Here is a 55,435-nt window from a genome sequence, read left to right as displayed (position 1 = left end):
AGGGGAAGAGCAGCGAGACGTACGGGTTCTCGGACAGCTCGCGGGCCTTGCGGGAGTCGTAGTTGGTGTAGAAGACGAAGCCCTGCTCGTCGTACTGCTTGAGCAGCACTGTGCGTGAGCTGGGCCGGCCCTCGGCGTCCGCCGTGGAGACGACCATCGCGTTCGGCTCGTACACCATGCCCTGCACCGAGGCCTGCGCGGCCTGCTTGAACCAGCGGGCGAACTGGTCCATGGGATGCGCGGCGAGATCGGCCTCGACGAGCCCCTCGGCGCGGTAGTGGGCGCGCATCGCGGCGGGGTCGGCGGCGAGTTCTTCGGCGTCGCCCGCGGCTTCTGCGGCGGCGGCTTCCGCAGCGCGCAGGACGAGGGGCTCGGCGGCGGATTCATCCGGGAAGCGGTCGCGGTCGGTCACGCGGTCATCTTGCCGTATCCCGGTACGGCATTGAGTGTCAGTGGGTGGCACTGAGTGCCGCAGGGCCTCCCCAAAGGTGGCACTCGGAGATATGGTGCTGCCACCGTTCCGGTGGGATGACCGCCGGTCGCACGGGGCATCACCGGGAAGACGTACCGGACCGCGAGTCCACGAGCCGACCGTGGAGCCGGACGTCGACCACCCATCACCGACGCACGGTTTTCCCCTTCCAACCGCAAGACGCGCCCCCACCATCACGCCCCACCATCACTCCCATGAACCCCCCGTCGTACACATCACGAGGAGCCGCCTGATGTCCGACTTCGTACCCGGACTCGAAGGAGTCGTCGCGTTCGAGACGGAGATCGCCGAACCGGACAAGGAGGGCGGCGCACTCCGGTACCGGGGCGTCGACATCGAGGATCTGGTCGGCCACGTCTCCTTCGGGAACGTGTGGGGCCTCCTCGTGGACGGCGCCTTCAACCCCGGTCTGCCGCCCGCCGAGCCGTTCCCGATCCCCGTCCACTCCGGCGACATCCGCGTCGACGTCCAGTCCGCGCTCGCCATGCTCGCCCCCGTCTGGGGCCTCAAACCACTCCTCGACATCGACGAGGCCCAGGCTCGCGAGGACCTCGCCCGCGCCGCCGTCATGGCCCTGTCGTACGTCGCCCAGTCCGCCCGCGGCCAGGGCCGGCCCATGGTTCCGCAGAGCGAGATCGACAAGGCGCACTCCGTCGTCGAGCGCTTCATGATCCGCTGGCGCGGCGAGCCCGACCCCAAGCACGTCGCGGCCGTGGACGCCTACTGGACGTCCGCCGCCGAGCACGGCATGAACGCCTCCACCTTCACCGCCCGCGTCATCGCGTCGACGGGCGCGGATGTCGCCGCCGCTCTCTCCGGCGCCGTCGGGGCCATGTCCGGGCCGCTGCACGGTGGCGCGCCCTCCCGCGTCCTCGGCATGATCGAGGAGATCGAGCGCACGGGCGACGCGGAGGCCTACGTCAAGAAGGCCCTCGACAAGGGCGAGCGCCTGATGGGCTTCGGCCACCGGGTCTACCGCGCCGAGGACCCGCGCGCCCGTGTCCTGCGCCGCACCGCCCGCGAGCTCGGCGCCCCCCGCTTCGAGATTGCCGAGGCGCTGGAGAAGGCGGCCCTCGATGAGCTCCACGCGCGCCGTCCGGACCGCGTCCTGGCGACGAACGTCGAGTTCTGGGCCGCGATCATGCTCGACTTCGCCGAGGTCCCGGCGCACATGTTCACGTCGATGTTCACCTGCGCCCGTACGGCGGGGTGGTCGGCGCACATCCTGGAGCAGAAGCGCACGGGACGGCTCGTACGGCCGTCCGCGCACTACGTGGGCCCCGGTCCGCGCGGCCCCCAGGAGATCAAGGGCTACGAGGACATCGCGCACTGAGCCCGCTCACCGGGGCTGGTCATCACGCGGGGGTGAGCAGCTCCGCGTGATGACGGGTGGCGACCAGCGGGTGGGCCCGCAGCTTGCCCTTCAGCTCGTTGAAGCCGTACTCCGCGAACAGCGGGTTCGCCGGGTCGTCGGTGACGCCGGGCGCGGCGGAGGCGTGCGGGAAGGGCAACGGCTCCACGCGTGCGTCCAGGCGCGGGTTGTAGAAGAAGGGCACGGAGAACCGCTCGGTGGCCCCGGGCGGACTGACGACCCGGTGGTTGGTGGCGACGAGGTACCCGTTGGTGGCCACTTCCAGCAGCTCGCCCAGGTTGACCACGAACGCTCCCGGCAGCGGCGGCACCTCGTGGAACAGACCGTCCTCGCGCTGCACCTGAAGGCCGCCGACCTGGTCCTGGAGCAGCAGCGTCAGGAATCCGTAGTCCTTGTGCGCGCCCACGCCCTGGTCGACGCCGTCGCCCGCGCTGCCCGGGTAGCGCACGAGCTTCAGATGCGGATGGGCCCGCTCGCCGAAGATCGGCTCGTAGAAGTCGGCGGGCGCCCCGATCGCGGTGAGCAGCTCGCGCAGCAGGCGGGCCGCGACCGAGCTGAGCCGGTCGATCCACGCCAGCGCGGCGGTCCGCAGCTCCGGCAGCGCGGCCGGCCACTGGTTGGGCCCTTCCAGCCACCAGTAGGCGGGCTCGCCGGGACCGGGCCTGCGCGCGGGGCGCTCGGCCCCTATGTCGAGCTGGTCCCGCCAGTCCCGGCTGCCGCCCGTGCGCTCGTCGCCGGTGCGCGTGTACCCGCGGAAGTGCGGCGAGTTGACGTTGTCGAGGGCGAGCCGCTCGGCCGCCGGCAGCGCGAAGAACCGGTGCATGGCGTCGAGCAGGGCGGCGGTCTCGCCCTCGGTCACCCCGTGCCCGACGAGCTGGAAGAAGCCCACGTCGTGGGCGGCGCTGTGCAACTGCGCGTGCAGCAGGGCGCGGGCCTGGGGGCCGCGGTCGGCCGCGGAGAGATCGATGATCGGAAGCTGCTGGGAGGGCCGGTGCTGTCGGTCCTGCAAGCCTTGGAGGCTCTGCAGGTACTGAGCAGAAGACGTGTTCGTCGTCATGAGGTGCGTCCGCAGGGTGTACGGGTGCCCGGGCGGCCGCCGGGGGTGGGGCGGGGGCCACGGGTGCCAAGGGGAAGAAAGGGGGCCGAGGTCAGGAAGAAGCCCGACAGCCCATGCTCGTGACGCGCACGAAGTCCACGTGTCGGCGTCGAACGAGCATCGGAAGCATGGCCCAAGAGTACTGCGGACCCCGCGAAACGCATGTGCCTCACGTCACATGCCCTGCGAAACGCAGACGACCCGCGAGCTCGGGTCCCCCCGCCTCACGGCGGAGAAGCCGGCCGGACGTACCGGCGAACTCGCGGGTCGGGTGACTGCTGGAGATTGGGCCGGCTGCACGCTCAAGTACGCGCTGGTCCGGCACCGCACTGCATGTGGTGACGGGCCGCTAGCCCGCAGCCACCTCGCTGGTCCGGGTTTCATACATGTACCCGATCACCTCCTTTCGGCGTGCAGCCCACCCTAGGAATCGATCGAACGCGGATCAACCGGTTTTTCGAAAAGATGGTGGGGCACGACTCCGTCGAGTGGCGGGCGAGTCGTGGGTGGGGTTCGGGGTGCGGTGTGTGGGGCTGACGGGGCGGAATCCCTGCGTACAACGATTTCGTCCAATCTTTGGGGAACACGATGTGGGCTGGGTCACGTTCGAGTTGAATGAGGGCGAGTGAGCGAACTGTCTCGCCGTACGTGCGGACGCAGCCTGCAGGGGGTCCAGGTGAGTGCTTCCCGGCGTAGTGGGACCACCGACGAGCTGGGGCCGGACGAGCCCGAGCCGGCTGGTTCCGATCTGCTTGCCGCGCTGCTGGACGGGATGGACGCGGCGCTGTGCGCGTTCGACGCCGATGGGGTCGTCACCCATTGGAACCGCGAGGCCGAGCGGATTCTCGGCTGGACCGCGGCCGAGGCCGTGGGGCGGCGCGGGTTCGCCGGATGGGCCGTGCGGACCGCGGACGCCGAGGAGGTCGAGGCACGGCTGCTGTCCGCCATGGAGGCCCCCGGACGTCAGGTGCACGAGTTCGCGCTGCTGACCAAGGACGGCGGGCGCGTGCTGGTGCGGACCCAGTCCGCCGCCGTGCGCGGAGCCGACGGGAAGCCCGCCGGGGTGTACTGCGCCTTCAGCGAGGTGCACGCGCAGATCGATCTCGAGCGGTCCATCGCTCTGAGCGAGGCGTTGTTCGAGGACGCCAGCTGGGGTGTGGTCCTGGTCGACGCGGACCTGCGGCCCGCCGTGGTCAACGCGCATGCGGCCCGGGCCCTGGGGACCGGGCGTACGGCGGTGCTCGGACGGCCGCTGGGGGAGCTGCTCTCTCAAGGGGTCGAGGAGCTGGAGAGCGCCCTCACGTACGTGCTCGCCGAGGGCGCGCCGCCCGCGCCCGCCGAGATGTGGGTGAGCGTGCGGTCGGCCGAGGGTGAGCAGCGGCGGTGCTGGCGCAGCGGGTTCCTGCGGCTCGCCTCACCGCTCGCGGAAGAACCGGTTCCGCTCGGGGTCGGGTGGCTCTTCCAGGACGTGACCGAGTCCAGGCACAGCGAGCAGGAGGCGGCCCTGCTGCGGTTCCGGTCCAACCAGCTGCACCGGGCGGCACGAGCGGCGGCCGAGTGCGAGGACCCCGGGGAGGCCGCCACCGTCCACCTCGACTTCGCGCTCGCCGGGTTCGCCGACCACGCGCTGATCGACCGGGTTGCGACCGGGTGGTCGGCGGGGGACGACGACGGGCCCGTACGGCTGGTACGCGCCGCCACCACGCCCGCCGGGGCGCCCGGGCCGAGCCTGCTCACCGGGAAGGCCGGGCTGCCCGTGCGGTACGCCGAGGGGCATCCCGCGCTCCAGTGCGTGGAGCGGGCCGGGTCCGTGCGGGCCAGCTCCGGTGAGACCACCTCCGAGCGGAAGCGGGAGTGGGCCACGGCCCGCCAGTGGCCGCCGGACGCGGTGCATGCCCTGTGCGCGGTCCTGCGCAGCCGGGGGCGCACGCTGGGCGTCGTGACGTTTCTACGGAGGGCGGAGCGCAGCCAGTTCGACCGCACGGACGCGACATACGCCGAGGACGTGGCGGTACGGATCGCCGCGGCGCTGGACCTGGACGGGCTGACGGCCCGCACGTAGCGCTGCCGCGCACACCCCCCACCCGATCGGCCCAACGCGGGTAAAGGATTCCGGGTCGGCTCAGCGCGGGTGGAGGATTCCGGGTCGGCTCAGCGGGGGAGGATCCGGGTCGGTCCAGCGAGTGCGGAGAGTCTCGGTTGGCCCAGTGCCGGTCGAGGATCTCGGTCGGCTCAACGGGGGGAGGATCCGGGTCGGCCCAGCGAGTGCGGAGAGTCTCGTTCGGCTCAGCGGCGGTAGAAGATTCGGTCGCCGTACTCCGTCATCACTCGGCCGTTCCATTCGTGGCCGCCGTCGACGTTGCCCGAGCGGAGCAGGGGCGGCTCGATGCCCCGGTCGGCCAGCGCGCCCGCGGCCGTGGCCATGACGGCCTGGAGGAGGGCCGTCGTGACCACCGTGGAGGCGGGAGCGAAGGGCGCCTCGATCGTCTCCAGGGTCAGTTCCGCGTCGCCGACCGCGATCCTCGAGTCGAGGACGATGTCGCAGTGGTCCTTCAGATACGTCCCCGAGACGTGCCGGGACTTCGTCTCCGAGGCGTAGGCGACCGAGGTGACGCCGATGACCTTCACGCCCCGGGCCCGCGCGTTCATGGCCATCTCGACCGGGAGCGCGTTGCGGCCGGACAGCGAGATGATCACGAGTACGTCGCCGGCGCGCAGCGGGCTGGAGTCCAGGACCGCGCTCGCGAGGCCGTCGACCCGCTCCAGGGCCGAACCCAGCGTCGCCGGCATGACGTCCACGCCGACCACGCCCGGAACGGCGAGCAGATTCATCAGGGCGAGGCCACCCGCGCGGTAGACGACGTCCTGCGCGGCGAGCGAGGAGTGCCCGGCGCCGAAGGCGAAGAGCCGGCCGCCGTCCGCGACGGTGTCGGCGATCAGGGCGCCGGCCGCCTCGATGGCGTCCTCGTCCTCGTCCCGCACCCGCTGGAGCAGGCCGATCGCCGCGTCGAAGAACTGCCCGGCCAGCTTGCGGTCGCTCATCGGCGAAGCCCCTTAGAAGTCTCGTCGGCGTCGGGTGGGTGCTGGGTCACGCTTTGTGCCGCGGATCACGTTGCGGTCTGGACCAGTGCGCTGTCAATACGGCCTGCCGAGGTGGCCGCGGAGGCACCCGGTGGGGCGTTCGCGGGGGCACTCGTAACCCTGCGGTTTCAACGGCGAGGCACGCTTGTCAGTGGTATGCGTCAGAATTGGGTTCAGGGCCAGCGCACACGCCGGTGAGCCACCGAGCCTTCGGCAGAGCTAATCAAGGGGCACGTATGTCCGGACTGATCGACACCACGGAGATGTATCTCCGCACCATCCTCGAGCTGGAGGAGGAAGGCGTGGTCCCCATGCGCGCCCGGATCGCGGAGCGGCTCGACCAGAGCGGGCCGACGGTCAGCCAGACGGTGGCGCGCATGGAGCGCGACGGCCTGGTGGCGGTCGCCACCGACCGGCACCTGGAGCTGACCGAGGAGGGCCGTCGTCTCGCCACCCGAGTGATGCGCAAGCACCGCCTCGCGGAGTGCCTGCTCGTCGACGTGATCGGTCTGGAGTGGGAGCAGGTGCACGCCGAGGCATGTCGCTGGGAACACGTGATGAGCGAGGCGGTGGAGCGGCGCGTGCTGGAGCTGCTGCGCCACCCGACCGAGTCGCCGTACGGCAACCCGATCCCCGGCCTGGAGGAGCTCGGCGAGAAGGACGGCGCCGACCCGTTCCTGGACGAGAGCATGGTGTCGCTGGCCGAGCTCGACCCCGGCCTGGACGGCAAGACCGTCGTCGTACGCCGGATCGGCGAGCCCATCCAGACGGACGCGCAGCTGATGTACACGCTGCGGCGCGCGGGTGTGCAGCCTGGCTCCGTGGTGAGTGTGACGGAGTCGGCGGGCGGTGTACTCGTCGGCAGCGGTGGTGAGGCGGCGGAGCTGGAGTCGGACGTCGCGTCCCACGTGTTCGTCGCCAAGCGCTGACATCCGGTGATCGTGGGAGGCCTCGCACCCCGGTGCGGGCTTCCCGGCCCTGAGCCCGCGAGGGGCAGCTCCCGGGGGTGGGCCACGGGGTCCGGCAGCCGCCGAACCCCGGGTCGGCCTCCGGGCGCCCGCCGGCCGTCGTGGGCAGGCGTCGACCCGGCCTGCCCCTGCGTGTCGGTGGCGATCGAGCCCGCGTACAGCGACACCGCTCGTCGGGGACGACCCGGCGGTTCAACGCGCCGGGCGCGGGCATGGGCGCCACGGCGCAGGTCGCTCGCCGTGGAGCGTGTCGTCCGCCCGCGGTGACCCAACACTCCAACCCCTCCCCGCACCTCTGCCGACTCACCTCGGTCATGTCAACTCCCGCGACCACAGGGGCAGTTGTGATGCTTTCGCTACATGGCCGAAACCAAGATTCAGTGTGCGGAATCGCAGCGCTACGACCATTTGCGTGCGAGGCTGGCCCGTGAGGCATATGACCTGAGGGCTCTTGACCGTGTCCAAGAGGGATGTCGCACGGTTGGGGAGGGGGCGGGGAGGATGTGCCGTAGATGTGGAGAGGGCCCCGGCGCTTTATGGCGCCGGGGCCTGTCCTCCCCTGTGCTGACCCGGAGCCCCGAGCTCCCAGGGTCATCCCCTTCGGACCGATTTCCCCGAGCGGTCCGCCTCCCGCTGAAGATCTCCCCTCGGCGGCGGCGGTCAATCCCCGAGCGTGGTCACTCGAACGAGGGGTGTTGCCACCGAGAGGAGTAATTTCGAATGCTCATTCGATAGCCTGGCGGCGTATCACCGGCAAATCGGGTACACGTAGAGCAGCACATCAGCAGACTCAACGGCACGAAAGCGGCACGACAGCAGCAGGAAGCGCGGCAGTGAGCGCGGTAGGAAGCGGTACGAGTGGACCGGCCGACTCGACCGGGAGCGAGCGGTCCGAGCGAACTAGGGGGGTGCCAGACCTATGGTGCGGCGCATCGACGTGACGGGCGCGGGCGGCCTACGCCTCGCTGCCTGGGAGTTCGCCGATCCTCCCAAGAGCGACCCGAGGACCCCGCCCGCGCCCGGCGTGCTGCTTCTGCACGGCCTCATGGGCCGCGCCTCCCACTGGGCGTCCACCGCCCGCTGGCTCTCCGAGCGGCACCGCGCGGTCGCCCTCGACCAGCGCGGCCACGGCCAGAGCGACAAGGCGCCCGAGGGGCAGTACACGCGGGAGGCGTACGTCGAGGACGTCGAGGCCGCTCTCGAGCAGCTGGGTCTCGCCCCGACCGTCCTCATCGGCCACGCGATGGGCGCGCTGACCGGCTGGCAGCTCGCCGCCAAGCGCCCCGACCTCGTCCGCGGGCTGATCATCTGCGACATGCGGGCCTCGGCGTTAGGGGCCGCGTCGCAGCGTGAGTGGGAGGACTGGTTCAAGGCCTGGCCCATGCCCTTCGCCACGCTCGCCGACGTACGGAAGTGGTTCGGCGAGGACGACCCCTGGGTGGAGCGCCCGAACCCGTCCCGCGGCGAGTTCTACGCCGAGGTGATGCACGAGTCCGCCGACGGCTGGCGCCCGGTCTTCGAACCCGAGCAGATGCTCAAGTCCCGCCAGACCTGGGTGTACGACGCCCACTGGGAGGAGCTCGCCCAGGTCCAGTGCCCCGCACTGGTCGTACGGGGTCTGGACGGCGAGCTCGGCCGGGCCGAGGCCCAGGAGATGGTCCGCGTCCTGCCGCACGGCCAGTACGCGGAGGTGGCCGACGCCGGTCACCTCGTGCACTACGACCAGCCGGAGGCGTGGCGCGCCGCGATCGAGCCCTTCCTCGACGGCGTACTCACCGGCCAGGACCGCTAGGACCTGTCGTGTGGATCAGGTCCAGGCCCGCCGGGCTCAGCCCTTGCTGACCGCCGCCAGGATCTCCGGCAGCCGCCGGGCCGTCCGTGGCGCCGCCATCCGCAGCCCGAACGCCGTGATCAGCGCCCCGTATCCGGCCCCCAGCGGCAGCAGCAGCCACCTCCACCGGTCCCCCTCCGCCGTCACGTTCAGCCAGATCGTGAGGGCGATGACGGGAGCGGTCAGCAGCGCCGCCGAGACCATGCCGCCGAAGATGGCGATCCAGGCGAGGCCCGCCTGCCCGGGAGCCACGTTCTTGTAGCCCTCCTGCGGGATCGAGTACGGGAAGCGGGCCGAGGACCAGGCGCCGGTCGCCAGCATCGCGCCGAGCAGCGCGAAGGACAGGCCGAGCACCTCGGGCAGCTTGGACCAGTCGTCGAGCATCGCCGTCGTCAGCACGGTCACGAGGGTCGCGTACGGCAGGGTGATCACCAGCAGCGCCAGCGCGCGCCCGCGCAGTTCGACGTACGCGTCGTGCGGGGAGGCGATGGTCATCGCGACCATCCAGAACGCGGAGGTGTCCTGGCCGAACTGGTTGTACATCTGGATGCCGAGCATCCCGGCCGCGAAGCACGCGAAGTAGATCGAGCCGGTGCCCTGCAGCGCGTTGAACACGGGCACGATCAGCCCGATCGCGAGCGAGGTCACCCACGCGGCCTTCGTCTTCGGGTCGCGCCACACGTACCGCAGGCTGCGCTCCATCACGGTCCCGGTGCGTCCCGAGGGCAGCAGCCGGCGCAGCCCTCCCGTCGGAACCCGCTCCCGCGCGGCACTTTCGGCCGCCTGCAACGTCGACCCGTCCGGGGAGGTCATCAGCCGGGTCAGGTGCCTCGACCAGAGCGCCAGCAGCCCCACCAGCGCCGCCACGCTCAGGACGAGTTGGGCGACCCCCACCCCGTACGAGCCCTTGCTCATCGAGTCCACCGCGCCGATCGCCGATCCGGGCGGCACCCAGCGCAGCACGTCCGCCGCCGGGTCGAGCCGGGACAGTCCGCCCGCCGAACCGAGCCGCTGCGCGCCGAAGTTGACGAGCTGCGCGCCGATCGCGATGACGAGGCCGCTCAGTACGGCCAGGTCGCGGCCCTTGCGGCTGGACAGCAGCCGGATGTTGGCGGCGGCGACGGCCCGCGCGAGGGCCACACAGACGAGCAGCGCCAAGGGCACGGCCACGACACCGGTGACGTACGCCGCCGTGCCGTGCGCCACCGAGATCACGGAACCGACCAGCAGGCACAGGGTGAACAGCGGTCCGATACCGACCAGTGAGGCCACGAGCAGCGCCCGGACCAGCGGGTCCGGTCGCAACGGCAGCATGACGAGCCGGGTCGGGTCGAGGGTCTCGTCGCCGCTGGGGAAGAACAGCGGCATCACGGCCCAGCCGAGCGCCATGACCGCGATCAGCAGGACGGTGACGGACGCGGCGTGCGCGTTGTCGCGCAGGGCGATGAGGCCGAGCAGTTGGAGGGCGGCGAAGAGGAGGACGACGACGACCGAGGTGATGTACGCGGCCCGCCGCCCGGCCGACTGCCGCAGCCCGTTGCGCAGCAGCGACAGCTTCAGCCGTACGACGACGGGGGTGATCGAGGCCTCGGAGGAGACTCCGGAGGTGCTCGTGCTCATCGCGTCGCCCCGCCGCCCAGCCAGTCCAGGTCGGCCCCGTGGTCGCGGCCCTGTGCGCCGACCAGTTCCAGGAACGCCTGCTGGAGGGAGGGCGAGTCGCCGCGGACCTCCGCGAGCGGGCCGTGCGCGCGGATGCGCCCCGCGACCATGACGGCCACCCAGTCGCACAGTGATTCGACGAGTTCCATGACGTGGGAGGAGAAGACGACCGTGGCGCCCGAAGCGGTGTAGCGCTCCAGGACGCCGCGGATGGTCTGCGCGGAGACGGGGTCGACGCCCTCGAACGGCTCGTCGAGGAAGAGGACCTCGGGGTTGTGGAGGAGAGCGGCGGCGAGGCCGATCTTCTTGCGCATGCCCGTCGAGTAGTCGACGACGAGTTTGTGCTGGGCGCCCGCGAGGTCGAGGACGTCGAGGAGCTGGGTGGTGCGCTTGTCGACCTCGGCGCCGGGCAGGCCGCGCAGCCGGCCGGTGTAGGCGAGGAGCTCACGCCCGGAGAGCCGTTCGAAGAGCCGCAGGCCCTCGGGGAGTATGCCGATCCGGGCCTTCACCGCCGCCGGGTCGCGCCAGACGTCATGGCCGACGACCTCGACGCCGCCCTGGTCGGGCCTGAGCAGCCCGGTCACCATCGAGAGGGTGGTCGTCTTGCCCGCGCCGTTGGGCCCTACGAGTCCGATGAACCGCCCCGCGGGCAACTCCAGATCGATCCCGGCGACGGCGACCTGCTCCCCGAACCGCTTCCAGAGCCCGCGTACATGTACGGCGGGAACGTCTGCCCCTGTTTGCTCGGCCATGTGAGCACCCTAAGGGGCAAGGTTTCAGGGGCGCGAGGAACTGCGCGAGCAGCCACGACGAACCCGCGGCTCAAGAACGGCGCCGAACCACGGTCATCGGTCCCTGCCGCACGCATAGGCAAGCGGCGAGATCAATTCCTCCGCGTCCGGTAGCCACCGATTCGCCGGCGTCGGCCGGCAGGCCCACTGCACCGCACCCCGCGAACCGAGCCGGGTGGGCGGAGCCGCCACGTAAGAGCCTTCGCCCAGGGTGATCAGGTCGAGGGAGGCGGGCGGCCAGCCCAGTCGGCGTACCAGGTCGGGGACCTTCACCGCGGCGCCGGGAAGGACGAAGAAGTGCATGCGCCCGTCCGGCGTGCACGTCACCGGTCCCAGCGTCAGCTCCATCCGCTCCATGCGGGCGAGCGCGAGGAACCCGGCCGTCTCCGGCACATCGATCGCGTCGAACGTACGCCCGGTGGGCAGCAGGATCGACGCGTTCGGCTGCTTCGACCACATCCGGCGTGCGACGGTCGCACTGCCCGTCGCCTGTGTCGCCCAGTCCTCGCGCGCCGCGTGTGCGCCCGGCGTGGGACAGGTCGCCTCGCCACAGGAGCAGCGTTGCATCCCGTCGACGGCCTCCAGCCACGTGCCCGGGAACACGTCCCAATGGCGTTCTTCGGCATATCGCACGGCGGTGTCAAGTAGTGATTCGCCACGCTGCTTCGGGATTTGGACGGCCTCGGGCCCCGCGATGGTCTCTTCCACGATGAACACAACTCTAGCTGCCACAGGGGGTTACGGGGGTCCCGTGCGCGGGGGAGGGGCATCGTTCCCGCGTGCGGGGCGCATGGATGCACAGGTGGGGGCGCGCAGGGGGAACGACAGCGGGTCGTGGGTAACCAGGGGTGGGGTCGGGCAACCGCCTGTACCCCGGCAATCCTCACATGTCTCGCATCTTCGGTATGTCGGCGGGGCATTGATCTTCATGGCCGACTTCCTTCGCTGTGGTTGGCCGATGAGGACACGTCAACTCGGTGCGTGGGCAGGCACCGCAGCCACAGGGGGTACGCCATGGCCGCAAGGCCTCTCGTCGCCAGGCAGCCGAACGAACGGCTGCAGGCGCTCATCCAGGAAGCGGGCTGTTCCAACGCCGGCCTGGCCCGCCGGGTCAACATGTGCGGCGCCGAGCACGGCCTCGATCTGCGCTACGACAAGACCTCGGTGGCGCGCTGGCTGCGCGGCCAGCAGCCGAGGGGGCGCGCTCCCGCGATCATCGCCGAGGCGCTCGGCCGCAAGCTGGGCCGTACGGTCACGATCGACGAGATCGGCATGGCCAACGGCAAGAACCTCGCGTCGGGCGTGGGGTTGCAGTTCTCGCCGACCGTCCTCGGCGCCATCGAGCAGGTGTGTGAGCTGTGGCGCAGTGACGTCGGGCGCAGGGACTTCCTGTCCGGCTCGTCCGTCGCCGCCTCCGCGCTCGTCGAGCCGAGCCGCGACTGGCTGATCTCCGCGCCGGACTCGCAGGTGGCGCGTGCGGCGGGTCCACGGGTCGGGCTCTCGGACGTGGCGGCGGTCCGCGCGATGACCCAGGCGCTCACCGATCTGGACCACCAGTACGGCAGCGGTCATGTGCGCCCGGTCGTCGTGCACTACCTCAACAGCGTGGTCTCCGGGCTGCTCGCGGGTTCGTACCGGGAGGGCGTCGGGCGTGAACTCTTCTCGGCCGTCTCGCGGTTGACGGAACTCGCGGGCTACATGGCCATCGACACCGGTCAACCGGGCCTCGCCCAGCGCTACTACATCCAGGCGCTGCGGCTCGCCCAGGCGGCCGGGGACCGGGGATACGGCGGGTACGTGCTGGCCGCGTCCATGAGCCACCTCGCGGCGCAGCTCGGCAACCCGCGCGAGATCGCGCAGTTGGCGCGCGCGGCGCAGGAGGGGGCGCGGGGGCGGGTGACACCGCGCGCGGAGTCGATGTTCCACGCCGCAGAGGCGCGCGGGCACGCCCTGATGGGCGACGCGCGCGCCGCGCAGGTGGCGTCCGGGCGTGCGATCACCGCGCTCGAGGGCGCCGACGCGGCCTCGGGGGACGACCCGACGTGGATCGCGCACTTCGACGAGGCCTATCTCGCCGACGAGTTGGCGCACTGCCACCGTGACCTGGGCCAGGCGGAGGCCGCCGCGCGCTGCGCCGAGGAGTCCCTCGCCGGGCATCCGGAGTCGCGGGCCCGCCGCCGGGCCATCGGTTACGTCCTGCTGGCCACCGCGCAGGTCCAGCAGCGCGAGGTGGAACAGGCGTGCCACACGGGTCTGCGGGCGGTCGAACTCCTCGGCACGCTCCGCTCCAACCGTGGCGCCGAGTACCTGGACGACTTCCAGCAGCGCCTCGAGCCGTACCGGGACGAGGCGGTGGTGCGGGAGTTCGGGGCGCGGATGGAGTTGCAGGCGGCGGCGTGAGTGGATCATGTGTGCGCCGGTGAACACGCGGTGTGCACGGGCGTGAACGCCGGGCTAACGAAGGCGCTTGGAGTGGGAGGAGTCAGAAACAGCGCACGGTGGGGCGTATTCGTTACCCCGGTCACAGGAGACGGGGGTAACGCCCTGTGCTGCGTGGCACGGGCGCGTGGGGACCCGGTAGCGTGAGCCGACGATTCCGAAGGTCCCCCATTAGTAGGAGTCCCGGTGACGCAGAGTGGACAGGGCGAGCAGCCCTCGGCGCGCGCGGCGCGCGAAGGCATCGTGCTGCCCTCCGACGGCGGCGAACCGCTGTTGCCGGGCATGACGGGCGACCGGGCCGTTCCGGCGGCCCCGGCGATCCCGGCGAGCGGTCAGACCTGGGACCAGCCGTGGGGACCGGATCCGTCGGCGGCACCGGCCCCGCAGCCGGCCGAGGGCTGGGGAGCGCCCGTGAACGGCACCCAGACGTGGGGTGGCTCCGAGCCGTCCTCGTCCAGCGCCCCCACCCCGGACTGGGGCGGTCACGACCCGTCCACCCAGACCTGGGCCGCGCCCGAGCAGCCGGCGCAGGGCTGGGGCGCCGCCCCGGCCCAGCAGCAGGGCTTCCCGGCCCAGCAGGCCCCCGGCGGCCCGCTGCCGGCCGAGGGCACCCAGCCGCCGTCGTACGGGGAGCAGCCGCCGTCGTACGGCGGTCAGGAGACTTCCTCCTACGGCGGCCGACAGGATCCGACGTACGGCGGCCACCAGGGCGGTGCCGTACCCCAGCAGCAGGGCGGGCATGCGCACGCCGCCGCGCTGCCGCCCGCCGTTCCCGGGGCGCTGCCGCCCGCCCTCGACGAGGGCGCCACGCAGTACATCCCGCCGGTTGCGGCCGCGGCCGAGGGCGCGACCCAGTTCCTGCCGCCCGTCCCCGCCACGTCCGCCGAGGGGGCCACGCAGTACATCCCGCCGGTGGGCCCGGGTGCACTGCCGCCCGAGGTGTCTTCGGGGCCGCTGCCCCCGGCCGCGCACCCCGACGCCGAGGCCACGCAGTACATCGCCCCCGTGCCCGCCGAGCCTGGCGCGGCGCCGTACGGCATACGTCCGGGCGGGCCGGAGGACCGGCAGCCGCCCGCGGAGTTCGACAACCTGTTCCGCAGTGCGCCCGGCGCGCCGAGCGCGTCGGAGGGGCCCGCGTCCACGCAGCAGCTGCCGCGGTTCGAGGCCCCTGCCCCGCACGCCCCCCACACTCCGCACGCTCCGTATGCCGCGCAGGCCCCGGGGATGCCCGGAGCGCCGGGCGGGCGGGCCGCCACCCGGCGCGGCGCGGCCGACGACGGCAGCGGCGGTGGCCGTGGTGGACGGAGCCGCTCGCGCGTTCCGCTGATCGCCGGTGTCGGGATCGGCATCGTCGTGCTCGGTATCGGGGCCGGCGCCCTGCTCAGCGGCGGCGGAGGCAGCGACAGCGGCAAGAACGACAGCAGCAAGAACGTGTCGGCGACGGCCGCGCCCACGGACGGCTCGTCGTCGGCGGCCGACCCGGCCAAGGCGCAGGCAATCGCGCTGGACAAGCTCCTCGCGGACAGCAACAACAGCCGCGACTCGGTGATCAACGCCGTGGAGAACGTGAAGGCGTGCAACAACCTGGACCAGGCGGCCAGTGACCTGCGCGACGCGGCCAAGCAGCGGTCCGGACTGGTGACCAGGCTCGGCGGTCTCTCGGTCGACAAGCTTCCGAACAACGCCCAGCTGACCGCCGCGCTGAACAGTGCCTGGCAGGCCTCCGCCTCGGCCGACAACCACTACGCGGCGTGGGCCGACCAGGTCAAGGCCAAGAAGGGCTGCAAGAAGGGCCACGCCCGCACCACCGGTCAGACCTCGGCGGCCAACCAGGCCAGCGGCACCGCGAGCGCGCAGAAGGCGAAGGCCGCCAGGCTGTGGAACTCGATCGCTTCGACCTACGGACTGACGCGGCGCACGACGACCCAGCTGTGACCGCCCGGTCCGAGCCCGGGTGTCAGCCCGGTCCGAGCCCGGGTGTCAGCAAGGTCCGAGCCCGGGTGTCAGCCAGGTCCGAGCCCGGGTGTCAGCCAGGTCCGAGCCCGGGTGTCAGCCAGGTCCGAGCCCGGGTGTCAGTTCGAGTCCGCGTTCTCCAGTGTCTTCGACACATCGATGAACCCGTTGCGCTCCGAGGCGAGCTGACCCTTGCGTACGACCTGGAAGGTGACGTGGGCGTTGACCAGGCGCGGGAAGTCGACGGCCGCGATCAGGTCCTCGTAGCGCCAGCTGAGGGTCGGGGTGAGCCGGCCGGTGGTGACCTTGAGGCCGTTGTCGAGGGCGTGCCGGATCGCGAGAGAGGTCACCTGGTTGTCGCCCAGTGACTCGATGACCGACTTGAGCACGTTGTACGCGATCCAGGTGGTCTGCACGCCGGCGTCCGCGGGGTCGATCCGGTTGTCGCCGAAGGCCTGCTCCTTGATCACCTTGCGCATCGGGTCCCAGCGCTTGTCGCTCGCCACCGGGTACCAGCCGGTGACGTGCGCGCCCTCGTACGGGCTCGACTGGCCTCCGGTGGAATCGATCAGGGACTGGTCGAGGCTGCCCAGCACCGTGCCCGTGCCGACCTTCGGATAGTCCTGGCGGTCGCGCCGGAACGAGTCCATGAAGGTCTCCGTACGGTCCCCGAGCGCGGACACCACACAGCCCCGCTTGAGCGGGTCCGAGCTCGCGCGGCTGAGCGCGAGCTGGGTCTGCTGCGAGTACTCGGTCGCGTCCTCGGCGGCCCGCTGGTCGGTGCCGGGCGCGTGGCCCTCCGCCTTCAGGCCGGCGTTGAGCAGCACCGGGAGCTGGTCGCCCGCGACGGTGTCGGGGCGGACGAGCGCCACCGGGCCGCACGTCTTGCCGAGCTGCTCCCCGAGACCGGCCAGCAGGGCCGGCTCGCCGCCGTTGATCGGATAGGAGAGCGGGCTCGAGAACTCGTCGTCGGTGACGCCGTAGCCGCCGATGTACGGGATGCCGGCGGCCTCCAGCGGGGCCAGGAAGGAACGGCCGTGCTGGCTGTAGGAGCCGACGACCGCGACCACGTTCTCGTCGGCCGCGCGCCGGGCGCACTTCGCCGCGTACACGGTGTCGTTGTGGTCGTTGCAGGTCAGGACCTTGAGCTTGTGGCCGTTGATGCCACCGTTCGCGTTGATCCAGCGCGCGTAGGCCTCGGCCATGGCGGGCATGCCGGGCTTGTTGGTCGCGGGGGTGTCCTGCGGCGCCCAGGTCATGACGGTGATGGGGTCGTCCCCGGAGCCCCCCGTGATACCGGGGACGACCCCGCACCCGACAGCGATCGACGCGCACGCCACCACCGCGCCCGCGAAAAGGGCTCTGGCCTTGACCTTCGTCGAGACTCTGGACCTGGTTCGCTGGGGGTGGTCGGGTGGGGTGGTGCTGGTGCGTCGCCTACCGGTCATGGACACGCACGATTCCGTCACATCACTAACCTCCGTGTGACCCGTGGTCAACGTGAGGTGACGTAGAGGTGAATTACGGGGGGCGATGATCGCATTTTCGCGGAGAACGTACGATCGTCGACTGTGCAAGGTTCGGAGAACTCTTCCCGTCGCGGCCGTCGCTCCTCCACCATGGGCGGCATGCCACTGAACGACATGCCCTGGTGGCGCTGGCGCAGCAATGTGCGTTCCGCGCTGCACATGCTCTCCGACCCCACCTTCCAACGTGACGTCTGGCTCGCCGGGATCGACGGGTACGGGGACGTCACCGACGCCGTGTACCGCCTGGTCGAGGACACCTGGCTGGACAACTGGTCCGCCGAGAAGTACGTCGGCACGATCTTCCGGGACTCCCAGGAGGCGGCCCTCGTGGACACCGCCGTGCTCCGCGTCCTGCGGATCATGCACCAGGTCGGGCCCGACGCCCCCGTCTCCGCCTACCTCGACCACCAGGCGTGGCCGGAGGCACTGCGGGCGGCGCGCGACGCGCACGTACGTCTCGCGGTGAGCGACGGCGAGGATCCGGACACTCCGCCGCGGACGCTGGAGGTCCTGCGGATCCTGACGCGCTCGGCGTAGCGTCCGCGTGGCGGGACGGTCCGTCCGGCGCGGTGCCTCGTATGGGACCCTGTCCTGCATGAACGATCAGTCCACCGGCGCCGCCGCGCCCGCCGAACAGTACGTCCTGACCCTCTCCTGCCCGGACAAGCAGGGGATCGTGCACGCCGTGTCGAGCTACCTCTTCATGACCGGCTGCAACATCGAGGACAGCCAGCAGTTCGGCGACCACGACACGGGACTGTTCTTCATGCGCGTCCACTTCTCGGCGGAGGCGCCGGTGACCGTGGACAAGCTGCGCGCGAGCTTCGCGGCGATCGGTGACTCCTTCCACATGGACTGGCAGCTCAACCGGGCCGAGGACAAGATGCGGGTCGTGCTGATGGTCAGCAAGTTCGGCCACTGTCTGAACGACCTGCTCTTCCGCGCGCGGACCGGCGCGCTGCGCGTCGACATCGCGGCCGTGGTCTCCAACCACACGGACTTCGCCGAGCTCGTGGCCTCGTACGACGTCCCCTTCCACCACATTCCGGTGACGAAGGACACGAAGGCGCAGGCCGAGGCGCAGCTGCTCGAACTGGTCCGCTCCGAAGGGGTCGAGCTGGTCGTGCTGGCCCGCTACATGCAGGTGCTCTCGGACGACCTGTGCAAGCAGCTCAGCGGCCGGATCATCAACATCCACCACTCCTTCCTGCCGAGCTTCAAGGGCGCGAAGCCGTACCACCAGGCGCATGCGCGCGGTGTGAAGCTGATCGGCGCGACGGCGCACTACGTCACCGCCGACCTCGACGAGGGGCCGATCATCGAGCAGGAGGTCGAGCGCGTCGGCCACGACGTGACGCCCGACGGGCTGGTCGCCATCGGGCGGGACGTGGAGTGCCAGGCGCTGGCGCGCGCGGTGAAGTGGCACGCCGAGCGCCGGATCCTCCTGAACGGCCGCCGCACGGTGGTGTTCGCGTAGGACACGCGGAGGCTTCGCCTCCGGCCCCGGGGATCGTTTCGGCCGCGGGTGGACGGGGCGGCCTACATCCGGCTCAGGGACGCGGCGGCGAAGAGTACGTCTCTGATGGCCTCGCGGTCGCCCACCTGACCCGCCGCCGCTTCCTCCGGCGACACATGCCCCGCCGCCAGCCGGCAGAACTCCACCCCGTCCAGCGCGACATGCGCGACCTCGTGCTCGGCGGAGGCGACGCTCGCCGGGGAGTCGAGCGGGATCAGCCACTCGCCCCCGCCGGAGCCCTCGATCTCCAGACGCAGACTGCGCCCGGGTGCCCCGGCGGCGACGAGCCGGCGGGGCGCCGGAGCCGACAGCCCCGCCCGCCGCCGCTCGGCGAGCGACACGGGCAGCATCCGCGCCGCCAGGTCGATCATCCGGTGCAGATGACGTGGCGCGGGCGGCTCGTACGGATAGTCCACGGCGTCCGCGATGTCCCCCGCGTGCACCCAGCACTCGAAGGCGCGATCCAGCAGCGAGTCGCTGAGCGGCAGTGCGAATCCGCCGTACGACACGGCGAGCCGCCCGGAGCCTCCGCCCGCGAACGACACCGTGCGCACGATGTGGTGGCTCTGCTCCCGCCAGGGCGCGCGCACGGCCCGGGTGGGCGGGAAGTGCGAGGCACGCCAGTACGCCTCGGTGCGCTGCGAAGGGGTCGGGGCGCCCGCGGCCGCCCCCTCCGCCTCGGTCTTCTCGGCCGTCGTGCCGCCGAGCGGGTCCTCCAGGCCCAGCGCGATCCCCACCAGCCCGTCCACGGAGAGCAGATGCGCGATGACCCCGGCCACCGTCGTACGCCGGCTCACGGGCCCGTCGCCCTCGAACCAGCGCAACCGCACCGGCGCGTGCCACTCCGCGTCTCCTATGTCCTGCAACAGCGCGTCGAGCCGCGCGGCCTCCGCGTCGTAGGGCGCCGCCCACTCGGGCACCGGGATACGCGCCGGCCGCCGGTCCAGGCAGCCCTCCAGGACCCGGGTGCGCAGCGTCGGGTCGAGATCGAGGCTCTCCGGCGGGTGCAGCAGCCCGACCGCCCCGCGCAGCCGCAGCGCCTCGTCCGCGCACGACCCGCACTCCCCGAGGTGCTCCTCGACCGCCGCCGTCTCCTGCGCCGAGCAGGCGGCCAGCGCCCACGCGCCGAGCAGCGCCTTCAGCACCCGGTGTTCCAGGACGAGCGGCGCGGGCTCCGGCAGCGGCAGTCCGGTGTCCTCGACGGAGGAACGCGGCATGGGGATGCGCGGCGGCTGCTCCGGCCCTGAGGGCCCGGTGAACCCGCCGCCGCCCCCGTCACCCCCGCCTCCGTCATCCCCTCCTCCGACAGGGCCGTCACCATGGCCGCCGTCGTCGTCGCGGGGCCCGCCGGAACTCCGGCCGGCCTCCTCCCGCGCGCGCCCGCCTCCGTCCTCGCCGTCCCCCTCACCGCCCTGCTCGTGCGCCTCGTGCTCCTCGTGTTCGTCGAGAGGCCTGTCGAAAGGCTCGTCGAAGGGCCCGAACCGGTCCGCTCCTCCGCTCACCGCGCACCTCCGTATTCGGGCGGCGTGCCGGAGAGCCCGGCGTCGTGGGCGGTGGACAGCAGTTGCAGGCCGAGGCGGAGCCGGCGACGGGCCTCGTCCTCGGTGACGCCGAGGTCGGCGGCGGCCTGGCGGTAGTCGCGACGCTGGAAGTACGCCAGCTCCAGGGCGGCCCGCAGTGGGGTCGGCATGGACGTGACGATGTAGTCCGCGCGGGCTGCGACGGAGGCGCTGCGCACCTTGCGTTCCAACTCCTCGGTGGTGCCGCCGCCGTCCAGGGCGAGCGCGGCGGTCTCGGCGGCGCGCAGCCGCTGCACGGCGAGCCGGTGGGTCAGCGTGGCGATCCAGGAACGCAGGGGCCCCTGCTTGGGGTCGTACGACTCGGGACTCTGCCAGACGTGGGCGAACACCTCGCGGGTGATGTTGTCGGCGGCCCGTTCGTCGCCGAGTACGCGGTGCGCGAGGCCGTGCACCAGCGAGGCGAACCGGTCGTAGAGCTCACCGAGCGCGGCCGCCTCCCCGCGTGCGAGCCGCTGCTGCATCTTGCGGTCCCAGCGGGGCGGTGCGTCCTTCGTCGCCATGCGGCCCCCTCACTCTGCTCCTGCCCGGCGCCTGTCCCTGCCGTCCCTGTCCATACCCGTCGGCGGCCGGCGTCCCCGTCCAGCCTGTGTGCATCGCTGTCTCGAATGTAGTCGGCACGTCCGACAGCGCACGCCCCTTTACGTCAATGTGCGCCCCTGGACGGGGTCCGGATGGTAGAAGCCCATCGCTTCCCCCCTTGGATCCGATCGAATGAGACCGTACGTGACCACTGGACGACCGAAACAGCTCGGTCGTCCAGCGTTTTCGACCGTAGACCGACGTTTCATCGAACGCCTACCGGTGTTTCATGGAACGACGGTGGGGCAGCCGCGCTGACAGGAAGCGTAAGAAGTGCTTCCGTTTTCGGCGGGCGAGGCGAGCGGGAGGCGTTGTGGTGACGCTCAAGGTGACCGACGACGAGTGGGGCGAGTGGGGTGAGTGGGCCGTGCTCCGGGTGTCGGGCGAGATGGATCTCGTCACGTCTCCGGTGCTGCGCCGACGGGTGCACGAGGCGGTCGCGGAGGGTCGCCACAGTCTGGTCCTCGACCTCTCCGAGGTCCTCTTCTGCGACTCCAGCGGCGTCGGCGTCCTCATCGCGACCCGCCGCCTGGTCCGCTCCTGCCAGGGGCGCCTGCGGCTGATCCTGCCGGCCCAGGGCGCGTCCGACGTCTCCCACGTCAACCGCGTTCTCGGGGCCCTCGGTGTGCGCCGCCTCTTCGACGTCTATCCGGACGTCGTGTCGGCCGTCGACGAGGAGTCGAGCCCGCTGTCGGCGTGAGCCCGCGCCACACAGTTGTCCGGGAATTCCCTCGGTCTTGGCACAACCGTCGTTTTCCCGCACCCCCGGTTGCCCGGGCGTCGTACGCTCCGTGCCAGATGAAACCGCAGTCCGGCTGAGAGTCCGGCTGAGTTGTAAGGCGGTCCGAGAAGACCATGGTCAGTACCGAGTACGAGCGCAGGATTGCCGCCCGCTTCGCCGGCTTCGACCAGGACGGCAACGGCTACATCGACCGGGAGGACTTCAACGCCGCGACGAAGGCGGTTCTCACCGAGTTCGATACGGCGGCACGGTCGGACAAGGGTCAGGCCCTGTACGTCGGCGCGGAGGCGTTCTGGCAGGGCATGGCGGGGATAGCGGATCGCGACGGCGATCAGCGCATCACCCGGGAAGAGTTCGTGAACGGCGCCGTGAAGCGGCTGCGCGACAATCCGGACCGCTTCGGGGAGATCGCCCGTCCCTTCCTGCACGCGGCCCTCGCCGTCGCGGACACGGACGGGGACGGCGCGGCCACGGTCGAGGAGGCCGTCCGCGTACTCAGGGCCCTGGGCGTGCCCGACGGCGTCGCAGCCGCGGCGGCCGCCACGCTCGACACGGACGCCGACGGCCGGATCGGCGAAACGGAGGTCGTCACCTCGTTCGCCCGCTACTTCACAGTGCCGGAGTAGCCCCCTACGGGACCCGCAACTCCCCAGACCGCCCGGGCTTCCGGGGCCCGGGCGGCTCCTGAAGTCCGTGCACCCCCCTCACCTCACCCCCGAAAACCGCTCCCGGAGCTTGTACTTGAGTACCTTCCGGAGCGTTTCGTTGCGGGGGAGGGCGTCCACCACCTCCAACTGCTCGGGGAGTTTGTGGACGGAGAGTCCTTCCTCGCGCAGGTAGGAGACCACGACGGCGAGCGTCAGTTCGTCGGCGCCCGGGGGCTGTTCGACCACGGCGCAGACCCGCTCGCCGCGGTCGGCGTCCGGGAGGCCGATCACCGCGACGTCGCCGACGGCCGGGTGCCCGTGCAGCAGGTCCTCGATCTCCCTCGCCGAGATGTTCTCGCCCTTGCGGATGATGACGTCCTTCAGGCGCCCGGTGAGGACGAGGTGCCCGCTCTCCGTCAGATGACCGACGTCGCCGGTGATCAGGAACCCGTCCTCGTCGAAGGCCTCGGCGGTCTGCGCCGGGTCCAGATACCCCTGGCAGACGGCCTCCCCACGCAGCCGTACCTCGCCGTCCACGATCCGTACCTCCATGCCCGCCGGCGGCCTGCCCTCCGTCGTCGCGAGGTTCTCGGCCGTGTCGTCCGGCGCCCCCATCGTGATCATCGGGACCTCGGTCATCCCGTACCCGTGGGTGAGCTGCACACCCATCTCCCGGACGACGGAGTGGTACACCTCGGGCGGCTTCGGCGCGCCCCCGCCCGCCAGCAGCCGCAGCGTGGGGACGACCGGCTCGGACGGCCGCTTGCGCTGCTCGGCGAGGAACATCGAGTAGAACGCCGTCGAACCGCCCGCCACCGTCACCCCGTGCCGCCGGTACTCCGCCAGCGCCTCCGGCAGCCCGAAGTGCTCGAACATCACCGCGGGGAAGCCGTACAGCAGCAGCATCACCGTGTAGTCGGGCCCGGCGATGTGCGCGTAAGGGAAGGCCATCGAGCCCACGTCGGCGGCCGACAGGTGCAGCGCATGGGCGAGACACGACCCGCCCGCGATCAGCGAACGGTCCGTGTGGAGGACGCCCTTGGGGTCGGACGTCGTTCCCGACGTCCAGTAGATCCAGCGGACCGAGGTGCCCTCGGCGGGCGGAGCGGGCAGTACGGCGGGATCGCCGTCCGGCAGCACGTCGTACGCCTCGAAGACACCCTTCGCGCCGAGCCGTCGCGCCATCGCCGTGTGGTCGAACCCGCGCCACTCGCCCGGTACGGCGAAGTACTCGGCCTTGGACTCCCTGAGCGCGAAGCCGACCTCGCGGTCGCGGTAGAAGGGGATCACCGGGGACTGCACGGCGCCGAGGCGGGCCAGGGCGAAGGACAGCAGGGCGGTCTCGATACGGGTGGGCAGCTGCCAGGCGACCACCGTGCCGGGGCGTACGCCCATGTCGTACAGGCCCGCCGCCACCCGCTCGGCGCCCTCGCGCAACGCGCCGAAGCTCAGGGTGCGGTCGCCCTGGAGGAGGACCGGGCGGTCGGGCGTGAGGTCGGCCCGGCGGGCGACCATGTCCCAGAGGGTGCGGGATGCGCTCAGTGCGTGGGCGGTGTCGTTCACGGCGGCGGCCCCCTGTGACCGTGATGGAGCTGACGGACAGTCAGATCGTGCGCAGAGCGTAGGGCTCGGCGCCTTGTCGGTCCAGGGGTGCGGGACTAGCCTGCTGAGGAAGCGAGAATCTGACGACCCATCAGATATGTACGCCAGGCGGAGGGGAACCATGACCGAACTGCCCCGCATCATCAGCGTCGACGACCATGTGATCGAGCCCGCGCACCTCTTCGAGGCCTGGCTGCCGAAGAAGTACCAGGACCGGGGACCCAAGCCCCTCACGGCCGGCATCGGTGAACTCGCCTACGTCGGCGGCAAGTACCAGATCACCATGGACCCGGACGGCCCGCCCACCGACTGGTGGATCTACGAGGACCTCAAGTTCCCGTACAAGCGCAACATCGCCGCCGTCGGCTTCGACCGCGACGAGATGACCCTGGAGGGCATCACGCGCGCGGAGATGCGGCGCGGCTGCTGGGACCCCGTCGAGCGGCTCAAGGACATGGACCTCAACCACGTCGAGGGAAGCCTCTGCTTCCCGACCTTCCCCCGCTTCTGCGGGCAGACGTTCGCCGAGGCGCACGACAAGGAAGTGGCCCTGGCCTGCGTGCGCGCGTACAACGACTGGATGGTCGAGGAGTGGTGCGGCGACAGCGGCGGCCGGCTGATCCCGCTGTGCCTCATCCCGCTGTGGGACATCGAACTGGCGGTCGCGGAGATCCGGCGCAACGCCGCGCGCGGAGTGAAGGCGGTGACCTTCTCCGAGATCCCCACCCACCTCGGCCTGCCCTCCATCCACTCCGGCTACTGGGACCCGTTCTTCGCGGTCTGCCAGGAGACGGGGACGGTCGTGAACATGCACATCGGTTCTTCGTCGCAGATGCCCGCCGCGTCCCCGGACGCGCCGCCCGCCGTACAGGCCTCGCTGTCCTTCAACAACGCGATGGCCTCGATGATGGACTTCCTCTTCAGCGGGGTGCTGGTGAAGTTCCCACGCCTCAAACTCGCCTATTCCGAGGGGCAGATGGGCTGGATCCCGTACGCCCTGGAGCGCGCCGACGACGTCTGGCAGGAGCACCGCGCCTGGGGTGGCGTCCGGGACCTCATCCCGGAGCCGCCCTCGACGTACTACTACCGGCAGATCTTCTGCTGCTTCTTCCGCGACAAGCACGGCGTCGCCTCGCTGGACGTCGTGGGACGGGACAACGCGACCTTCGAGACCGACTACCCGCACGTCGACTCGACCTTCCCGCACACCAAGGAGGTCGCCCTGGACCATGTGAAGGGCCTCGACGACGAGACCGTCCACAAGCTGATGCGCGGGAACGCCATCCGCATGCTCGACCTGGACCTCGACAGGTAGCGGCCCCATGGACCTCACGTACACCCCTGAGGAGGAGGAGTTCCGCGCCCGGCTGCGGGAGTGGCTCGCCGAGGTGCTCCCGGCGCTGCCCCCGAAACCGTCCCCGGACGACTGGCCCGGCCGGCGGGCGTACGACCTCGGGTGGCAGCGGATGCTGTACGACGCCGGGTACGCGGGGCTGCACTGGCCCGTCGACGCCGGGGGCCGGGGCGCCACGCCGACCCAGCACCTCATCTACCTGGAGGAGACGGAAAAGGCGGGCGCCCCCTACGTAGGGGCCAATTTCGTCGGACTGCTGCACGCCGGGCCGACCATCGCCTCCGAAGGGACCCCCGCACAGCGGGCGCGCTGGCTGCCGCCGGTGCTGCGCGGTGAGGAGGTGTGGTGCCAGGGGTTCAGCGAACCGGACGCCGGCTCGGACCTCGCGGCGCTGCGCACCCGCGCGTGGCGGGACGGCGACGACTACGTAGTGAGCGGGTCCAAGATCTGGACCTCCCACGCCGAGGTCGCCGACTGGTGCGAGCTGCTGGTCAGGACCGACCCGGCGGCCCCGAAGCACCGCGGGATCTCGTGGCTCGCGATGCCGATGGACGCGCCCGGGATCACCGTCCGGCCACTGCGCACCCTTGCCGGCTCGACCGAGTTCGCGGAGGTCTTCCTCGACGAGGTGCGGGTGCCCGTGTCGCACCGGGTCGGCGCCGAGAACGACGGCTGGCGCGTGACCATGGTGACCCTGTCGTACGAGCGCGGCACCGCTTTCGTGGGTGAGGTCGTGGCCTGCCGGCGGGTGCTCGGGGAGGTCGCGCGCGAGGCCCGGAAGAACGGCCGCTGGGACGATCCGGCACTCCGGCGGCGGCTGGGCGGGCTCAACGCCGAGTTCCGCGCGCTGTGGCGGCTCACTCAGTGGAACGTGAGCGAGGCACAGAGCAACGGGGGAGTCCCGGGGATCGGCGGTTCGGTTTTCAAACTGAGGTACTCACACGCGCGGCAGGAGCTGTACGACGCCGCCGCCGAGGTTCTCGGGCCCGAGGCGCTGGACCTGGACAGGGAGTGGACCCTCGACCGGCTCAGCTCCCTGGCGTACACCATCGCGGCCGGCACCTCGCAGATCCAGCACAACATCGTGGCCGAGCGGATCCTGGGCCTGCCGAAGGGACGGTGAGTACTTCCCCGTGGACTTCCAACTCACGGACGACCAGCGAGCCTTGAAGGCGGGCGTGCGCGAGCTGCTCGCGGCGCGGTTCGGCCGGGAACGGCTGCGCGCCGCCGTGGACGAGGGGCCGAGGCTCGACCGGGCCCTGTGGCGCGAGCTCGGCGAGGCCGGGTTCTTCGCACTGCGCCTGCCCGAGGCGGACGGCGGCGTCGGACTCGGCCTCCCGGAGACGGTGCTCGCCTTCGAGGAGGCCGGGCGGGTCCTGCTGCCCGGCCCGCTGATCGCCACGCACCTCGCGGCGGGCGTGGTGGACGGGGCCGCCACCGGAGAGACCGTGGTGACGGCCGTCGACGGCGGCGGCCTGGTGGAGTGGCTGGCCGAGGCGGACGTCGTACGCGGGGACGCGACCGGCGCCGAGCCGCTGCGGCCGGTGGACCCGCTGACGCCGCTGCACCGGGTACCCGTATCCGGTGCGGCCGGTCCCACCGGCGTGCGCCCCGTGGGTTCCACCGGCGCACTCCCCACGGCTTCCCTCACTTCGCTCCTCACGGCGGCCGAACAGCTCGGCACCGCCGCCCGCGCCTGCGAGACGGCCGTGCAACACGCCCGGACCCGCGAGCAGTTCGGGCAGCCGATCGGGGCCTTCCAGGCGGTCAAGCACCTGTGCGCGCGGATGCTGGTGCGGGTGGAACTGGCGCGCGCCGCGGTCTACGCCGCCGCCGTCACGGCCGACCCCGTGGACATCGCGGCGGCCCGGCTGCTCGCCGACGAGGCCGCCGTGCGCGGCGCCCGCGACTGCCTCCAGGTGCACGGCGGCATGGGCTTCACCTGGGAGTCCGACGTCCACCTGTATCTGAAGCGGGCTTGGACACGGACTCAACGTACGGGAATGGCTACGGAGAGTGAGGAATTGTTGGCGGCCGATCTGGTGTCCGGAGTGGGTCGATAGGCCTCTGTGCAGGCACGGTCCGGAAAGGGGTGCAATGAATGTCGCGGATCGTGGCATACCGGAATTACAGAGCGTTGATATCGGGTTGTGTCCTATGCGTGACTTGTCACGGCCTGGAGTCGGCGGCGGGCTCGGGTACCTTGTGTGGGATGCGAGTGGTTCCGAGATCGAGCGATCCCGGTGTTGCCTCTGAGGCCGCGCCGGATGCGGCGATGCTCGCCGCTCGCAAGGCAGTGCGGACCCCCGCGACTGCCTGTTCGACTCCCCGTGGCGAGCGTCGCACAGTATGCCGCACGCGTACTCCTTCGCGCTGGAATATGCCCGAAGCGCTTGTTGGGGTGACTGTACGTCAACCATGCTGTCTCTCAAGGGAATCACGTTCCGTGATCCTGGTTCTGGTCATGCAGGTCATGGCCACGATCGTGGCCCTCGTGAGGCGCGAGGCGATGTGTCCGCCGGTTCGGATGGTGTGAGCGGTGCAGGTGCTTCAAGTGCAGCTGGAGATCCGGCCCGACCCCGCGGAGGTGGGGCGAGCTCGGAGGTGGGCCCGTTCGCGGCTCGCCGGGTCCGGGATAGGGGTCGATGAACCGCTCGCCGAGACGCTGATCCTGCTCGTCTCCGAACTCGTCACCAACGCCGTGGTGCACACCGGCTGTCCGGCCGTGCTGCGGCTGTCCCTGCCGGGCGTCCTCGGTGAGTCCATCGGCACCGTCCGCCTGGAGGTGGCCGACTCCAGCGCCCGCCCCCCGGTACCCCGGCACGCCGAGGGCGACGAGACCAACGGCCGCGGCCTGGAGTTGGTCGACGGCCTGGCGGACCGGTGGGGCTGGAACCCCGAGGGTGCGGGCAAGAGCATCTGGTGCGAGGTCGACCGCTGTACGCAGGGCGCCCGGGCGGGGGCCGCGTACGCGGCCTCCTCCTATGAGGACTTCGCGTACGAGGCGGTCTAGCCCGCACCGGCACCCGCACCCGCACCCGCCCCGCTCCCGTACCTCTGGGAGCTCTGGTGCGGGAACACGGTTCGTGCATCTGTGCACGCGTTCCGTTTCCGTGGCCCGGGTCGGGGCCGAGTGCGCCGGGATGTGCTTCCGTGCGCGCCCCCGCAAAGGGTGCGTAAGTGATAATTCCCCGAACGGGTGTTGACGTGGCGTGTCCGTTTGATCACGCTTGTGTTCAGCGATTCGCCGCGAGGGGACGACGAGGGCTTCGGTGACGGGAGCCCTCGGCGAGTGCGGGTCGTGATTCGGCGTCGGCTCCTACAGGGCCACAGGGAGCAGGGCGGGTACGCCGGAACCGGATGGCGGCGCGCGATGCCGTGCTCGGGGCGCGCAGTGGCGCGCCGCCAGCCGACCCTTTTCCCCGGGAGTCCAAGGGGATCCAGGCGCTCACTTCAGAGGATGGCGACCGGTGCCACCGGGGTCCCCGTGCCGCCCACGAAGGGTTCCGGCATCGCGGACAGCAGGAAGGCGTAGCGATTCTCTTGTCCACATGCTGTGGACAACTCTTCGAGATTCCAGTTCTGGCCCTGCAGCATCCCCATCTCGACCAGGTCGAGCGCGTGCACGGGCAGCCACAGGTCCTCGATTTCGGGAGGGAAGATCTCAAAAGTGAGAGTGTCGTTCGCGACGGCCGCGACATCGCGCGCGTGGAACCACTCGGGCGTACGGATCGACAGCCCGGGCGACGGATACCCGTACGCGTGCTTGTCGCCGGCCAGGTAGACCTGGATCTGCCCGGTCCGTACGAGCACGATGTCCCCGGACCGCACCCGTGTGCCCGCCAACTCCTCCGCCGCGTCGAGGTCTTCGGGGGTCACGGGGTGCCCGCCGTCGAGGCGGTCGACACCCCGCGCGCGCGGGATGTCGAGCAGGACGCCCCGCGAGACGAGGTGCCGGGGCTTGTCGATGCCGCTGAACTCGGCGCCGCCGTGCGGGGTGATCGTGCCGGCCGGGCGGCCGTTGTAGAGCTTCCCGGAGTGCGAGACATGGGTGAGCGCGTCCCAGTGGGTCGCCGCCTGGAGTCCCAGGGTCACGGCGTCGTCGCTGCACGCGACCGTGCCCGGGCCGAAGATCTCCTGGTTGATCTGCACCATGACGTGCAGCGGATTGATCCGCCCGGGGATCATCCCGGTCTGCACCCCGTCCTGCTGGAGCGGGAGCGCGAGCGGAACGCGCCGCCCCGTGCGGACGCAGGCGACGGCCTCTCGCACCACCTCGTCGGTGATCAGGTTCAGGGTCCCGATCTCGTCGTCGGCGCCCCAACGCCCCCAGTTGTTCACGCGCTTGGCGATGTCGTGGAACTCGACCGGAAGTGACATGAGTCCTCCGCGGGGCTTGTCTCCGGGTATCTGACGGGTCGTAGAATCCGAGGAGACCGAATCTAACGGACCGTCAGAAACTGCGGGAAGGGGCCGGACGTGGGGAACTTCTTGACAGGAAAGGTCGTCGCCGTGACGGGGGCGGGCCGTGGGATCGGCCGCGCCGTCGCGCTCGCCGCGGCGGCCGAGGGCGCGCGGGTCGTCGTCAACGACTACGGGGTGTCCATCGAGGGCGCCGAGCCGACGAGTTCGATCGCCGACGCCGTGGTCAAGGAGATCGAGGCGGCGGGCGGGCAAGCGGTCGCGGTGGCCGACGACATCTCCACGATGGCCGGCGGCGGGCGGGTCGTCGACGCGGCGCTGACCTCGTACGGACGTATCGACGGAGTGGTGTGCGTGGCCGGCATCCTGCGTGAACGGATGCTCTTCAACATGTCCGAGGAGGAGTGGGACCCCGTCGTCGCCACCCATCTGAAGGGCACGTTCACGGTCTTCCGGGCGGCTTCGGCGGTCATGCGCAAACAGGGCGCGGGCACGCTGATCGGCTTCACCAGCGGCAACCACCAGGGTTCGGTCGCGCAGGCCAACTACAGCGCGGCGAAGGGCGGGATCATCTCGCTGGTCCGCAGCGCGGCACTGGGCCTGCACAAGTACGGGGTGACGGCGAACGCGGTGGCACCGGTCGCCCGTACCCGCATGTCGGCCCATGTACCCATGGAGCTGAAGGAGATCGGCGAACCGGAGGACGTGGCCGCGCTGGTGGTCTACCTCCTCTCCGACCGTGCCCGCGAGGAACGCATCACCGGGCAGGTCTACACGATCGCCGGCCCGAAGATCGCGGTGTGGGCACAGCCGCGGGAGCTGCGCGCCGGGTACGCGGAGGGCGGCCCCTGGACTCCCGAGCGGATCGCGGACTTCCTGCCGGGGACCGTGGGCGTGGACCCCATGCCCCTGCTGGAACAGGTGGAGGCCATGGCGCGGGCGGCGGCGCGCAAGGCGCGGCCGAACGCGTGAAGTGCCGTTGTTCTGTTGGGCCCGTGGGTGAGGGGGACACATGGAGTTCGGATTCGACGCCGAGGACGAGGCCTTCCGGCGCACGGCACGGGACTGGCTGAGCGCTCACCCGGTCGGTGAGCCGGTCGTCCGCCAGGACTGGGAACGGGAACTGGGCCGGGGCGGCTGGATCGGCCTCGGCTGGGCGGAGGAGGGCTACGGCAACCGGCGGGCGAGCCTGACCCAACAGGTCGTCTGGGCCGAGGAGTACGCCCGTTCCAAGGCCCCGGCCCGCTCGGGTCACATCGGCGAGAAGCTCCTCGCCCCCACCCTCATCGCCCACGGGACCCCGGAACAGAAGGCCCGCTTCCTGCCCCCGGTCGCCCGCGGCGAGGAACTCTGGTGTCAGGGATACAGCGAGCCCGGCGCGGGCTCGGACCTGGCGGGGATCCGCACGGCCGCGGTACGGGACGGCGACACGTACCGCGTCAACGGCCAGAAGATCTGGACCTCGCTCGCCCACGAGGCGCACTGGTGCTTCGTCCTCGCCCGTACGGAACCGGGGTCGACCCGCCACCACGGCCTGTCCTTCCTTCTCGTCCCGATGGACCAGCCCGGCCGCGTCGAGGTCCGCCCGATCCGCCAGCTCACCGGCACGAGCGAGTTCAACGAGGTCTTCTTCGACGGGGCGGTGGCGCGTGCCGAGCACGTGGTCGGCGGCGCGGGCAACGGCTGGCAGGTCGCCATGAGCCTCCTCGGTTTCGAACGAGGAGTCTCGACCCTGGCCCAGCAGATCGGTTTCGCGGAGGAGCTGGGCCGGGTGATCGAGACGGCTGTCGCCACGGGCGCCGCGGCCGACCCGGTCGTCCGCGACCACCTCGTACGCCAGTGGGCGGAGCTGCGCACGATGCGCTGGAACGCCCTGCGGACGCTGGGCGGTTCGGGCGACGCGGGCGCGCCCAGCGTCGCCAAGCTGCTGTGGGGCCGTTGGCACCAGCGGCTCGGTGAACTGGCGGTACGGGTGCGGGGCGCGGAGGCCGCGACCGGCCCCTGGGACTGGTCGGCCGCGGCACCGTACGAACTCGACTCCTCCCAGCACCTGTTCCTGTTCAGCCGGGCCGACACCATCTACGGCGGCTCGGACGAGATCCAGCGCACGATCATCGCCGAGCGCGTGCTCGGCCTGCCGAGGGAACCCAAGGGCTGAGGGAGTCGCGATGCGAGGCGTGATCTTCGACGGCAAGCGGACCCAGGTCGTGGACGACCTGGAGATACGGGATCCGGGGCCCGGCGAGGTGCAGGTCGCGATCTCCGCGGCCGGGCTCTGCCACAGCGACCTGTCGGTCGTGGACGGGACGATCCCCTTTCCCGTCCCCGTGGTCCTGGGCCACGAGGGCGCGGGGGTCGTCGAGGCGGTGGGCGCGGGCGTCGGCCATGTCCGCCCCGGCGACCATGTCGCGCTCTCCACGCTCGCCAACTGCGGGGCGTGCGCGGAGTGCGACCGGGGGCGGCCGACGATGTGCCGCAAGGCGATCGGGATGCCGCGGCAGCCGTTCGCGCGGGGCGGGCGGCCGCTGTACCAGTTCGCGTCCAACTCCGCGTTCGCGGAACGGACGGTGGTGAAGGCCGTCCAGGTCGTCCGTATCCCCAAGGACATCCCCCTCCCGTCGGCCGCGCTGATCGGATGCGGCGTCCTGACGGGGGTGGGTGCGGTCCTGAACCGTGCGCGGGTGGACCGGGGGGACTCCGTCCTCGTCATCGGCACTGGCGGAATCGGGCTCAACGTTCTCCAGGGCGCGCGGATCGCGGGCGCCCTGAAGATCGTCGCGGTCGACGCCAACCCGGCGAAGGAGGCCGTGGCCCGGCGCTTCGGCGCGACGCACTTCCTGACGTCGACGGAGGCCGTGAAGGACATCCTTCCCACGGGGGCGGACCACGCCTTCGAGTGCGTCGGGCGCGTCGAACTCATCCGCCAGGCCATCGACCTGCTGGACCGCCACGGCCAGGCGGTCCTCCTGGGCGTACCCCCGGCCACGGCCGAGGCGTCCTTCCTCGTCTCCTCCATGTACCTCGACAAGTCCATCCTGGGCTGCCGCTACGGCTCCTCCCGCCCCCAGCGTGACATCGCCCTGTACGCCGACCTCTACCGAGAAGGCCGCCTCCTCCTGGACGAACTGGTCACCCAGACCTACCCGGTGGAGGACTTCGACAAGGCGGCGCAGGATGCGGAGGGGGGGAAGGTGGCGCGGGCGGTGCTGACGTTCTAGGGGGCGGTGCCTTCGTGTGCGGGCCCGGTGGGGGCCGGCCGCGCAGTTCCTCCACCGGACCGCGCTCAACGCGCGGCCCCGAGACGGGCGACGTCACCCGCCCCCGATCTCCCCTCCAATCCCTCACTCAGCCCCTCACTCAGCCCCTCACTCAGCCCCTCGCCCAGACCCCCGCCGAGGCCCTCGACTGTGGAGGCCCCGGAGCTGCGGAAGGTGCGTCGATACGCGGTGGGGGTGACCCCGAGCACCGCCTGTAGGTGCTGCCTCATCGACTGGGCCGTGCCGAAGCCGGCGTCCCGCGCGACCTGGTCGATGGACAGGTCGCTGGTCTCCAGCAGGTGCCGGGCCCTTTCGATGCGCTGCTGGGTCAGCCAATGCCCTGGGCTGACCCCGACCTCCTCGCGGAAGCGGCGCGTGAAGGTGCGTACGGACATGGCTTCCTGTTCGGCCATGTCGCGCAGCTGGATCGGCTCGTGGAGGCGGGCCAGCGCCCAGGCGCGGGCGGCGGTCGTGGTGGCCGCCTGCGGCTCCGGCACCGGCCGCTGGATGTACTGCGCCTGCCCGCCGTCGCGGTGCGGGGGTACGACGGTGCGGCGGGCCACGTCGTTGGCGACGGCGGTGCCGTGGTCGCGGCGTACGAGATGGAGGCACAGGTCGATTCCCGCGGCGACGCCGGCGGAGGTGAGGACGTCGCCGTCGTCGACGAAGAGCACTTCGGCGTCGACCTTGATCTTCGGGAAGAGCAGCTGGAAGTGCTCGGCGTGCATCCAGTGGGTGGTGGCCGGGCGGTCGTCGAGGTAGCCCGCGGCGGCGAGGACGTAGCTGCCGGTGCAGATGGAGACGAGGCGGGTGCCGGGGCGGATGTGGGCGAGGGCGGCGGCCAGTTCGGGGGTGAGGACGCCTTCCTCGTGGACGGGACCGAGTTCGTAGGAGGCGGGGATGACGACGGTGTCGGCGGTGGCAAGGGCCTCGGGGCCGTTCGCGACGAGGACGGCGAAGTCGGCGTCCGTCTCGACGGGGCCGGGCGGCCGGACCGAGCAGGTGACGATCTCGTACAGCGGCCGCCCGTCGGCGTCGCGTGCCTTGCCGAAGATGCGCTGCGGGATGCCGAGCTCGAAAGGCAGCAGCCCGTCGAGCGCGAGGACGACGACGCGGTGGCGGGGATGCGTACCGTGAGAGTCCATGGCCCGATCCTAGCGAATGCTGTCCTTCGGGCCACTCGTTCGCGGGAACGGCAGGCCTGAAGCTCTATGTCGTGACCCAGACAACCGATGCCGCCTCCCCGGGGGGCGCCGCAGCCGCGGAGGACCCCCGCCCCACCGAGCCGACCGACTCCACCGACGCGCTCGCGCCGGCCGACTCCATCGAGCCGACCCGCGCCTCCACTCCCCGCGTCCGCATCCACCGTGCCTGGTTCGTCGCCGCCGTCACCTTCGTGACGATCATCGGTGCGGCGGCCTTCCGTTCGCTGCCGGGTCTGCTGATCGACCCGCTGCACCAGGAGTTCCACTGGTCGCGCGGCACGATCGGCGCGGCGGTGTCCATCAACCTCGCGCTGTACGGGCTGACGGCGCCGTTCGCGGCGGCACTGATGGACCGCTTCGGCATCCGGCGGGTGGTGGCGATCGCCCTGATGGTGATCGCGCTCGGTTCCGGTCTGACCGTGTGGATGACGGCGGCCTGGCAGCTGCTGCTCTGCTGGGGCCTGTTGGTCGGCCTGGGGTCCGGCTCCATGGCGCTGGCCTTCGCGGCGACGGTCACCAACCGCTGGTTCACGGCGCGCAAGGGCCTGGTCACGGGCATCCTGACGGCTGCCTCGGCGTCCGGCCAGCTGATCTTCCTGCCGCTCCTCTCCTGGATCGTCACCCGGCACGACTGGCGCCCGGCCGCGGTGACGGTGACCCTCGCGGCGCTCGCGGTCGTCCCCTTCGTATGGCTGCTGCTGCGGGACCATCCGGCGGACGTGGGCGTGAAGCCGTACGGGTCGGCGGAGTTCGTACCGAAGCCCGCGCCCGTGCGGGGCGCCGCCCGGCGCGCGGTGACGGTCCTGCTCTCCGCCGTCCGCACCGGCCCGTTCTGGCTGCTGGCCGGCACCTTCGCGATCTGCGGCGCCTCGACGAACGGCCTGGTCCAGACGCACTTCGTGCCCGCGGCCCACGACCACGGGATGCCCATCACGGCGGCGGCCTCGCTGCTCGCGGTCATCGGGGTCTTCGACGTGGTCGGAACGGTCGCCTCCGGCTGGTTCACCGACCGCTTCGAACCGCGCCGGCTGCTCGCCGTCTACTACGCGCTGCGCGGCCTCTCCCTCCTCTTCCTCCCCATGCTCCTCGCCCCCACCGTTCATCCCCCGATGATCTTCTTCATCGTCTTCTACGGCCTCGACTGGGTCGCCACCGTCCCGCCCACCCTGGCCCTGTGCCGCGAGCAGTACGGCGAGGACAGCGCCATCGTCTTCGGCTGGGTCCTCGCCTCCCACCAGGTCGGCGCCGCCCTCGTCGCCTTCCTCGGTGGTGTGGCGCGGGACGCGTTCGGCTCGTACGACGTGGTCTGGTACGCCTCGGGCGCGCTGTGCGCGGCGGCGGCCCTGATGGCACTGGTGATCCGACGACGCCCCGCGACGGGCACACCCGCGCTACCGGCGGTCGCCTGACGATTCCGGCCCCCCGACGGGGCGGCCTGCCACCGGGCTAGAGGAACCGCCCCTTGTGGAACAGCAGCGGCGCGACGTCGTCACCGTCGCTCGCGCCGAGCGCGTCCACCCGTCCCACCACGATCAGATGGTCCCCACCGGTGTGCACCGCGTGGATCGTGCAGTCGACCCAGGCCGCGGCGCCCGCGAGACGCGGCGCACCGGAAACGGGCGCCGCGTCGTACACGACCCCGGCGAACTTGTCCGCCCCGCTCACCGCGAACCCGCGGCACAACTCGCCCTGGTGCGCTCCCAGTACGTTCACACAGAACACGCCCGCTCGGGCGATCCGCGGCCAGGTCGCCGACGTACGCCCCACCATGAAGCAGACCAGGGGCGGATCGAGCGAGAGCGACGCGAACGACTGACAGGCGAATCCGGCCGGCCCCCCGCCACCGGCCTCGCCCTCGACGCCCGGCGCGGTGATGACGGTGACACCCGTCGCGAAGTTCCCCAGCACTCGCCGAAACGCCGCCTGATCGACCGGCGCCCGCTCATCGTCCCCCACCGCGCGCAACTCCGGCCGCGGCAGCGCCTCCACACGCCCCGCGACGGTGGAAGCCCCGGCCGACCTGAGATAACGGACGGCGGCGGCCGCCATCCCTGCGTGTCCCATCACACCACCCATTGAAGCTGACGGAGTGTCAGATAGGAAGGGGTGGGAAGGGGTGGGACTGACTCAGCGGCCCTGGTAGCGGGGGGTCCGGCGTTCCACGAAGGCGGCCACGCCCTCGGTCGCGTCCGTCGTGGTCATGTTGATCTCCTGGGCCGCGGCTTCGGCGGCGAAGGCGGTGCTGCGGTCGGTGTCGAGGGAGGCGTTGACCAGCTGTTTGGTGAGGGCGAGGGCACGGGTCGGGCCGGTGGCCAGGCGCTCGGCCCAGTCGCGGGCGGTCTTCTCCAGATCGTCCGGTGGTACGACCCTGTTGACGAGCCCGAGCCGCGCCGCGTCCGCCGCCGTCAGCGCGTCGCCGAAGAACATCAGTTCCTTGGCGCGCTGGGGGCCGATGAGCCGGGGCAGCAGATACGCGCCGCCGCCGTCGGGGACCAGGCCGCGGCGTACGAACACCTCGATGAACTTGGCGGAATCGGCGGCGAGTACGAGGTCGCAGGCGAGGGCGAGGTGGGCGCCGAGGCCGGCCGCGGTGCCGTTGACCGCCGCGATCACCGGCTTCTCGCAGTCGAGAACCGCGCCGATCAGGCGCTGGGCGCCGAGCCGGATCATGCGGGCCACGTCCCCGGCCACCCGCTCACCGGCCACCCGCTCACCGGCCACCCGCTCACCGGCCACCCGCTCCCCGGGCACCCGCTCCCCGGCCCCCGACCCCCCGGCCGACGGTCCTGCGCGCAAGTCCGCGCCCGTGCAGAAACCACGTCCGGTCGCCGTGATCACGACGGCCCGTACGTCCGGGTCGCAGGAGGCGTGGGAGAGGTGCTGGATGAGGCGTTCGCGCTGGTCAGGGGTGATGGCGTTGAGGGCTTCGGGGCGGTTGAGGGTGATCCACGAGACGTGATTGTCAGTGGCGTGCAGTACCAATGAGTCGACGGGATCGGCAGATTTCTCGGCGGAATTCTCGGGGGAGGATGGCATGGGGATGCTCCGGTTTTTACGGGGGGCGGTGCGGCGGGGGCTGCCGCTGGGGCTGGGGCGTGGGGGCTCAGCGGCAGACGACCAGCGCGTCCAGCGCCACCGCTCCCTGGCCCCTGGGCAGCACCATCAGCGGGTTGATGTCGAGCTCGGCGATGTCGTCCCCGAGTTCCAGCGCCATCCGCTGTACGCGCATGACGACCTCGATCAGCGCGTCCACATCCACCGGCGGCCCCCCGCGCACGCCCTCCAGAAGGGCCCTCCCGCGCAGCTCGCCGAGCATGCCCCGAGCCTGGTCCTCGCCGAACGGCGGCACGCGGACCGTCGCGTCCCGCAACACCTCGACGAGCACGCCGCCCAGCCCGACGGTCACGGTCGGCCCGAAGAGCTGGTCGTGCGTGACGCCCACGACCATTTCCACCCCCCGCTCGACCATCTGGCACACCAGCACCCCGTCGAGCGAGATCCCCTCGTAGCGCGCGATGTCGGTGAGCTCGCGGTAGGCGTCCCTGACCTGGCTGGCGGAGGTCAGTCCGATCTTCACCAGACCCAGTTCGGTCTTGTGGGCGATCTGGGCGCCGGACGCCTTCATGACCACGGGGTAGCCGACGAGACTCGCCGCGCGCACGGCCGCCGCCGCGCTGGTCACCAACTGCTCGCGCGGCACCCGGATCCCATAGGCGCGCAGCAGCTGCTTCGCCGCGTGCTCGCTCAGCTGCTGCCCCGGCCGTATCAGCGCCTGCGTCTTGCGGAAGGACGGCGAGGGAGTGCGGGGAGCCTCGTCGAAGGGGGAGCGGTAGGCGGCGACGAACCGGTGGTGGTCCAGGTAGGCGCGCACGGCCGTGATGCAGTTGGCGAAGGTCCGGAAGGTGGCGACCTTCGACGAGCCGAGCAGCGTCTCGCGGTAGGCGGCCTCGGTGCCGACCGGCGAGCCCCACACCACGCACACCAGCTTGTCCGTCTGTTCCGCCGCGTCCACCAGGTCCTGCGCGAGCTTGTCGCTCATGGGAGGAAAGGGCCCGGTGATGGGACAGATCAGTACGCCGACCTCCGGGTCGGCGAGGATCGCGTCGATGATCTTCCGCCCGCGCCAGTCGCCGACCGGGTGCCCGCCGTTGTCGACGGGATTGGTCACGCTCAGGTACTCGGGTATCCACTGGTGCAGCTCGGCCTGCTTGGGGGCGGAGAGACTCGGCAGAGGAAGCCCCGCCGCCGTCGCCAGGTCGGCGAAGTGCGCCCCCGTGCCGCCCGAGATCGAATAGACGACGACACCCTCGGCTCGCGGAGCGCGGGCACGGGCCAACAGGGCGGCGGTGTCCTGGAGTTCGTCGAGCCCGTCGACACGGATCACGCCGTACTGCCGCATCGCCGCGTCCACCACGGTGTCGGCGCCGGTCAGCTTGCCGGTGTGTGAGGCGGCGGTGCGGGCGCCGGTCTCGGTGCGGCCGACCTTGACGGCGACGACGGGCACTTTGCGGCGGGCGGCGCGGTCGGCGGCGAGCAGAAAGGAGCGGCCGTCCTTCAATCCCTCGACGTAGCAGGCGATCGCGCCGATCTCCGGCTGCTCGGAGAAGTAGGAGATGAAGTCGGCGGTCTCGAGGTCGGCCTCGTTGCCGGTGGGTGCCCAGTGGGAGAGCCGTACGCCCAGCTCCTGCATCGCGAACACCGGCCGGCCCTGGTGTCCGGACTGGGTGATGAGGGCGATCGCGGGACCGTCGAGATCGTCGCGGAACTTCTCGAAGGCGTTGAGGTTGGTGTTGGGCCCGAGGAGCCTGAGGCCGGCGCGGCGGACGGCGGCGGCGAGGTGGGCCTGTGCGGCGGCGCCCTCGGCCCCGGTCTCGGCGAACCCGGAGGCGAAGGCGACGGCGAACTTCACCTTGGCCTCGGCCAGTTCCCCGATCACGGGGAGCGGGTCGCCGACGAGGAGCACGGCCAGATCGATCTGCTCGGGCAGGTCGGCGAGGGAAGGGGAGCAGGGGATGCCGAAGACGGACTGACGGGTGGGGTGCACCGGGTGCAGCCGGGCGCCGACCCGCTCGGCCCAGGCGATCAGCTGCCGGGTGATGCCGGTGTTGGGCCGGCCCTCGGCGTCGGAGGCGCCGACGACGGCCACGGACTCGGGACGGAAGAAGCGGTCCAGATCGGGTACCTCGGCGTACAGCGGACGGCCGCTGACGTCCAGGTCGTCGACGTCGGCCGGGCGGCCGTGCACGACGGGTGAGGGCTGCTCGCCGCAGGCGATGACGCGGGCCCGGCGGGAGTCGGTGGTGAGGGTGCCGTGGGTTGATCCAAGCATCGGTCCGCCCGCTCCTGTGTGACAGTCAATTAACTGACGCTCTGTCAGATTACTTAACTGACGCCGCGTCAGGAACCGTCGTGCAAGCAAAAGGCTGGGCGGCGGGGATCTGGCCGACTTCTCGGTGGCCGGGCGCCGTGGTCACCGGTACGGCGGGCCAGACGGTGACCGCCCCGCTCACCTTCAAGGACAACGGCCCGGCCTGGTTCGCGAACCTCGGCTCCGGTGACCCGGCCGCCAAGGTCAGGCTGATCGTCCCTACGGGTACGACGGTCACCGGCGTCCCCGCGGACCGCGTCCCGCACACCCTCACGGGCGGGTACTACGAGAAGCGCACGGGCGCCCCGCGCTACGACTGCGTGCTTCCGTACTGGGTGTCCGAGAACACCGAGCGCATGTACGCCCTCCAGCTGCGGATCGACGCGGCGGTGCCCGGCACGACCGGTGAGGTCAGCATCCACCCCGAGTTCGGAGACTTCACCTTCGACCCGGACACCACGAACAACACAGCGGTGCTCGCCGTCAACTGACGGTGACTCAGTGCGCGGCGCGGGTGTCCCCCGTGTCGCGCGCCTGCGTCTTCACCCCTGTCTCCGCCCGCGTCTTCGCCGCCGCTTTCGACGCTGCCTTCTCCGCCGCCCTCTCCGCCTTCTGCGCGGTCCTCGCGACCGCCTTCGCGATCTTCTCCGCGTCGAGGGCGAGTTCGCGGAACATGCCGCTGATGGGGTTGGTGAAGCCGGTGAAGTAGAGGCCGGGCGCCTTCTTCGGGGTGCGGGCGCCGTGCACGACCGGGTGGCCACGCCCGTCGAGGACGTCGAGGTGGCCGACGATGCCTTCCAGGGCGCGTACGTAGCCCGTCGCGGCGATCACGGCGTCCGGGTCGATCCGCTTCCCGTCGGCGAGGACGACCTCGTCCTCCTCGAAGCCCTCCACCGCGGCCACGACCTCGACCCGTCCCTTGCGGACGGCGTTGATGAGGCCGACGTCCTGGACGGGGATGGAGCCTTCGTTGACGCGGGAGTAGAGGCCGGTGTCGGGGCGGGGCAGCCCCTGCGCCGACAGGTCCGGCACGCTGACCTTGGCCATCGGCCCGGCGAGTGCGTCGACGAGGCGCACCGGCAGCCGTCGTACGAGGATCCCGGTGAACTGAGCGGCCCAGCCGGCCGTGGAGCGGCGCACGATGTGCGGCGCGGTGCGCACGGCGAGCCGTACCCGGGAGGCGCCGCCCTCGACCAGGTCCACGGCGATCTCGGCCCCCGTGTTGCCGACGCCGACGACGAGGACGTCACGGCCGGCGTAGGGGGCGGGGTTGCGGTAGTCGCCGGCGTGCAGGAGTTCGCCGGTGTACGTGTCGCGGCCGGGCCAGTCGGGCAGGCGCGGGGTGTGGTTGTGGCCGGTGGCGACGACCACGGCGCTGCCGGTCAGCTCGCGGCCGCCGGTGGCGTGCAGCAGCCAGCCGTCGCCACCCGGGGCGGGCTCGACGCGCGAGACCTCGACGCCCGTGACGATTTCCAGCTGGTGGTGCTCGACGTACTTCTCCAGGTAGCGCACCACGTTGTCGCGCGAGACCCACCGCCCGAAGGAGCGCGGCATCGCGAGACCGGGCAGGCCGGACAGGCGCCGGGTCGTGTGCAGGTGCAGCCGGTCGTAGTGGCGCCGCCAGGACGCTCCGACCTGGTCGGACTTCTCCAGTACGACGGCCCGTACGCCCTGTGCGCGCAGCGCGTACGCGGTCGCGAGCCCCCCGGGGCCGCCGCCGATGACGTACACGGGGCGGTCTTCGTGGGACGGCACCGGGCGGGGTGTCGAGGAAGCAGTCGAGTCGGCCATGTGCGCGAGCGTAATCACGTCGTCACTTGATAGGTCTCGGTCAAGCCCGGAATCGGTTGCGAACTGATCACGGCTGTAGGAGGAGTGGGTGGGGCTGGTGGCGTAGGTCACTCGGTTGTGTTCGAAGCGGGGGGATGAGTGAAGGGGAGGGTGGCGTACGCCTCTTGCGCGGGCGTCCCCCGTGCGCTGAACTGACGTACCGTCAGAAATTGAAGGGGGCGTGGACTGCCATGGACACGATCTGGCTCGGCGGAGCGGAGTGGCTGGCCGTGCTGCGGATCGGGCTCGGGCTGTGGTGGCTGGAGAGTTGGCGGCACAAGGACAAGAAGGGCTGGTTCGAGCGGGGGACCGGGATCACGTGGGCGGCGGACGTCGCGGGCAAGCACCGGTGGAACGCGGTGCGCTCCGGCTTCGACGCCGTGGTCGCGCCCCGGCCGCGGACGATGGCGTACGTCGTCGTGTACGCGGAGTTGGCCCTCGGGCTGGGACTGGTGGCCGGGTTCCTGACGCCGATCGCGCTCGTCGGCGGACTGCTCCTCAACGTCCTGTACTTCATCCTCATGATCCACGACTGGGCCGAGCAGGGGCAGAACGCGATGATGGCGCTGATCTCGGTCGTCGCCTTCTTCGGGATGGGATGGCAGACGTGGTCGCTGGACAGTGCGATCGGCCTGTTCTCGTGAGGCGCGGGTCGATCGGGCTCGGGGTGTGCTCGTGAGCGGGGAGCGCGCGTCGGGCGGGGCGCGATTCGATCTGCCCGAAGTCGATGCCTTCACCCGGCCGTACTGGGACGCGGCGGCGGAGGGCCGGCTGCTGATCCGCCACTGCGCGGGCTGCGACCGGGCCCACCACTACCCCCGGGAGTTCTGCCCGCACTGCTGGAGCGAGGACGTGCGCTGGCGGCCCGCGAGCGGGCACGCCACGCTCTACACCTGGTCCGTCGTGCACCGCAACGACCTCCCGCCGTTCGGCGGGCGAGTGCCGTACGTCGCCGCGGTCGTCGACCTGGCGGAGGGGCCGCGCATGATGACCGAGGTGGTGGAGTGCGCGAGCGAGGCGCTGCGGATCGGGATGGGGCTGGAGGTCACGTTCAGGGCGGGGGTGCCCGTGTTCCGGCCACGGTCCGGCGCTGTACCGCCTCCGTCTTCCGCCGCCCCATCTCCTCAAGCCGTGTCGAAAACCACTTCTTGAACCCCTCTGGGCCCCGTGAATAATGGCCGGATGTCCGACGTTCACGAGAAGTCCCTCGCCCAGCCCTTCCCCGTGCTCGACGGCCATGGTCTGCGGCTGCGTCCCTGGGACCCGGAGTCCGAGGTCGATGTGGCGACCTGGCTGCGCGGGCTGTCCGACCCGGAGTTCCAGCGCTGGAACACCCCGGTCAAGATCGTCCGGGACCTGGACAGCGCCCGTGACTCGCTCCGCTCGCGCGCCGAGAGCGTCGCCGAGGGCACCGCCGTCTCCTTCTGCATCACCGACGCGGGCACCGGTACGATCCTGGGTCACATAGGCGTCAACGACATCAACCACGTCATACGCGTCGGCATCGTCGGCTACTGGATCCTTCCGGAGGCCCGCGGCCACCAGGTCGCCACCCGTGCCCTCGCCCTGGCCGCCCGCTACGTCTTCGGCGCCGTCCGTCTGCACCGCATCGAACTGGGTCACGCCCTCGGCCACGACGCGTCCTGCCGGATCGCCGAGCGGTGCGGGTTCCCCTACGAGGGGACCCTGCGGGAGGCGATGTTCGAGTCGGGGCGGCACGACGCGTTCCGGGACGTCCACCTGCACGCACGGATCGCGACGGACCCGGAGCCGACGCTGCCGCCGACGGGCTCCGGGCCCCGTTAGGACCCGGTCCCGACTCGACTCCTTCACCTGTCGGTCTGTCTCAATGGCAGGCGAACGACTTCTGGGCCTTGCTCGCACTCAGCGCGCAGGTCTTGCCCCGTACGGCGCCGGCCGTGTCATGGAAGGTGAGGTTCCAGGTCCCGCCGTTGTCGTTGAGGACCGCGTAGCCGAAGACCCCCACGCTTCCCGGAGGGTTCTGTTCCTGGGTGATCGACTGTGTGACGGCCTGCAAGGGTGTGCCGATCATCTGTCCGACGACCTTGGCGTCGTCCGGGCCGTTGTCCAGTGGTCCGCCCGAGGAGCCCACGGTCAGCTGGGGCGGGCGGGACGAGTTGAAATCGAGCATCTGGTAGAGATGGACGTGCCCCGACAGCACCAGTCGCACGTTGTCCGCCAGCCGCTGCTGGGAGGTGCCGAAGACGGCCGCGTCGAGGACGTGAGTCAGCCATTCCGCCGAGTTGGGCGGGGTGCCGGCCGCCTTCACCATCCACAGCGGCTTGTGCGTGACCACGAAGTAGTCGTTGGTGGGGTTCTTGAGCGCGGCCTGGTTCACGGCTTGGAACTGCCTGGCGTAGATGTTTTTCTGGGCTGTGCTTCCGGTGTCGTAGGCGAACGAGGAGTCCACGGACGCCAGGGTCAGGGTGCCGGCGCCGATCAGCGAGGGCGCCGGGTAGATGCTGCACGTTCCGTTGGAGCGGAGATCGTCGGCGAGGTAGCGGAACCACGCGCCACCCGCGCCACCCTTCTGCGCCGCGTTGCAGTCTTCGTGGTTGCCCCGGGTCAACGCGATCGGTGCCGCGGCCAGCAGCGTTTCGGCGGGCCTGAAGAAGTCGGCGATGACACAGGCCCAGTTGGCTCGGTCGGCGAGCGTCGTACAGCCCGGATTCGCCGCCTTGTCGTTCGCCCTGGCGGGGTCGTCCCGATAGAGGTAGTCACCGGTGTGGATCACGAGATCCGGCTTCGTCACGGTGGCTGCGCTGTCCGCGATCCGCTGGAAGGGCCAGCCGGTTTGATGGTTCGCGCAGTTCTGCACGGTACCGGTCGCCGGGACCTCGCAGCCCGCGTCGCCGATGACGGCGATGTTGCTGGGGCGTGTGTTCGAGGTCCACTTCGGCAAGGGGAGCTGACGGTTCGCGGGATGCACCGTGGCCGCCTGGATCGAGGTCTGCTCGAGCACCGCGTTGGAGGCCGTGAGGGGCACTCTCAGCTCACAGACGGTGGTCGGGAACTGTGAGCCCATGGGAGTGCTCACCCGGTGCAGGGAGTGCGGATTCCGGCTGCCTCCCAGGGTGTAGCGCACGACGGGACACGTCAGGCTGGTGTCCGTGGACACGTACCGGATCTGGGTGCCGTTGCTGGTCAGTTGGGTCCATGCCCAGGCCTCGCCGGACGGCGCCCCGGGGGGAGGCGTCGGCCCGGGGGGTTTCGGCCCCGCGCTGTCGTGCGCGATCCGTGGGGGAGTCGCGCCTGCCGGGACCGCCATGGCCAGCACGCTCACCACGGCGAGAGCGACGATTCGATACCGCATGTGCAGTTCCTTCGTTCGGGTACCCCGGACATACCGATGTATTTCATTGCCGAGGGGTACACCTGGATGATCATCGACGGCGTCGACCCGTGCACCACCACGGAGGCGAACGGCCTACACGGCCACGCGGGAGGGGCAGGGCCGCCGGGCCAGGACGGGCACGGTGCGCGGGGCCGGGAAATCCGGAGGCGCCGGGCATGCGGTGAGCGGGATCATGCCGGGTATGACTCGTGACGCGCGTGGCTGGGTGTTCACCCACGATCTGGACGAATTCCTCACGAGCGCGGGGGACTTCCTGCGCTCGCGGCCCGCGGCGCACACCGTGGCGCTGTCCGTGACCGACGCGCTGCGCAGACGAGGGCCGGACGTGTACGGGGAGGAGGCGCCGTTCTTCGGGCGGCTCGCCGCCGCCGACGGGGAGGGGGACGGGGAGGGCGACGGGGTCGGTGGGGTGTCGGCGGTGCTGTTCCACACCCCGCCGTACCAGCTCAATCTCACCGACCTCCCGGCGGAGGACGTCGACGCGCTGGCCGCGCGGCTCGCGGACGAGGGGTACTCGTTCCCGGGCGTCGGTGGTCCGGTGGACACGGCCGCGGAGTTCGCCGCCGCCTGGGAGCGCCACGCGGGTGCGCGGGCCCAACTCAGAAGAGACGAACGGCTGTACCGGCTCGGTACGCTCACGCCGCCGACGCCCGTTCCACCGGGCCGCGCCCGGGTGGCCGACGAGAGCGACCACGCGCTCGTCGCGCGCTGGTACGCCGAGTTCGCCGGGATCTTCGAGCGCAACGAGAGGCAGGACCCGGACCGCTGGGCCGAGAGCCGACTCGCCTACGGCGGTGTCACGCTCTGGGAGACGCCGGACGGTACGCCGGTGGCCATGGCCGGAGCGACCCCCCTGATCGCCGGGCAGATCCGGGTGGCCCCCGTCTACACCCCGGCATCCCTGCGCGGACGCGGCTACGCGGGGGCCGCCACCGCCGAGGTCAGCAGGGCCGCGCTGGCCGCCGGAGCGGAGGAGGTGCTCCTCTTCACCGACCTCGCCAATCCGACCAGCAACGGCCTCTACCAGCGCATCGGTTACCGCCCCGTCGCCGACTTCGCCGTCCACGACTTCTTGACGCAGCCGTCTGCGAGTTCGTGAAGCAGCCGTCCACGAGTTCGTGAAGCAGTGCCCCGCTTCGAGGTCCTCGACGAGGCCGGGCCGCTCGGGGTGCCATCCCAGCCGCTTCCGTGTCAGGGCGCTCGACGCCGGGACGTCCCTCGCGAAGAAGTGTCCGAACCAGCCGAAGTGGTCGGCCGCCTCCTCGCGAGGGATGGCGGCCACCGGCAGCTATCAGGTACCGGCCGCCGGCGCGATGTCGCGGACCGGTACGCCCTCGTCTCAGGGCCAGAGCAGCTCCTTGCGCCAGCCACCCCCCTCCGGAGAAGGTTCCGTACGGCGGTAGACGAGCCGTACGTGCCGACGCCTCGCGTCACCCTGGAAGAACTCCACCTCTTCCGGCCGGAGGCGGTAGAGGGTCCACGTCGGGGCCGCGGCGTCGGGCTCGCGCTGAGCGCGGTCCCAGGCCTCGTCCGAGGCCCGCCCCAACTCCGCCACCGAACCGAGCACTTCACTCTGCCCGCCCACGAGCGCGGCGGCCAGCGCCCCCGTCGAGCGGGCGTGCAGATCCGCCTGCCCCTCCTCGGCCGGCGCGACCTCGACCGGCCCCCGCAGCCGGATCTGACGGCCCCGAGCGGGCCAGTAGAACCCCAGAGCCGCGTACGGGCGGGCGGCCAGCTGGCGTCCCTTGCGGCTGGTGACATGGCTCGCGAAGGCCCAGCCGTCCGCGTCCGCACCGTGCAGCATCACGATCCGGACGTCGGGCAGCCCGTCCTCGTCGGTCGTCGCCAGCGACATCGTGTGCGGTTCGCTCTGCCCCGCCGCGACCGCCTCCGCGAACCACTCCGTGAACAGCGGGAGTGGTTCGGCGGGTGCGGATGCCGGGTCGAAGGTGGGCAGCTCTACGTCCCACACCCGCAGTGACCTGAGCAGCTCGTGAAGATCCGTTCCCATCCTCCGAGTATCACTCGGGGGACCGGCAGAGCTGCGCCATGAGCACCCCGTGCAGCAGCTCCGCGTCCACGAACTCCCCCACCTCCGGTGCGCCGTGCCCCCAGCTCAGGGGGTACGTGTTCCCCTCCGGCGCGGGTACGCCCACGTACTCGTCGTGCGCCGAGCGGGTGAACCGGCGGGCGCCGGGCGGCCAGTCGCGCTCCGCGCCCTCGCCGGGTGCCAGCAGGAAGTACGTCCAGCGGCAGCCGTTGGACTCCCTGACGACCGGTCCGGGGTGACCGTCGGTGAGCGCGACGAGGTGGTGCAGCACGGCTTCCCCGCGTACGCCGCACACGCGGACGGCGTCGAAGTGGACCCCGGCGAGGCGTAGTTGAAGACCGGACCTCGGGACCCAATTCGGGGTGAGTTTGTTCGTCATGACTATGAGGGTGGCGGTGGTTGCGTAGCGTGACTAGACGAACACGGTCCACATTGCCGGTTGTGGGGAGGATGGTGGTCGTTGTGGGGGCGAATGGTGGGGCGTCCGTGGGGCGGAGGTTGGTGGGGGAGCTACTGCGTATCCAACGGGGGCGGTTGGGGCTGACGCAGAAGGACGCGGGCGAGTTGGTGCACGCGTCCGAGTCGGTCTTCGGCGCATACGAAAGGGCCGAGCGGATCCCGCCGATCGAGTTCCTCAAGGTCGCCGACGAGAAACTCGACGCGAGGGGCGCGCTCATCGCGTGCGTCGAGATGATGGAGGAGGAGAAGTACCCGCCGAAGTTCGTTGATTGGGTTCGGCTGGAGCGGCTCGCGCAGATCATCAGCGGGTACGAGGTGATGGTGATCCCCGGGCTCTTTCAGACCGAGACGTACACGCGAGCCCTGTACGAATGTCGCGTTCCCGCCTTCACCGAGGAGGAAATCGAGAAGCACGTCCAGGGCCGACTGGAACGGCAGGCGGTGCTCGCGCGCAACCCGCCGCCCCGCCTGAGTTTCCTGGTCGAAGAGTCGGCGTTGGAGAGGCAGTTCGGCGGCCCGGGGGTGTTGCAGGGGCAGCTCCGGCATCTGCTGGAGTGCATGCGGACGTTGAATCACCTGACGGTGCAGGTCATGCCGACCGAACGGCATACGCACGCCGGACTGCAAGGGCCAATGCAGTTGATGAGCACGGAAGAAGGCCGCAATCTGGTGTTCGTCGAGTCTCAGGCAGGCAGTACCTTGATCTCCAAGCCGGAACAAGTCAATGGGCTGTTCGACCTGTTCGGCATGCTGCGGGCGCAGGCGCTCACGCCGTGGGAGTCCGCGGAACTCATCGAAGGGAAAGCGGGGCAACTGTGAACACGACGGAACTGGCCTGGTTCAAGTCGAGCTACAGCAACAACGAAGGCGAGGCCTGCCTCGAAGTCGCCTACACCTGGCGAAAGTCGAGCTACAGCACCAATGAGGGCGGCGCCTGCCTCGAAATAGCCACCCCCACCCCCACCACCATCCACATCCGCGACTCAAAGAACCTCACCGGCCCCACCCTCGCCGTCACCCCCACCACCTGGACCGCCTTCCTCCGTACCGTCCGTTGAGGCGCTCAGCGGGTGTCGCGCTCAGCGGCGCCCTCCTGCTCCCCCTCGCCGCCTGCGGCCCCCTCGCGGATCCCAAGTCCTGGATCTCCGCCCCCGAGGTCTTCTACCTGCGCCCCGTCGGTGACACATCCGGGCCCAAGGCCAAGATGCCGTTCCATCTGCAGGCCGAGGACGTCAAGGCGACCAGCCGCTACGGCACGCGGGACCACCGGCTGACCGTCGACGTGCGCGGGTCCGAGGGCATCGTACGGCTGAAGGCGGTCGGCCTGCGCAAGAGCGGGACCCGGTGCATCAACGACACCGTGCGTGCCATCTGCGACGTCAGCGGTGCCTACGACAGCTGGTCGGACCTGGACCGTGTCCACCCGGTCGCCGCCGAGGCCAGCAAACCCGGCGACACCGGCATCGTGCGCTTCACGTTCACCACGAAGGACGGGAAGACGCTCACCACCCGCACCCGGGTCGTGGTCGGCGAGCCCGTGGTGAAGGTGCGAACGCTCAAGGTCGTCAAGGACGTGCGCCCGGGCGCCGACGTGACCGTACCGGTCGTCGTCCGCAATGACGGCGAGGTGCCGGTGAAGGGGCTCGCCCTCGAACTGGGGTCCGGGGAGCTGGACTTCCGGCAGCGGTACGCCAACTGCCTTTACCCGCCTCAGCATCACGGCCATACGGCCGTCTGTCGTTTTCCCGACCTGCGCATCCCGCCGGGCGGGACCGTCGTCCTGCACCCCGCCCTGCGACTGCGCGCGTCGAAGACGCGGATGTACGGCTCCTTCAGCCAGGAGGCCTGGCCGCTGGACTCGGGGCCCGGACACTACACCGTGGTGCCGCCGGGCGGCGACCACGGTGACGGCCCACCCCTGACCGCCGAGGCCGTGCGCGGCGCCGACGGCACCGGTGGCGCGTTCGCCGAGGGAGACGTCTTCACCGACGTGCGTCTGGACACCCACGCCGACTACGAGGTCTTCGGCGTCGAACTGCGGGGCAGCCCCGGCACGAAGCGCTCGCTGCGGCTCAAGGTCCGCAACAACGGGCCGGGCATCCCCGGAACCGGTACGAAGCTGCTGTTCACGCCGCCGCCCGGCACCGTGCTGAAGGAACCCATGGAGGCCATCGACGAGGACGCGTACGAGCCGTACTGCGCATCCGACGGCCCCGCGTACAGCTGTCTCGTGGGCCCGCTCGACCCGGGCAGGACCCGTGACTTCGAGTTCACTCTGAGCCTCGACGGGCCGGGGCAGGGCAGCGTGGCCCTCCAGGACGCCAAACCGTCCACCGGCCGCCGCGACCCGAACCCGGTCAACGACACGGCCCCCGTCACCGTTCTGCCCTGACTCCCGGAGTCGCGCTGTCCGGCCCTCGCCGCCCCGGCGCCACCGTCCCCTACCGTCCCAGTACCACCGTCCCCGACGAGCAGAACCACCCGCCCGTCCCGGAGGCCACCGCCAGCTCGGGAAGGCGTCCGCCCGTCTTCCTGACCTGGCGTTCCCCGGCCTCCCCGCGCAGTTGCCGTACGGCCTCCACCAGGAGGAACAGGCCCCGCATCCCCGGATGCTGGGCCGAGAGTCCGCCGCCGTCCGTGTTCACCGGCAGCTCCCCGCCCACCGTCAGGCGGCCCTTCTCCACGAACTCCCCGCCCTCGCCCTTCGCGCAGAAGCCCAGGTCCTCCAGGGTCACGAGGGTCATGTACGTGAAGGCGTCGTAGAGCTCGGCCACGTCGATCTCGTCGGGCCGCACCCCCGCCCGCTCGAAGGCGAGGCGTCCGCTCACCGCAGCGGGGGAGACGGTGAAGTCCGGCCACTCGGACATCGTCGTGTGCGAGACGTGCTCGCCGGTGCCGAGGATCCACACCGGGGCCGTACGGCAGTCCCGTACGTACTCCTCGGCCGCCAGCAGCACCGCCGCGCCGCCGTCGGAGCGCAGACAGCAGTGCAGCTTGGTGAAGGGGTCGGCGATCATCGGGCCGGACAGGACGTCGTCGGTGGTGATCGGGGTGCGGAACATCGCCTCCGGGTTCAGCGCCGCGTTCGCCCGCGCCTGGACGGCCACCGAGGCGAGCTGTTCGAGTGTCGTGCCGTACGCGTGCATGTGGCGGCGCGCGGCCATCGCGTACTTGGCGATGAGTGTGTGGCCGTAGGGGACCTCGAACTGGAGCGGGCCCCGGGCGCCGAAGGAGAGGTTGCCGGTGCGGCGGCCCGCCTTGATGTCGGCGCGGGCGGTCGAGCCGTAGACGAGGAGGACGGCCTCGGCGTGCCCCGCCGCGATCGCGTCCGCCGCGTGCGCCGCCATGACCTCCCAGGTGGAGCCGCCGACGGCGGTGGAGTCGACCCAGGTGGGGCGCAGGCCCAGGTACTCGGCCACCTCGACCGGCGGCAGGGTGCCGAGGCCGGCCGACGCGAAGCCGTCGACCAGCGAGCGGTCCATCCCCGCATCCGCCAGCGCACGCCTGGCGGCCTGGGCGTGCAGGGCGTAGGGCGTCGCGTCGTCCACGCGACCGCAGTCCGAGAGGGAGACACCCACCACGGCGACCTTGCGCTTCCCCGGAGTCATGAATCTGACGGTACATCAGATGTGGCGGCGCGCGGGAGGTCGTCGTGGCTCTGGGCATCCGTACCGCACGGCGCTAATGTGACGGGCCGTCAGATCGGGAGAAGGGGCCTGGCCATGGACGCCCGTTTCACCGCCGAACAGGACGAGATCCGCCGCACCCTGCGGGAACTCCTGCTCAAGCGCTGCGGTCCGGAGGAGGTGCGGTCGGCCGTGCGCACCGGGGTCGGATACGACGCCGGTCTCTGGGAGACCCTCGCGCAGCAGCTCGGGCTGCCGGGGCTCGCCCTGCCCACGGCGTACGGCGGGGTCGGCTGCTCGTTCGCCGATCTCGCCCTCGCCTGCGAGGAGTCGGGGCGGGTCCTCGCGCCCTCGCCGTTGCTCGCCACGGCCGCCCTCGCGGCCCCGCTGATCCTCGCCCTCGGCACCGACGCCCAGCGCGCCGGGCTGCTGCCCAGGATCGCGGCCGGCGAGCTGACCGCCGCCCTCGCGGTACCGGGCGCCGGGCTCCCCACCGCGCTCGGCCTGGTCGGCGACAACGGCGGGGACTGGGCGGGCGGCGGCCGGGCCGGGGGCGTACAGGCCCGGCCGGGCGAGGAGGGCGGCTGGCGTCTCTACGGGGAGGTGGAACGCGTCCTCGACGGGCACAGCGCCGGGCTCCTGCTGGTCGCCGCGCACACCGGGGGGTTCGCCCGGGCCCGGACCCGGATCTTCCTCGTGACGGAGGACGCCCCGGGGCTCGTACGGATGCGGCAGACGTCGTTGGACGAGACACGGGCGCAGGGGCGGGTGCAACTGCGCCAAGTGCGGGCCGAGTTGCTCGGTGAGGAGGACGCCGACGTGCTCGGCGCGCTCGCCTCCGTCGGGGACGGCGCCGCCGCCGTGCTCGCCGTCGAAGCCGTCGGCGGCGCCGACCGGGCGCTGGAGCGGACCGTCGCCCATGTGCGGCAGCGGGAGCAGTTCGGGCGGGCGATCGGGTCCTTCCAGGCGGTCAAGCACCGGCTCGCGGACGTGTACGTGCGGGTGCAGGCGGCGAGGTCCGCCGCGTACTACGCCGCCTGGGCGGCGGGGGCCGGGGGCGAGCGGGTCGGCGGCCTCGCGCTCGCCCAGGGCCTGGAGGCGCTGCGCACGGCCGCCGCCGAGGCGATCCAGCTGCACGGCGGCATCGGCTTCACCTGGGAGCACGAGGCCCAGCTGTACTTCAAGCGCGCGGCCGGCGACGAACTGCTCTTCGGGCCCGTGCACCGACTGCGGGCGTACGCCGCCGACGCGGCGCGGCTCTTCGACGGGGCGGAGGTGGCGGTCTGATGGCGTCGGGAATCCGGTCGCGAGCCGTCGTGCGGAGTGTGCAGAAGGTGTCCTCGACGCGGGCCTTCGCCCGGGTCGCCCCGCACCTCGTCCCTGCCATGGACCGCGTGGTGCACCGGCTGACGCGCGGAAAGGTGCTGCTCAGCGCGCAGCTGCTGCCGGGGATCGTGCTGACCGTGCGGGGCGCCCGCAGCGGGCTGGAGCGGCGTACGCCGCTGGCCTGTATGCCGGAGGGGGAGGGCAGCTGGATTCTCGTCGGGTCCAACTTCGGGCGCACCGATCATCCGGCCTGGACCGCCAACCTCCTCGCCCATCCGGACGCCGTCATCAGCTGGCAGGGCGAGGACATCCCCGTGAGGGCCCGTCTGCTGGCGGGGGAGGAGCGGGACGCGGCCTGGAAGGCGGTGCTGGCGTTCTGGCCGCCGTACGCCACGTACCAGGCGCGGATCGATCGGGAGATCAGGCTGTTTCGCATCGTGCGCCGCCGCGCACAGCGCAGCGGGCGGCAGTCCACGAAGTGAACTGCCGCCCGCATGACAGGAGGTGGGCCGAACAGGAGCCCCAGAAGATACGGTCGCGCTACTTGGTCGGCTTCTTCCCGGTCACCCCGAGGTGCACCAACAGCGCCAGGTTCGGCTTGAGTTCGGCCTGCTTGACGCCCCAGGTCTGGAAGCCCTTCTGGTGCGAGGCCACTGCGGCGAGCATCGCGACGAGGGAACCGGCGATCGCCGCGGGGTTCACGTCCTTGTCGACCTTGCCCTTGGACTGGAGCTCGGAGACGGAGTCCGCGAGGGAGTTGTTCACCGAGTTCAGGATCTTCATGCGGATCTTGTAGAAGCGTTTGTCGCCCTCGGCGGCGCCCAGGTCGACCACGCGCAGGATCGCCTCGTTCTTCCGCCAGAACTCCAGGAAACCGTCCACGAGTTCCTGCGCCGTCGCCCAGCCGGCCTTGCCGACCCAGGAGCGCCCTTCCAGGAGCTGGGTCAACCCGGCGCCCTCCGTGGCCATTTGCTCGGCGATCTCCAGGACGGCGCCTTCGACGTCCGGAAAGTACTGGTAGAAAGTCGCCGGCGACGTGCCCGCCTTCCGGGCGACATCGATGACTTTGACGTCCCGGTACGGCGACGAGCTGAGCATTTCACTGAGGCAGTCGAGCAGTTTCTGCCTGGTCGCCTGCCCTCGCCGTCCGGCCACGCGGCCGTCGACGGTACGCACTTGTCCTGTCATGCCGTCAGCTTACCGAGGGGTGATCGGAGCGCGATTCGGCCGACTGCAAATGGGGTGCGTGGGGGAGTGCGGGCGGCGAGTGGGGGGCCCGGGAGACGTCCGAGGGTGTCCGGGCCGTCGCGCGGAGTGGATGAAAGGCCGTTAACTTGACCGCATGGCCGTATCCCGGGCGTCCGACGCACCGCACGCCTACCCGGAGGGCGTCCCCTGCTGGGTCGACGCGCAGCTTCCCGATGTGGAGGCGGGCAGGCGTTTCTACGGTGAACTGTTCGGCTGGACCTTCGGAGAGGGGTTCGAGCCGCACATGGGGGGTGTGTGGGCGCGCCATCACGGGGAGCCCGTCGCCGCCCTCACGCCCAAGCGGGACGGCCGGATGCCCACGGTGTGGACGGTGTCCTTCGCGACCCCGGACGCCGCCGCGCTCGCGGCCCGGATCCAGGCGGCGGGCGGGCAGATGATCACCGCGCCCACCCCGCTGGGCCCCTACGGTACGACCGCCCTCGCGACCGACCCCGAGGGCGGGGTCTTCGGCCTGTGGCAGGCGGGCACCCACCCCGGTTTCGGCAAGCGGCACGAGCCGGGCTCCTTCTGCTGGGCCGAGCTGTACGCGCGGGACCCGCAAACCGTCGACCGTTTCTACGGCACCCTGTTCCACGATGCCCTGTTCGGCCCCGACGCCTCGCCCGACTTCGGCCGCGCCCCGGTCTCCGGTGTCTTCTCGGCCGAGATGCCGCCGCACTTCCTCGTCCACTTCGGAGTGGAGGACGTCGACGCGATTCTCGGTACGGTGAACCGGCTCGGCGGACGTGTCCAGGCGCCCCCTTTCGACACCTCGTACGGAAGGGCGGCCGTCGTCACGGACAATCAAGGGGCGTCGTTCGCCGTACTCCAGGTACGGGGCCGGTGATTTTGTCCCGAGACACCCCGTTCCGCCCCCGGGTTCGCAACCTGTGGCCCGGACAGGAAGAATCGGGGTGCGTGCCGCCAAGGCGGTGCGGTGGTGAGACGCTGCACGGGGCTGCGTTCATACGTGGATGACGTGGCTCGTACGGGGAGGTGGCAGGCAAGTGGTGGATCAGCTGACACAGCACGATCCGCGGCGGATCGGGCCGTTCGAGGTGCTGGGACGGCTGGGTGCCGGCGGCATGGGGCTGGTCTATCTCGCGCGCTCGGCTTCGGGCCGGCGCGTGGCGATCAAGACGGTCAGGACCGAGCTCGCCGAGGACCAGCTGTTCCGGGTCCGCTTCACTCGTGAGGTGGAGGCCGCGCGAGCGGTCTCCGGCTTCTACACGGCGGCCGTGGTCGACGCCGACCCGCGCGCGGCCGTGCCGTGGCTGGCCACCGCGTACGTTCCGGCGCCCTCCCTCGAGGAAATAGTGAACGAGTGCGGGCCGATGCCGGCCCAGGCGGTGCGCTGGCTGGCGGCGGGCGTCGCGGAGGCGCTCCAGTCGATCCACGGCGCCGGGCTCGTCCACCGTGACCTGAAGCCCTCGAACGTGCTGGTGGTGGAGGACGGGCCGCGGGTCATCGACTTCGGTATCGCCTCCGGTGTCTCGAACACCCGTTTGACGATGACGAACGTCGCCGTCGGCACTCCGGCCTACATGTCCCCCGAACAGGCGAAGGACTCGCGCAGCGTGACGTGCGCGAGCGATGTCTTCTCGCTCGGCTCGATGCTGGTGTTCGCCGCCACCGGGCACGCGCCCTTCCACGGCGCCAACCCCGTCGAGACGGTCTTCATGCTGCTGCGGGAGGGCCCCGACCTGGAGGGTCTCCCGGACGAGCTGCGCCCCCTCATCGAGTCCTGCATGCAGATGGAGGCGACCGGCCGCCCCAACCCCGCCGACCTCCAGGCCCAGTTGGCACCCCACCTCTTCGGCTCCGGCTCCGACGACAGCGGTACGGCGTCGGCGTGGCTGCCCGAGCGCGCGGTGGGCCTGATCGAGTCGCGCCGCGGGGGCCGCCCGCCGGTGAAGCCCCAGTCCTCCGGCGGTCGCAGCGGGGGCGGACGCGGCCCCGCCCTGCCTCCTCCCCCCTCGCACGCTCCCGTGCCCGTGGGGGCGCCCGACACCGGTCCCGTGCGGCTTGCGGGCGGT

At 71.3% G+C, this 55,435-nt stretch carries 51 protein-coding genes (2 of these 51 running past the window's edge); 30 read left to right on the top strand and 21 right to left on the bottom strand.

What is annotated here, in order from left to right; genetic code table 11:
- Window positions 1-289, bottom strand: the beginning of a protein-coding gene (gene pdxH / locus ACIRA5_RS10335; protein WP_403689754.1) for a pyridoxamine 5'-phosphate oxidase. 350 nt of this gene lie to the left of the window's left edge; only the first 289 of its 639 coding nucleotides appear in the window; the start codon lies at window positions 287-289; its stop codon lies beyond the left edge, outside the window.
- 436 nt (window positions 290-725) lie between these two features.
- Here pdxH and ACIRA5_RS10330 point away from each other — a divergent pair, with 436 nt between their 5' ends.
- Window positions 726-1,826 carry a citrate synthase 2 gene (locus ACIRA5_RS10330; protein ID WP_403689337.1) on the top strand — a complete coding sequence of 367 codons (1,101 nt, stop codon included), beginning with the start codon at window positions 726-728 and terminating at the stop codon, window positions 1,824-1,826.
- Between the two features lie 22 nt (window positions 1,827-1,848).
- Here ACIRA5_RS10330 and ACIRA5_RS10325 read toward each other — a convergent pair whose 3' ends face one another.
- Window positions 1,849-2,874, bottom strand: coding sequence for an isopenicillin N synthase family dioxygenase (locus tag ACIRA5_RS10325; RefSeq protein ID WP_403689334.1), 1,026 nt, complete (start codon window positions 2,872-2,874; stop codon window positions 1,849-1,851).
- Window positions 2,875-3,637: 763 nt separating this feature from the next.
- Here ACIRA5_RS10325 and ACIRA5_RS10320 point away from each other — a divergent pair.
- Window positions 3,638-5,023: a PAS domain-containing protein gene (locus ACIRA5_RS10320; protein WP_403689333.1), complete on the top strand. Its 1,386-nt coding sequence runs from the start codon at window positions 3,638-3,640 to the stop codon at window positions 5,021-5,023.
- Window positions 5,024-5,247: 224 nt separating this feature from the next.
- Here the strand turns inward: ACIRA5_RS10320 and ACIRA5_RS10315 are convergent, their stop codons facing one another.
- The gene (locus ACIRA5_RS10315; protein WP_403689331.1) at window positions 5,248-6,003 is read right to left on the bottom strand and encodes an SIS domain-containing protein; all 756 of its coding nucleotides are present in this window, start codon (window positions 6,001-6,003) and stop codon (window positions 5,248-5,250) included.
- Window positions 6,004-6,278: 275 nt separating this feature from the next.
- On the opposite strand from ACIRA5_RS10315, the gene ACIRA5_RS10310 reads away from it, so the two are divergent.
- Complete coding sequence (locus ACIRA5_RS10310) at window positions 6,279-6,971, top strand: metal-dependent transcriptional regulator (protein ID WP_054235646.1); 693 nt, start codon at window positions 6,279-6,281, stop codon at window positions 6,969-6,971.
- 958 nt (window positions 6,972-7,929) lie between these two features.
- Entirely contained in the window at window positions 7,930-8,802 is an 873-nt protein-coding gene (locus tag ACIRA5_RS10305) for an alpha/beta fold hydrolase (protein ID WP_403689328.1), read from the top strand.
- Window positions 8,803-8,838: 36 nt separating this feature from the next.
- On the opposite strand, the gene ACIRA5_RS10300 is transcribed toward ACIRA5_RS10305, so the two are convergent.
- The 3 genes from ACIRA5_RS10300 to ACIRA5_RS10290 form a co-directional block, all read right to left on the bottom strand.
- Window positions 8,839-10,461: a transporter gene (locus tag ACIRA5_RS10300; protein WP_403689327.1), complete on the bottom strand. Its 1,623-nt coding sequence runs from the start codon at window positions 10,459-10,461 to the stop codon at window positions 8,839-8,841.
- On the bottom strand, window positions 10,458-11,252 hold the full coding sequence (locus ACIRA5_RS10295) for an ABC transporter ATP-binding protein (protein ID WP_403689325.1): 795 nt from the start codon (window positions 11,250-11,252) through the stop codon (window positions 10,458-10,460). Before ACIRA5_RS10295 ends, ACIRA5_RS10300 begins: the two co-directional genes overlap by 4 nt.
- A 93-nt stretch (window positions 11,253-11,345) precedes the next feature.
- Window positions 11,346-12,008 carry a bifunctional DNA primase/polymerase gene (locus tag ACIRA5_RS10290; protein WP_403689323.1) on the bottom strand — a complete coding sequence of 221 codons (663 nt, stop codon included), beginning with the start codon at window positions 12,006-12,008 and terminating at the stop codon, window positions 11,346-11,348.
- A 297-nt stretch (window positions 12,009-12,305) separates the two neighbouring features.
- Here ACIRA5_RS10290 and ACIRA5_RS10285 point away from each other — a divergent pair, with 297 nt between their 5' ends.
- Window positions 12,306-13,691: a transcriptional regulator gene (locus ACIRA5_RS10285; protein ID WP_266625679.1), complete on the top strand. Its 1,386-nt coding sequence runs from the start codon at window positions 12,306-12,308 to the stop codon at window positions 13,689-13,691.
- 225 nt (window positions 13,692-13,916) lie between these two features.
- Window positions 13,917-15,665: a hypothetical protein gene (locus tag ACIRA5_RS10280; protein WP_403689321.1), complete on the top strand. Its 1,749-nt coding sequence runs from the start codon at window positions 13,917-13,919 to the stop codon at window positions 15,663-15,665.
- Window positions 15,666-15,802: 137 nt separating this feature from the next.
- Here the strand turns inward: ACIRA5_RS10280 and ACIRA5_RS10275 are convergent, their stop codons facing one another.
- Complete coding sequence (locus tag ACIRA5_RS10275; protein ID WP_403689318.1) at window positions 15,803-17,131, bottom strand: ABC transporter substrate-binding protein; 1,329 nt, start codon at window positions 17,129-17,131, stop codon at window positions 15,803-15,805.
- A gap of 171 nt (window positions 17,132-17,302) precedes the next feature.
- Here ACIRA5_RS10275 and ACIRA5_RS10270 point away from each other — a divergent pair, with 171 nt between their 5' ends.
- Both ACIRA5_RS10270 and purU read left to right on the top strand, forming a co-directional pair.
- Window positions 17,303-17,749, top strand: coding sequence for a hypothetical protein (locus tag ACIRA5_RS10270; protein ID WP_054235639.1), 447 nt, complete (start codon window positions 17,303-17,305; stop codon window positions 17,747-17,749).
- A gap of 58 nt (window positions 17,750-17,807) precedes the next feature.
- Window positions 17,808-18,689, top strand: a complete 882-nt coding sequence (gene purU, locus ACIRA5_RS10265; protein WP_403689315.1) for a formyltetrahydrofolate deformylase — start codon at window positions 17,808-17,810, stop codon at window positions 18,687-18,689.
- A 62-nt stretch (window positions 18,690-18,751) separates the two neighbouring features.
- Here the strand turns inward: purU and ACIRA5_RS10260 are convergent, their stop codons facing one another.
- Both ACIRA5_RS10260 and ACIRA5_RS10255 read right to left on the bottom strand, forming a co-directional pair.
- Complete coding sequence (locus ACIRA5_RS10260) at window positions 18,752-19,945, bottom strand: maleylpyruvate isomerase N-terminal domain-containing protein (protein ID WP_403689752.1); 1,194 nt, start codon at window positions 19,943-19,945, stop codon at window positions 18,752-18,754.
- Window positions 19,946-20,226: 281 nt separating this feature from the next.
- Window positions 20,227-20,808, bottom strand: coding sequence for a sigma-70 family RNA polymerase sigma factor (locus ACIRA5_RS10255; protein ID WP_403689313.1), 582 nt, complete (start codon window positions 20,806-20,808; stop codon window positions 20,227-20,229).
- Window positions 20,809-21,203: 395 nt separating this feature from the next.
- Here ACIRA5_RS10255 and ACIRA5_RS10250 point away from each other — a divergent pair, with 395 nt between their 5' ends.
- Both ACIRA5_RS10250 and ACIRA5_RS10245 read left to right on the top strand, forming a co-directional pair.
- Window positions 21,204-21,587 (top strand): STAS domain-containing protein, encoded by a 384-nt coding sequence (locus tag ACIRA5_RS10250; RefSeq protein ID WP_180292960.1) that lies wholly within the window; start codon window positions 21,204-21,206, stop codon window positions 21,585-21,587.
- A gap of 155 nt (window positions 21,588-21,742) precedes the next feature.
- A complete protein-coding gene (locus ACIRA5_RS10245) occupies window positions 21,743-22,255 on the top strand; it encodes an EF-hand domain-containing protein (protein WP_403689310.1) in 513 nt (170 codons plus the stop codon).
- 78 nt (window positions 22,256-22,333) lie between these two features.
- Here ACIRA5_RS10245 and ACIRA5_RS10240 read toward each other — a convergent pair whose 3' ends face one another.
- Window positions 22,334-23,839 carry a class I adenylate-forming enzyme family protein gene (locus ACIRA5_RS10240; protein WP_403689308.1) on the bottom strand — a complete coding sequence of 502 codons (1,506 nt, stop codon included), beginning with the start codon at window positions 23,837-23,839 and terminating at the stop codon, window positions 22,334-22,336.
- Window positions 23,840-23,999: 160 nt separating this feature from the next.
- Between ACIRA5_RS10240 and ACIRA5_RS10235 the strand changes: the two genes are divergently transcribed.
- The 4 genes from ACIRA5_RS10235 (at window position 24,000) to ACIRA5_RS10220 (ending at window position 28,245) form a co-directional block, all read left to right on the top strand.
- On the top strand, window positions 24,000-25,193 hold the full coding sequence (locus tag ACIRA5_RS10235; protein WP_403689305.1) for an amidohydrolase family protein: 1,194 nt from the start codon (window positions 24,000-24,002) through the stop codon (window positions 25,191-25,193).
- A 7-nt stretch (window positions 25,194-25,200) separates the two neighbouring features.
- Window positions 25,201-26,355, top strand: coding sequence for an acyl-CoA dehydrogenase (locus tag ACIRA5_RS10230; RefSeq protein WP_403689303.1), 1,155 nt, complete (start codon window positions 25,201-25,203; stop codon window positions 26,353-26,355).
- Between the two features lie 10 nt (window positions 26,356-26,365).
- On the top strand, window positions 26,366-27,295 hold the full coding sequence (locus ACIRA5_RS10225) for an acyl-CoA dehydrogenase family protein (protein WP_403689301.1): 930 nt from the start codon (window positions 26,366-26,368) through the stop codon (window positions 27,293-27,295).
- A 476-nt stretch (window positions 27,296-27,771) separates the two neighbouring features.
- Entirely contained in the window at window positions 27,772-28,245 is a 474-nt protein-coding gene (locus ACIRA5_RS10220; protein ID WP_403689298.1) for an ATP-binding protein, read from the top strand.
- A gap of 440 nt (window positions 28,246-28,685) precedes the next feature.
- On the opposite strand, the gene ACIRA5_RS10215 is transcribed toward ACIRA5_RS10220, so the two are convergent.
- Window positions 28,686-29,612, bottom strand: a complete 927-nt coding sequence (locus ACIRA5_RS10215) for a cyclase family protein (RefSeq protein ID WP_352044149.1) — start codon at window positions 29,610-29,612, stop codon at window positions 28,686-28,688.
- Window positions 29,613-29,711: 99 nt separating this feature from the next.
- On the opposite strand from ACIRA5_RS10215, the gene ACIRA5_RS10210 reads away from it, so the two are divergent.
- Genes ACIRA5_RS10210 through ACIRA5_RS10200 form a run of 3 tightly spaced genes read left to right on the top strand, consistent with a single transcriptional unit; the run spans window position 29,712 to window position 32,872 of the window.
- A complete protein-coding gene (locus ACIRA5_RS10210) occupies window positions 29,712-30,626 on the top strand; it encodes an SDR family oxidoreductase (protein WP_403689296.1) in 915 nt (304 codons plus the stop codon).
- Between the two features lie 40 nt (window positions 30,627-30,666).
- Window positions 30,667-31,812 (top strand): acyl-CoA dehydrogenase family protein, encoded by a 1,146-nt coding sequence (locus ACIRA5_RS10205; protein ID WP_403689293.1) that lies wholly within the window; start codon window positions 30,667-30,669, stop codon window positions 31,810-31,812.
- Window positions 31,813-31,822: 10 nt separating this feature from the next.
- Window positions 31,823-32,872, top strand: coding sequence for a Zn-dependent alcohol dehydrogenase (locus ACIRA5_RS10200; RefSeq protein WP_352044152.1), 1,050 nt, complete (start codon window positions 31,823-31,825; stop codon window positions 32,870-32,872).
- Window positions 32,873-32,937: 65 nt separating this feature from the next.
- Here ACIRA5_RS10200 and ACIRA5_RS10195 read toward each other — a convergent pair whose 3' ends face one another.
- Window positions 32,938-34,056, bottom strand: a complete 1,119-nt coding sequence (locus ACIRA5_RS10195; RefSeq protein WP_403689291.1) for a GlxA family transcriptional regulator — start codon at window positions 34,054-34,056, stop codon at window positions 32,938-32,940.
- A gap of 71 nt (window positions 34,057-34,127) precedes the next feature.
- Between ACIRA5_RS10195 and ACIRA5_RS10190 the strand changes: the two genes are divergently transcribed.
- Entirely contained in the window at window positions 34,128-35,525 is a 1,398-nt protein-coding gene (locus ACIRA5_RS10190) for an MFS transporter (RefSeq protein ID WP_403689289.1), read from the top strand.
- 37 nt (window positions 35,526-35,562) lie between these two features.
- Here ACIRA5_RS10190 and ACIRA5_RS10185 read toward each other — a convergent pair whose 3' ends face one another.
- From ACIRA5_RS10185 to ACIRA5_RS10175, 3 genes are all read right to left on the bottom strand, one after another.
- Complete coding sequence (locus tag ACIRA5_RS10185; RefSeq protein ID WP_403689287.1) at window positions 35,563-36,180, bottom strand: flavin reductase family protein; 618 nt, start codon at window positions 36,178-36,180, stop codon at window positions 35,563-35,565.
- A gap of 63 nt (window positions 36,181-36,243) precedes the next feature.
- Window positions 36,244-37,152, bottom strand: coding sequence for an enoyl-CoA hydratase/isomerase family protein (locus ACIRA5_RS10180; RefSeq protein WP_403689285.1), 909 nt, complete (start codon window positions 37,150-37,152; stop codon window positions 36,244-36,246).
- Window positions 37,153-37,219: 67 nt separating this feature from the next.
- Window positions 37,220-39,445: an acetate--CoA ligase family protein gene (locus tag ACIRA5_RS10175; protein WP_403689283.1), complete on the bottom strand. Its 2,226-nt coding sequence runs from the start codon at window positions 39,443-39,445 to the stop codon at window positions 37,220-37,222.
- Between the two features lie 80 nt (window positions 39,446-39,525).
- On the opposite strand from ACIRA5_RS10175, the gene ACIRA5_RS10170 reads away from it, so the two are divergent.
- Window positions 39,526-39,975 (top strand): hypothetical protein, encoded by a 450-nt coding sequence (locus tag ACIRA5_RS10170; protein ID WP_403689282.1) that lies wholly within the window; start codon window positions 39,526-39,528, stop codon window positions 39,973-39,975.
- Window positions 39,976-39,982: 7 nt separating this feature from the next.
- On the opposite strand, the gene ACIRA5_RS10165 is transcribed toward ACIRA5_RS10170, so the two are convergent.
- Window positions 39,983-41,275, bottom strand: a complete 1,293-nt coding sequence (locus ACIRA5_RS10165) for a flavin-containing monooxygenase (RefSeq protein WP_403689280.1) — start codon at window positions 41,273-41,275, stop codon at window positions 39,983-39,985.
- 230 nt (window positions 41,276-41,505) lie between these two features.
- Here ACIRA5_RS10165 and ACIRA5_RS10160 point away from each other — a divergent pair, with 230 nt between their 5' ends.
- From ACIRA5_RS10160 to ACIRA5_RS10150, 3 genes are read left to right on the top strand one after another with little or no spacing between them, the layout of a single operon-like run.
- Window positions 41,506-41,958, top strand: a complete 453-nt coding sequence (locus ACIRA5_RS10160) for a DoxX family protein (protein WP_403689278.1) — start codon at window positions 41,506-41,508, stop codon at window positions 41,956-41,958.
- Window positions 41,959-41,989: 31 nt separating this feature from the next.
- Window positions 41,990-42,466, top strand: a complete 477-nt coding sequence (locus ACIRA5_RS10155) for a Zn-ribbon domain-containing OB-fold protein (protein WP_403689276.1) — start codon at window positions 41,990-41,992, stop codon at window positions 42,464-42,466.
- Between the two features lie 30 nt (window positions 42,467-42,496).
- Window positions 42,497-43,120, top strand: a complete 624-nt coding sequence (locus tag ACIRA5_RS10150; RefSeq protein WP_403689273.1) for a GNAT family N-acetyltransferase — start codon at window positions 42,497-42,499, stop codon at window positions 43,118-43,120.
- Window positions 43,121-43,160: 40 nt separating this feature from the next.
- Here ACIRA5_RS10150 and ACIRA5_RS10145 read toward each other — a convergent pair whose 3' ends face one another.
- The gene (locus ACIRA5_RS10145) at window positions 43,161-44,648 is read right to left on the bottom strand and encodes a metallophosphoesterase family protein (protein ID WP_403689270.1); all 1,488 of its coding nucleotides are present in this window, start codon (window positions 44,646-44,648) and stop codon (window positions 43,161-43,163) included.
- Between the two features lie 223 nt (window positions 44,649-44,871).
- On the opposite strand from ACIRA5_RS10145, the gene ACIRA5_RS10140 reads away from it, so the two are divergent.
- Complete coding sequence (locus ACIRA5_RS10140; protein WP_403689269.1) at window positions 44,872-45,789, top strand: GNAT family N-acetyltransferase; 918 nt, start codon at window positions 44,872-44,874, stop codon at window positions 45,787-45,789.
- A 240-nt stretch (window positions 45,790-46,029) separates the two neighbouring features.
- Here ACIRA5_RS10140 and ACIRA5_RS10135 read toward each other — a convergent pair whose 3' ends face one another.
- Together ACIRA5_RS10135 and ACIRA5_RS10130 are read right to left on the bottom strand one after the other, a co-directional pair.
- Window positions 46,030-46,701, bottom strand: a complete 672-nt coding sequence (locus ACIRA5_RS10135) for a pyridoxal 5'-phosphate synthase (protein WP_403689268.1) — start codon at window positions 46,699-46,701, stop codon at window positions 46,030-46,032.
- Window positions 46,702-46,711: 10 nt separating this feature from the next.
- The gene (locus tag ACIRA5_RS10130; protein WP_403689267.1) at window positions 46,712-47,119 is read right to left on the bottom strand and encodes a hypothetical protein; all 408 of its coding nucleotides are present in this window, start codon (window positions 47,117-47,119) and stop codon (window positions 46,712-46,714) included.
- A 71-nt stretch (window positions 47,120-47,190) separates the two neighbouring features.
- Between ACIRA5_RS10130 and ACIRA5_RS10125 the strand changes: the two genes are divergently transcribed.
- Genes ACIRA5_RS10125 through ACIRA5_RS10115 form a run of 3 tightly spaced genes read left to right on the top strand, consistent with a single transcriptional unit; the run spans window position 47,191 to window position 49,591 of the window.
- Window positions 47,191-48,018, top strand: coding sequence for a helix-turn-helix domain-containing protein (locus tag ACIRA5_RS10125; protein WP_403689265.1), 828 nt, complete (start codon window positions 47,191-47,193; stop codon window positions 48,016-48,018).
- On the top strand, window positions 48,015-48,257 hold the full coding sequence (locus tag ACIRA5_RS10120; protein ID WP_403689262.1) for a DUF397 domain-containing protein: 243 nt from the start codon (window positions 48,015-48,017) through the stop codon (window positions 48,255-48,257). Before ACIRA5_RS10125 ends, ACIRA5_RS10120 begins: the two co-directional genes overlap by 4 nt.
- Window positions 48,254-49,591, top strand: a complete 1,338-nt coding sequence (locus tag ACIRA5_RS10115; RefSeq protein ID WP_403689260.1) for a hypothetical protein — start codon at window positions 48,254-48,256, stop codon at window positions 49,589-49,591. The genes ACIRA5_RS10120 and ACIRA5_RS10115 overlap by 4 nt, the downstream gene beginning before the upstream one ends.
- A 49-nt stretch (window positions 49,592-49,640) precedes the next feature.
- Here ACIRA5_RS10115 and ACIRA5_RS10110 read toward each other — a convergent pair whose 3' ends face one another.
- Window positions 49,641-50,807 carry a thiolase C-terminal domain-containing protein gene (locus ACIRA5_RS10110; RefSeq protein ID WP_403689259.1) on the bottom strand — a complete coding sequence of 389 codons (1,167 nt, stop codon included), beginning with the start codon at window positions 50,805-50,807 and terminating at the stop codon, window positions 49,641-49,643.
- Window positions 50,808-50,921: 114 nt separating this feature from the next.
- On the opposite strand from ACIRA5_RS10110, the gene ACIRA5_RS10105 reads away from it, so the two are divergent.
- Window positions 50,922-52,112, top strand: a complete 1,191-nt coding sequence (locus ACIRA5_RS10105; RefSeq protein WP_403689257.1) for an acyl-CoA dehydrogenase family protein — start codon at window positions 50,922-50,924, stop codon at window positions 52,110-52,112.
- Window positions 52,112-52,633 carry a nitroreductase family deazaflavin-dependent oxidoreductase gene (locus tag ACIRA5_RS10100; RefSeq protein ID WP_403689256.1) on the top strand — a complete coding sequence of 174 codons (522 nt, stop codon included), beginning with the start codon at window positions 52,112-52,114 and terminating at the stop codon, window positions 52,631-52,633. The genes ACIRA5_RS10105 and ACIRA5_RS10100 overlap by 1 nt, the downstream gene beginning before the upstream one ends.
- A 58-nt stretch (window positions 52,634-52,691) precedes the next feature.
- Here the strand turns inward: ACIRA5_RS10100 and ACIRA5_RS10095 are convergent, their stop codons facing one another.
- Entirely contained in the window at window positions 52,692-53,327 is a 636-nt protein-coding gene (locus ACIRA5_RS10095; protein ID WP_352044465.1) for a TetR family transcriptional regulator, read from the bottom strand.
- A 166-nt stretch (window positions 53,328-53,493) separates the two neighbouring features.
- On the opposite strand from ACIRA5_RS10095, the gene ACIRA5_RS10090 reads away from it, so the two are divergent.
- Entirely contained in the window at window positions 53,494-54,246 is a 753-nt protein-coding gene (locus ACIRA5_RS10090; protein WP_403689253.1) for a VOC family protein, read from the top strand.
- Window positions 54,247-54,406: 160 nt separating this feature from the next.
- Window positions 54,407-55,435, top strand: the 5' portion of a protein-coding gene (locus ACIRA5_RS10085) for a PQQ-binding-like beta-propeller repeat protein (RefSeq protein ID WP_403689251.1). It continues 1,299 nt past the right edge of the window; 1,029 of the gene's 2,328 nt are visible here — the first part of the coding sequence; it begins with the start codon at window positions 54,407-54,409; its stop codon lies beyond the right edge, outside the window.

The sequence above is a fragment of the Streptomyces sp. NPDC096311 genome (assembly GCF_044763085.1).
In the GTDB taxonomy this organism is placed as follows: Bacteria; Actinomycetota; Actinomycetes; order Streptomycetales; family Streptomycetaceae; genus Streptomyces.
This window is presented reverse-complemented; position numbering and strand designations above follow the sequence as displayed.

What these genes read in the sequence shown, in the direction of transcription:
- ACIRA5_RS10330 (WP_403689337.1), top strand. Translation starts at nt 726, where the DNA reads ATGTCCGACTTCGTACCCGGACTCGAAGGAGTCGTCGCGTTCGAGACG.
- ACIRA5_RS10315 (WP_403689331.1), bottom strand. Translation starts at nt 6,003, where the DNA reads ATGAGCGACCGCAAGCTGGCCGGGCAGTTCTTCGACGCGGCGATCGGC.
- ACIRA5_RS10310 (WP_054235646.1), top strand. Translation starts at nt 6,279, where the DNA reads ATGTCCGGACTGATCGACACCACGGAGATGTATCTCCGCACCATCCTC.
- ACIRA5_RS10305 (WP_403689328.1), top strand. Translation starts at nt 7,930, where the DNA reads ATGGTGCGGCGCATCGACGTGACGGGCGCGGGCGGCCTACGCCTCGCT.
- ACIRA5_RS10300 (WP_403689327.1), bottom strand. Translation starts at nt 10,461, where the DNA reads ATGAGCACGAGCACCTCCGGAGTCTCCTCCGAGGCCTCGATCACCCCC.
- ACIRA5_RS10295 (WP_403689325.1), bottom strand. Translation starts at nt 11,252, where the DNA reads ATGGCCGAGCAAACAGGGGCAGACGTTCCCGCCGTACATGTACGCGGG.
- ACIRA5_RS10285 (WP_266625679.1), top strand. Translation starts at nt 12,306, where the DNA reads ATGGCCGCAAGGCCTCTCGTCGCCAGGCAGCCGAACGAACGGCTGCAG.
- ACIRA5_RS10275 (WP_403689318.1), bottom strand. Translation starts at nt 17,131, where the DNA reads ATGACCGGTAGGCGACGCACCAGCACCACCCCACCCGACCACCCCCAG.
- ACIRA5_RS10270 (WP_054235639.1), top strand. Translation starts at nt 17,303, where the DNA reads ATGGGCGGCATGCCACTGAACGACATGCCCTGGTGGCGCTGGCGCAGC.
- purU (WP_403689315.1), top strand. Translation starts at nt 17,808, where the DNA reads ATGAACGATCAGTCCACCGGCGCCGCCGCGCCCGCCGAACAGTACGTC.
- ACIRA5_RS10260 (WP_403689752.1), bottom strand. Translation starts at nt 19,945, where the DNA reads ATGCCGCGTTCCTCCGTCGAGGACACCGGACTGCCGCTGCCGGAGCCC.
- ACIRA5_RS10255 (WP_403689313.1), bottom strand. Translation starts at nt 20,808, where the DNA reads ATGGCGACGAAGGACGCACCGCCCCGCTGGGACCGCAAGATGCAGCAG.
- ACIRA5_RS10245 (WP_403689310.1), top strand. Translation starts at nt 21,743, where the DNA reads ATGGTCAGTACCGAGTACGAGCGCAGGATTGCCGCCCGCTTCGCCGGC.
- ACIRA5_RS10235 (WP_403689305.1), top strand. Translation starts at nt 24,000, where the DNA reads ATGACCGAACTGCCCCGCATCATCAGCGTCGACGACCATGTGATCGAG.
- ACIRA5_RS10230 (WP_403689303.1), top strand. Translation starts at nt 25,201, where the DNA reads ATGGACCTCACGTACACCCCTGAGGAGGAGGAGTTCCGCGCCCGGCTG.
- ACIRA5_RS10215 (WP_352044149.1), bottom strand. Translation starts at nt 29,612, where the DNA reads ATGTCACTTCCGGTCGAGTTCCACGACATCGCCAAGCGCGTGAACAAC.
- ACIRA5_RS10205 (WP_403689293.1), top strand. Translation starts at nt 30,667, where the DNA reads ATGGAGTTCGGATTCGACGCCGAGGACGAGGCCTTCCGGCGCACGGCA.
- ACIRA5_RS10200 (WP_352044152.1), top strand. Translation starts at nt 31,823, where the DNA reads ATGCGAGGCGTGATCTTCGACGGCAAGCGGACCCAGGTCGTGGACGAC.
- ACIRA5_RS10195 (WP_403689291.1), bottom strand. Translation starts at nt 34,056, where the DNA reads ATGGACTCTCACGGTACGCATCCCCGCCACCGCGTCGTCGTCCTCGCG.
- ACIRA5_RS10185 (WP_403689287.1), bottom strand. Translation starts at nt 36,180, where the DNA reads ATGGGACACGCAGGGATGGCGGCCGCCGCCGTCCGTTATCTCAGGTCG.
- ACIRA5_RS10180 (WP_403689285.1), bottom strand. Translation starts at nt 37,152, where the DNA reads ATGCCATCCTCCCCCGAGAATTCCGCCGAGAAATCTGCCGATCCCGTC.
- ACIRA5_RS10175 (WP_403689283.1), bottom strand. Translation starts at nt 39,445, where the DNA reads ATGCTTGGATCAACCCACGGCACCCTCACCACCGACTCCCGCCGGGCC.
- ACIRA5_RS10165 (WP_403689280.1), bottom strand. Translation starts at nt 41,275, where the DNA reads ATGGCCGACTCGACTGCTTCCTCGACACCCCGCCCGGTGCCGTCCCAC.
- ACIRA5_RS10160 (WP_403689278.1), top strand. Translation starts at nt 41,506, where the DNA reads ATGGACACGATCTGGCTCGGCGGAGCGGAGTGGCTGGCCGTGCTGCGG.
- ACIRA5_RS10150 (WP_403689273.1), top strand. Translation starts at nt 42,497, where the DNA reads ATGTCCGACGTTCACGAGAAGTCCCTCGCCCAGCCCTTCCCCGTGCTC.
- ACIRA5_RS10145 (WP_403689270.1), bottom strand. Translation starts at nt 44,648, where the DNA reads ATGCGGTATCGAATCGTCGCTCTCGCCGTGGTGAGCGTGCTGGCCATG.
- ACIRA5_RS10140 (WP_403689269.1), top strand. Translation starts at nt 44,872, where the DNA reads ATGACTCGTGACGCGCGTGGCTGGGTGTTCACCCACGATCTGGACGAA.
- ACIRA5_RS10135 (WP_403689268.1), bottom strand. Translation starts at nt 46,701, where the DNA reads ATGGGAACGGATCTTCACGAGCTGCTCAGGTCACTGCGGGTGTGGGAC.
- ACIRA5_RS10130 (WP_403689267.1), bottom strand. Translation starts at nt 47,119, where the DNA reads ATGACGAACAAACTCACCCCGAATTGGGTCCCGAGGTCCGGTCTTCAA.
- ACIRA5_RS10125 (WP_403689265.1), top strand. Translation starts at nt 47,191, where the DNA reads ATGGTGGTCGTTGTGGGGGCGAATGGTGGGGCGTCCGTGGGGCGGAGG.
- ACIRA5_RS10110 (WP_403689259.1), bottom strand. Translation starts at nt 50,807, where the DNA reads ATGACTCCGGGGAAGCGCAAGGTCGCCGTGGTGGGTGTCTCCCTCTCG.
- ACIRA5_RS10105 (WP_403689257.1), top strand. Translation starts at nt 50,922, where the DNA reads ATGGACGCCCGTTTCACCGCCGAACAGGACGAGATCCGCCGCACCCTG.
- ACIRA5_RS10100 (WP_403689256.1), top strand. Translation starts at nt 52,112, where the DNA reads ATGGCGTCGGGAATCCGGTCGCGAGCCGTCGTGCGGAGTGTGCAGAAG.
- ACIRA5_RS10090 (WP_403689253.1), top strand. Translation starts at nt 53,494, where the DNA reads ATGGCCGTATCCCGGGCGTCCGACGCACCGCACGCCTACCCGGAGGGC.